Raw genomic sequence first — 57671 nt, forward strand, 5'->3', positions numbered from 1 at the left:
AGGCCCGGAACGCGATCACCGCCGCGGCGGCGAACGACCCGGCCACGATGCGCGCGGCGCTCGCCCGCTTCACCGCCCTGGTCACCGCGGCCCCGCTCGCCCCCGAGCTCTCCGCCGACCTGCTCTCGGTCAGCCAGGTGCTCGCCGTCGGACCCCGCAGGATCGAGGCGGAGACCGCGCAGCTCGTCAGCGGCGCGTGCCTGCGCACCGACCACACCGGCTACACCGGAACCGGTTTCGTGGCCTGCCTGAAGACCAAGGACAGCGCGGTCCGGTTCGCCGCCCCCGCTCCCGCCGACGGCCTCTACAAGATCACTTTCCGCTACGCCAACGGGATGGGCGCGACCCAGACCATGACCGTGTCCACGGGCGCCGAGCAGGTCCGCCTCCAGCTCCCCGCGCTCGCGAACTGGGACACCTGGGCCGACCGGTCCCAGAGCCTCCGGCTGGCCGCGAACACCCCGCTGACCTTCGTCTACGGACCCGGCGACAACGGCAACGTCAACCTCGACTCGATCACCGTCGACCCCGACCCCGGCGTCCTGCACCGCTGACACCGGACACCACGATGCCCCCGCCGTCAGGCGGGGGCATCGCCGTTCTCGGTGGAGGCCCACGCCGGCGGACGACGCCCGGGGTGGTGCCGGTCCGCTCAGGGGACGATGTTGATCAGGCCGCAGTCGACGTTGCCGCCCATGCCCCCGGGGCTGCCCACGCCGTTGAGGTAGCTGATCGAGGCGATGATCTGGTACGTGCTGCCGCCGGGTGAGGCCGGCAGCCCGCCCGGCACGTTGATCGTCTCGGTGTAGACCCCGTTGCCCGGGGTCAGCGCCACCTCGCGCGGCGGGTTGGGGAGGTAGCCGTCGCCCGGGCCGCCGACCTCGTCGTGCAGGACCCGCAGCAGCCACTTGCCGCAGATCATGGGAACGGCGGTGCCGCTCAGCTCCCACTCGTACTTGATCGCGAAGTCCTGGTCGGCCTTGATGACGTTCCCGGGCGGGTTGCCGTTGACGTCGACGACCTCGGCCCGGATGAGCCCGGAGAGGGTGGTGAGCGCGAAGCCCGGCGGGATCTGGAAACTTCCGTTGGCCATGTGACCTGCTCCCTTTCGCTGGTGGAGCCCATGACGCTAGGCGAGACGCGTTCACCGGCGCCTCGGGGTCCGCCCCGGGGATTCCCCCGGCGCTCGACCGTCACTGTCCGGCGGTGGCGAAACGGGCGGCCAGCTCGGCCCGATTGGCCAGACCGAGCTTGGTGTACACGTGGCCCAGGTGATATTCGACCGTTTTGACGCTGAGCATCAGCTCCCTGCCGACCTGCTGGTTACCGCGCCCGGTCGCCACCAGCCGGGCGACGGCCAGCTCCTGCGCCGTCAGGTTCCAGCGCAGCTGGGCCGGGTCCACGGCCCTCCCGCAGGCGATGAGCTCACGTTCGCACTGCTCCTGGTAGGGGGCGGCGCGCAGGGCGGCGAAGGTTCGGTGGGCGGCCTCGAAGCGTTCGGCGGCCGCGTTGCGCGAGCCCTTCCGGCGCAGGAAGCCGCCGCAGGCGAGCTGCAGCCGGGCTCGGTCGAAAGGGGATCCGTTCCTCTCGCAGTGGTGCAGGCCCAGCTCGAACGCGCGCAGCGCCTCCGCGTCGTCTCCGGACGCGGCCAGCAGGATCCCCTTGGCCCGGTAGACGCGGGCGAGCGCCATGTGGTGCGTCCGGGCCAGCGCGGCGCGCTCGAACGGTGCGAGGACCGCCAGCGCCCGGTCGAGTTCGCCGACGACGGTCAGCGCGTCGGAGAGCAGGTCGCGCCAGTCCAGGAGCCCGGGCTCCTCGAGCCCGTCCCCCTGGTCCAGCTCCAGGAAGGGGGTCAGCACCTCGATCAGCCGCTCCGGATTCCCGCGCGAGGTCTCCAGCCACGCCTCGGCGACCGCCACGTAGAACCGCGACGCGACGAGTTCCCTGGTGACCCGCCGTCCCTGCGCGATCTGGTGCTCCGCGGTCTCCCAGTCTCCGCGTTTGGCGGGCACGAGCGCGGCGAGCCCGAACGCCCCGCCGATCATCCAGAGCTGGTCCCCCTCGACGGCGAGCGTGGTGGCGATCTCGCTGTGCACGAGCGCGTCGTCCCAGTCCCCGGCCAGGTGCAGGGCATGGCTCATATGGGCGTGGACGACCACGCGCTGGTAGGCGGACAGATGATCCGCGCATCGCAGCAGGCCGCGCAGATCGTCGACCGCGCCGTCGAGATCTCCCGTCCACAGCCGCACCGTGCCACGGCCCACGAGCAGGTCCCGGTCCTCGCGGGTGCCCGCGGCGGCGGGCGGCAGCCCGGCCGACGAGTGCAGCGCCTCGGCCGGGGAACCCGTCGCCGCCAGCGAGAGCAGCCGGATGCCCCGCACGATGCCGGAGTCGAAGCCGGTCGCGGGGCCGGCGAGCGCCCGCTCCGCCCAGACCGCCGCGAGAGCGCTGTCGCCGGTCATCATGGTGAGCATCGCGAGGTGTTCGGCCGTCCGGCAGGCGAGCCGGGGATGGACCCGCAGGTCGGTCCGGTTCCAGGCCTCGGTCAGCAGCCGGGTCGCCTCACCGCTCCGGCCGGAGACCTGCGCCAGCAGCCCGTGGGCGAAGGCCCAGATCTCGGGAGGGCTGCCCGAGGGCAGGGTCCGCTCCAGTTCACAGGCCTCCTCCACTCGCCCGGAGTGCACCAGCGTGTAGATCGCCTCACCGATGAAGCGGCCCTTCCGCTCCTCCTCCCGCTCCAGCCGCGCGGCATGGATCAGGTGGGTGCCCGCGCTGGACCAGTGCCCGGTGCGCTGCTCGTCGTGGGCCAGGGTGACGAGCTCGTCCGCGAGGGCGGAGGACTGGCCCGTGGTCGCCCGCACCCGGTGGTGGAGCCGCTGGGGCTCGGACGTCGCGAACCCGGCCGCCCGCGAATGGAGCCGGTGCCGGCTCGCGGGACCGATGCCGTTGTAGATGGCGGCCTGGACGAGCGGATGCGGGAACGCGGCGGAGAGCCCGCCCTTGTCCGGACGTTCCTCCATGAGACCCGACCGGGTGGCCTCGTCCAGGGCGGCCAGCGGGTCGTCGCCGGTGAGCTCGGCGATCCGGTCCACCGCGGCCGGTGTCGGCAGCACGCTCGCCGCGCTGATGAAGGCACGGGCGGCGGGACCGCAGTCCGCGAACCGGGTCAGCACCAGCGAGGCGTGGCCGGGAGGGGCGGGCAGCGGCCGGGCGAGGTCGTTGAGGACTTCGGCGGGGAACCGTTCCATGAGCTCCCGGGCGTGCAGCGGGTTGCCCTCGGTGAACGCCCGCAGCCGGACGGCCGCCGCCCCGCTCAGGACGAGGCCGCCGATGCTCCGCCCGAACCTGCGCAGCTCCCCCGCGGGCAGGCCCGCCAGCCGGAGCCGGACCGTCCGGTCGTCCTCCAGCAGCCTGCGCAGACCCGTGGGGATGGAGAGGGCTCCCAGGTCGCGCGCGGTGATGATCGTCAGCACCCGGTCGGCCCGCAGCCTGCGGAGCATGAAGGTGAGCGCCAGCAGTGAGGCGGTGTCGACCCACTGCACGTCGTCCAGGACGATCACGAGGGGGACGGTCGTCCTGGAGCCGTCCGAGCCGTTCCAGCAGGTCCATCCCGGTGGCGATCGGGTCGCGTTCGGCGGGGCACGGCTCCTCGATGAGCTGGGAGACGACGCCATAGGCCAGCCGGGTCTCGTTCTCGTCCCCGCTGGCCCCGAGCATGACCAGATCCGGTCTACCCGCAAGGAAGCGCCGGATCAGCGTCGTCTTCCCGATACCGGCGTCCCCGTGCATCAGCACCAGGCGCGGGACTCCGCCCCGGACATCATCGAGGACCGCGGAGAGCCTGGTCAGCTCGTCGGAACGGCCCACAAACGCTGCTGCCATCCCCCCATCCTGCGGCCTCCCCGATGCACCTGCCAGGTCACGTCGCCCTACCCCCAGGGGAATTCCCAGAGCCGGTCCCCTGGGTCCTTGACTTCGCCGTCCCGGGCGCCGGGACGGGGTCAGCAGGCCGCTGCGGTTCCGGTGGTCCGGCAGACGGGACCGTGCGGCCTGGGCTTCGGCTTGGGCTTGGGTTTCGGGGCCGGCTTGGGCGGGGCGGGCTTGGTGATCGTCACGGTGGTCCGGCAGGGCGGTGTCGCGGACGGGCCGGTCGTGCAGGTTCCGCCCGGGATCGACAGGGTGACGCCGTTGAGGAGGGTGCCACCGGCCCTGCGGGCGGTGACCGAGTAGGTGATCGTGACGGTGGCCTCGTCGGTGAGCGGGCCCGTCCAGGTGAGCTTCTTCCGGCCGACGTCGACCACGACCGTGCCGCTGGTGGCGGTGGCGTCTCCGTTGTAGACGGCCCCCGCCAGGACACTGGTCAGATCGTCGGTGAGGGTGAAGGCGGGCAGGTCGAAGCCGCTGCGGTTACGGGCGGTGATCTTGTAGTCCACGCGGTCGCCCGGGTCGACCCTCACCGGGACGGCGGTCTTGCCCAGCTCGACGTCCGGCCGCAGCGGAGCCACGTTGATCGTCACCGACGACTTGTTGGAGTTCACCGTCCGGTTCTGCGGATCCTTCCCCGTCGAGGTCGCGGTGTTGGTGAACTCTCCGGTGTAGGAGTCCTGCACGGTGATGGTGTGGCTGCCGGTGCACGACATCGACGAGCCGGGCGTGCCCGCCGCGGTGAGGACGGTGCGCGGGCAGGACACGTCGGTGAAGTGCGGGTCGTTCACCCCGACGCCCGTCAACGGGACCTCGCCGGTGTTGCTGACGACGAACTCGTAGTCGATGACGTCGCCGACCTGGTAAAGAGCCTGGATCCCGATCGCGGACTGCTTCTCGGCGAGCCGCTTGACGATGTTGAGCTGACCGAGCGGATCCAGCGACTCGGCGGTGAGCCCCCGGATGAGGTGGGTGTCGATGAGCCCGCCGGTCGAGCCCGAGAAACCGAACTTGTAGGTCGGCGGCGCCTTGTCGGTCATCTTGTAGGAGATGACCTGCTGGAAGCCGTTGCCGTCGTTGAAGTCGATGTCGACGGTCACCATCGGCCGGTCCTCGGCGGTCAGGGTGATCCGCACGGTCCGCTTCGCGGGATCCGGGACGATGGTTCCGGGTTCACGCAGGTTGCCGGGAAGGGTCGTGACATATCCGGACGGCTTGGAGGCGTCGGGGGTCATGGTCGAGGCGAGGAAGCAGTAGCCGAAGTCCCCCTCACCGGGACCGCGCAGGGTCACGGTGTTGGTGACCGGTTCGGTGATGCTGATCGGGGACCTGCGGTCGTCCGGGCAGCCCTGGCCGCGCAGTTCGCCGTCGTTGGCGAAGTTTCCGTAGGCGTCCAGGCCGACACCCAGGTAGCCGCCCTCGACGCCCGGGTCGAGGTTGCGCTGGGCGTAGCCGAGCGACCCGCCGTCGGCACCGGCCTTGGTCAGGTCGACCGCGCCGTCGACCAGGAAGAACCCGATCCCGTCGGCGCCGTTGCCGCCGTACTGGAACTGCTCGAAGGTGACGACGAGACCGCCGTTGCCCGGCAGCGGCCGGTTGTAGAGCAGCCCGCCGACATGGTAGTTGCCGTTGTCGGTGAGCTGGAGATAGCCCGGCTGCACCCCGGGTGGCGGCACCGGCGGCGTCTGCTGGGTCATGAGATCATCACAGGGCCCCGTCGTGGACTGCCCGGCGGGCGGCGGCCCCGCGGCACCGGTCAGGCACACCGTGTCGAGCGGCAGGAAGCCGGGGTCGGCGATCGAGCCACCGGTGAAGGGCTCGTTCAGCAGCAGCGACCCGCTCTGGGCTGCGGCGGCGCCGGGGACCGTCAGGAGCGCGGCGGCGAGAACACCGGTCAGCACCGTACGACCAAAGATCATGACCGCCAGGCTAGGCATCCCCCCGCCAAGGCGCTCCCCACCCAGGGTCAAGGTCCACCTTGGCCTCAGGCCAGGGCGCGGAGGCGGGCGGTCTCCTCGCGGGCGTGAAGGACGTCCGGGGAGTCTTCGCCGCCGGAGAGCGCCAGCTCCTTCGCCAGGTCGTCGGCCGAGGCCAGAACGTGCCGGGCGGTCCGCCGGTGGCGGCGGTCCGGCTGGGCCTTGAGATGGGCGCGGCGGGCCTCGCGGTCGCCGGACGCGGCCCTCACCTCGGTGTCGGTCAGCAGTCCCGAGGCGGTCTCCGGGGCGAGGATCGCGCGGATCCACGCCTTCTCCTGCGGGGCGGCCAGCCGGAACGCCAGCCACAGGACGGCCAGGTCGACCACGACCATGAGCCCCATCAGGATGACCGGGCCCGCCTCACCGAACAGCACCGTGCCGAGGGCGGCGGCATCGTCCCAGCCGCCGTGCAGGAAGAGCGCGGCGACGACGAACAGCAGCCCGCGCAGCCGGTGCCCGGGGCCGCCCCTGCCGAGCAGCCACATCAGCCCGGCGCAGAAGACCGCGCTGAACAGGACGTGCCCGGTCAGCCCGGCCAGCCCGCGCACCGCGACGATCTTCCACGCGGTCGCGGCCTGGTCGAGGCCGAAACCCGTGGCGGCGTTGTTGTAGGCGTACAGGACGTCCTCGAAGATCTGGAAGCCCAGACCCGCGAAGGCACCGATCATCAGGCCGTCGTAGGGGCTGCGCACGACGCGCGGAGCCAGCCCGATCAGCAGGACCAGCGCGGTGGCCTTGGCGGTCTCCTCGGTGAACGGGGCGGTCAGCCCGGCCCCCCAGTCGCCCGCCCAGCCGTATCCGAAGTTCTTGCCGTACAGCGAGAGGATCGCGGTGTTGGCCGGGAGCGCCATCCAGAAGGCCGAGGCCAGCGCGCCCCAGGCGAACGCCACGGCGAACAGCTTCGGCGGCAGCGAGGTGTACCGGTTGTGGTGGCCCAGCAGGAACAGCCAGGGGATCGTGTACAGCGTGAACGCGACGATCCCGATGCCCAGGCCCGTCCCGTAGGCGCCCACGCCGACCGCGAAGTAGCGGATCAGGTGCGTCGCGCCGATGCCCAGGCCCCACAGCAGCAGCCAGAAGCAGGCGTTGCGCGGTTGCACGATCCGGAACGGCTCACCCCATCCCGAGGCCTCGATGGCCAGGCGGCGCCCGGCGGCCAGATCGTCGGCCGGTTCGCGGGCCGGGTGGCCGGCGGTCGCGGTGCTCACGGCGTCGCCGCCTTCCCGGTGAAGCGGATGCTGCGGATCATCCGTTCGATCCGCCCGGCCTGCTCGGCGAGCTGCCCGTCGCCCGTCGCGGCGACCGACAGGCTCATGCCCCGGCCGTCGTGGAAGGTGAAGGCGGCCAGCAGCCCCTCACCCGAGGTGCTGGTGTAGCGCTCCAGCACTCCCACGTTCCCCTCCGCGGTCTCGACCGGCACGGGTGGCGCCGTGACCGTGAAGCCGGGCTGGTTCGACGTGCGCTTCTGGGTGTGGTTGACCTGGTCGAGCAGCGCTTCGGGCGTCCCGTCGAAGGTGTCGACGCGGATCAGCGCGGTCACCCCGCCCCCCGCGACGGACGCATCGGCCGCATCCTCCGGGACGGGCAGGGTCGTCTTCTCCCCCACCTTGATGCCGGCCAGCACCTCCCATCCGGCGGGCGGCGCGATCGTCAGCCCGCCGCCGAGGTCCAGCCGGTCGCCCGGCCGCACGATCTCGTTCACGGCCACCGCGTCGTCGATCCGCGGCAGGACCACCGAGAGCAGGAGCCCCACGCACACGACCACCGCCGCGGGCAGCAGGCTCCGGCGATCGAGCCCCCACCAGCGGTACTCCACGGGCACCCGGCTCGGTGAGATCCGGTGCCCTCCCCCAGGACCGACCATGATCGAAGACATACCCGTCCCCGCCCGGGCGACGCCCGCGATCTCGCTGTCCGGGTCCCGGCCCGCCGTCAGAGGGCCGGGACCCGGCGGGATCAGCTGTTGGGGATCACTGCGGCATAGGGCAGGCTGCCGCTGGGGGCCAGGACCGTGTTGGCGTAGGTGCCGCAGGTCGCGAGGTCGTCGGAGTCTGCGCAGTAGTAGGAGGAGGTGTGGGCGCCGGTGGCGAGGTCCCTGGCCCAGACCGAGGCGAACGCGCGCAGCCGGGCGGTCTGCGTGGAGTTCGGCGAGCAGAGCGCCCCGGCGACCCCGATGACGTCGGTGTTCTCGCCCTCGGAGTCGATGTGACAGCTGCCGCCGGTCGGCGAGCCGAGCACGTACTTGGTCCAGATGAGCTGGATGCCGACGAAGTCCGCGCCGAGATCGGCGAGCGCGCCGAAGGAGTTGTTGAACAGGTTGATGACGCTCGGCCTGGCCGCGATGCTCAGGACCGGCCGGGTGCCGCCGGCGGAGACGGCCTGGAGGTTGGCGGTGAAGCCGTCGCTCGCGACCGGGTCGAACAGGATCGCGCCCTTGAACCCGGCGTAACCGGCGTCGGCCAGGCGCTTGCCGACCGCGGAGGCGAAGTGGCCGCCCGCGGAGTGGCCGCCGACGATGTACTTGACCGGCAGGGCCCGGCCGGACGGCGGGGTGAGGGTGCGGGCGGCGAGGGCGTCGCCGAGGGTCGCGGCGAGCCCCGCGTTGCCGCCGGTCATGTCCGCGTTGACGCAGAAGACCATGACGCCCTGCTCGGCGATGGCCTTGCTCGTGTTCCGCAGGTTGCCGCAGCCGCGGCTGAATCCGTGCTCGACGAGCATGAGCGCGGTGGCGGTGCCGTTCGGGAAGTACCAGTCCGTGCTGTAGGAGGTGCCGCCGATCGAGATCGACTCGTTGACGCAGCTGCTGCCGGACGACGAGTAGTTCTTGCACGTGACGGCCGCCTGCGCCGCGGGGGCCGCCACGACCAGGGACGCGACGAGCGCTCCCAGGGCCGTGACCACGGCGGAGACGATCCTGCGCTTGCTGTTCTTCACTTGTCTCTCCTGCTGTCGGAGCTGAGGACGGAACCGGCGACCTTCGCGCCAAAAGGAAACCGCGTTTCGCACAGTAAGACGCTGTTCCCATTTTGGCAATCCCCGTGGGGCATCTGACCGCCCCCGGTGAACGCTTCGCCTCCCGTTCGGCAAGTGCCGGTCGTCAGGCGTTCCGAGAACGACGACACGGCGGCGGTGCTGCGGCACGCCCTGACGCTGCTCAATCCCCGGCAGCGGGAGATCTTGGCCCTCGTCGCCTGGGAGGACCTGACCGTCGCCGACGCGGGGCGGGCGATCGGCGTCCCCCCGGGCACGGCCCGCCGCCATCTGCACGAGGCCCGCACGGCCCTGCGACGGGCCGTCAAGGCGAGGGCCGGCGGCGAGGACATGTTCAAGCGCGACATCGCCGCCGCCCTCTACGCCGTGAAGGGCGACCTGGCCACCGCCCGCGACCGGCTCGCCGTCTCCAACCTCGCCCCCGGCGCGGACCCGCGCTCCGACCGGGCGAGGATCGAGAAGCTCAAGGCCATCGCGAAGGCGCGCGGCGAGAAGTACACCCCGCCCGCGCCGCCGACCGCCGAGCAGCGCAAGGAGATCACCGACAACCACATCTGGACCAACGCCGTCGACGCTCCGATCGCGGCCCCCGACAATCCCCAGGTCCGCGCCGGAGTCCTGCGCGTCATGGCGACGATGCCCAGGGTCAAGGTCACCGAGACCACCACCGCGGGGCGTCCCACCCTGACCCTGACCGACTCCTGGACGGTCAACGGCGGCCAGGTCGAGACCCTGGTCCTCGACGCGGCCACGGGACAGCCCGTCGCCCTGTCCAGCAGCGGCTCGGACGTCCCCCCGGTCACCGTCTACCACCGCACCTCCCGCGTGACGCTCGCGGACGTCGAGGCCGGCCGCTTCTGAGGTGGCCGTTAGCGGCTGATGCATAAATCGGCCATAAGTCAACTCTTGGTGCGTACGTTGCGTGAGGTTACATTCACAGCGCCCCGGCCATGCTGCCCCAGGAGGAGCCGTGGACCCCCGACCACCGACCGCGCGAAGGCGAGCACGACGCGTGCTCGCCTTCGCGGCCGCCGTGACCAGCGCGGCGGCGCTGACCCTCCCGTCATCGTCCGCCCATGCCGCTCCCCCCGATCCCAAGTGGAAGGCGACGCCGCTGACCGGCGGCACGCTCGTCCAGGGGGCCAAGTCCGAGACCGGGCGCCTCGCCAAGACCGATCCGGCCCTGCTCACCCCGGGCGGCGCCGCTCCCGTGAACGTCATGGTCAAGCTCGACTACGACGCGGTCGCCGCCTACAAGGGCGACATCGCGGGGCTCCCCGCGACCAGCCCCGCCGTCACCGGGAAGCCGCTCGATCCCCGCAGCGCGGCCGCGAAGAAGTACGACGGCTACATCGGCGGCGTCGAGACCAGATTCCTCGACGCGCTCCGCGGCAGGATCCAGGGCGTCCGGGTCGGGACGTCCCAGCGCCTGGTCTACGGCGGCGTCGCGCTGAAGGTCCCGGGCGACCGGATCGCCGACGTGCTCAAGCTGCCGGGCGTCGCGGCGGTCCAGCGCGACCAGCTCGCCCAGCCGCTCGCCTACGACTCCGACGAGGCGAAGTTCATCGGCGCCCCGACCGTCTACGACCAGCTCGGCGGCGGCAACGGCTCCGGCAAGGGCGTCCTCGTCGGCGTCCTGGACAGCGGCGCCTGGCCGGAACACCCCTCCTACGCCGACCCCGGCGGCCTCCCCGCGCCCGCCCCCACCACGGACGGCTCGCCGCGGCCCTGCGTCTTCGGCGACAACCCGCTGACGCCGGCCGCCGACCCGTTCGCCTGCAACGGCAAGCTGATCTCCGGGCAGCCGTTCCTCGACACCTACAACGCGGTCGTCGGCGGTGAGGTGTTCCCCGACAGTGCGCGTGACTCCGACGGCCACGGCACCCACACCTCGACGACGTCCGCGGGCGGGCACGTCGACCACGCCACCCCGCTGGGCATCGACCGCGGGCCGACGCACGGCATCGCGCCGGGGGCCCAGGTCGCGGTCTACAAGGTCTGCGGCGCCCAGGGCTGCTACCAGTCCGACACCGTCCAGGCCGTCGCACGGGCGATCATCGACCGGGTCCGCGTGATCAACTTCTCGATCTCCGGCGGCAAGGACCCCTACAGCGACCCGGTCGAGCTGGCCTTCCTCGACGCCTACGCGGCGGGGATCTTCGTGTCGGCCTCGGCGGGCAACGCGGGACCCGGCGCGGCGACCACGGACCACAGCTCCCCGTGGGTGACGACGGTCGCGGCCTCGACCCAGTCCCGGACGTTCCAGTCGACCGTCACGCTCACGGGCGACGGCGTCACACAGACCTTCACGGGTTCCTCGGTCACCGGGGGCGTCACGACCCCGGCCCCGGTCGTCCTGGGCTCGGCGCCGCCCTACAACGACGTCGACTGCCTGCATCCGGCGCCGCCCGGCCTGTTCGCGGGCAAGATCGTCGCCTGCCGGCTGCCGGTGAGCGGCCGCGTCATCCGCGGGTTCAACGTCAAGCAGGGCGGCGCCGTCGGGATGCTGCTCTACAACGAGACGCTCTCCCAGACGATGACCGACAACCACTGGCTGCCCACCGCGCACCTGGAGAAGCCCCAGGCCGACACGTTGCTGGCCTTCCTCGGCGCGCATCCGTCCACCACCGCGACGCTCGGCGAGGGCACCAGGACGACCTGGCCCGGCGACGTCATGACGGCGTTCTCCTCGCGCGGACCCGCCGCGGGGGACTTCCTCAAACCGGACGTCACCGCGCCGGGCCTGCAGATCCTCGGCGGAATGACGCCCGTCCCCGACGAGCCCGCCCTCGGCCCGCCCGGCAACCTCTACCAGGTCATCGCGGGCACCTCGATGTCGGCTCCGCAGGTGGCGGGCGCGGCGGCGCTGCTGTTCGCGCTCCATCCCGACTGGACGCCCGGCCAGGTCAAGTCGGCCCTGGAGACCACGGCCAGGACCTCGGTCGTCAAGCACGACCGGACCACCCCGGCCGACCCGTTCGACATGGGCGGCGGCCGGATCGACCTGACCAAGGCGGGCGACCCCGGCCTGACCATCGACGAGACGGCCGCGAACTACGCCGCGTCGGCGGCCTCGCCGAACCTGCGGATCGACCTCAACATCCCCTCCGTCAACGCGACGACCATGCCCGGCGCGATCACCGCGACCCGCACGGTCAAGAACGTCACGAACAAGACCCTGGCGTTCACCGCGACGGGCACCGCGCCCGGCTCGGCCAAGGTCACGGTCCTGCCTCCGGCGTTCACGATCGCGCCCGGCAAGACCAGGAAGCTGACGATCGCCATCACCGCGATCGACGCCCCGATCGGCCAGTACTTCGGCCGCGTCGACATCAACCAGGTCGGCGGCCCCCGCAAGCTGCACCTGCCGGTGGCCTACTTCCGCAAGCAGGGCATCGTGACGGTCGACCAGACCTGCACCCCGGCCGCGATCCCCCGCACCACCGGGACCTCCACCTGCTCGGTGCTGGTGCAGAACAACGCCCTGGCCCCGACGAAGGTGACGGCCGCGGGCAACGTGGCGTCCAACCTGCAGATCACCTCGGCGACGGGCGCCACCCGCATCGGCACCCAGAACGTCGTCGCCCAGGCCGACCTGACCGCCCGAAAACCGGACAAACCGACCATCGCTCCGGGTGCGGGCCCGGCGGGTTACATCCCGCTGGACGCCTTCGGCATCACCCCGGTGCCCATCGGCGACGAACAGGCGCTGAACCTGAACGTGCCCGCGTTCGTCTTCGCCGGCAAGTCCTACACCAGGCTCGGCATCACGTCCGACGGCTACTCGGTGGCGGGCGGAGCGGAGGCGGCGGACGTCGTGGCCACCCCGCAGACGCTCCCCGATCCGGCCAGGCCGAACACCGTGATGGCCCCGTTCTGGACCGACCTGGACGGCACCGGCGCGCCGGGCATCCTGGCGGCCAACCTCACCGACGGCGTGAACTCCTGGATCGTCGTCGAGTGGCGGGAGAACCTGTTCGGCACGGCCGATCCGCGCGTCTTCCAGCAGTGGATAGGCGTCAACGGAGCCGAGGACGTCAGCTTCGCCTACGACCCCGGCAACCTCCCGGCCGCCCCACCGGCGTCCTACGGCCTCACGGTCGGCGCGGAGAACGACGAGGGCACAGGAGGCCAGCAGATCACCGGCCCCCCGACGACCGACCTGGTCGTCACCAGCGTTCCCGGCGCCCCCGGCGGCCACCTCTCCTACACCTTCACCCTGAAGGGCGTCCGCGCGGGCACCGGCGACGTCACCACGATCGTCTCCACCCCCCTGGTCCAGGGCCTGACCACCGAGGTGGATCCGATCACCGTCCAGTAGGCCGTTCCCGGCGATCCTCGCTCACCCGAAGAACGCCGGGAACCTCCTTCAGCTCCCGCTCCTCCCCCACCACCACGACCAGCCCTTCCTTCACCACCCGCACCAGCGCCGCCCCCTCGGGCAGCAGAAGGTCCTCGGGCGGAATCTCGATCCAGAGAAGGAAGGGCCGGTCCATGCTCACGACCATGCCACCCTCCGAAGAAGTTTTCCCTGAGGTGTCGAATGGCGGCTGAGCCGTTCGTAGCGAGGGTGAGAGGCGGGCGACGGGCCCGCCGCAGCGTGAGGAGATCATCATGGCCGCGCTCTACACCTTCGACATCGTCTCCACCCTCGACGGCTTCGGGTCCTACAACAGCGACGGCGACTGGGGCGGCTTCTGGGGCAAGCAGGGGCCCGAGTTCCTGGCCCACCGGCTCGCCCAGTACCGCGAGGACCAGCGGATGGTCCTCGGCGCCACGACCTTCCGGGAGTTCGTCGAGATGCTGGGCACGGGCGGGCCGCTCTCCGCCGAGCTCGACCCGCTGAACGACCGGATGCGGAACCTCCCGACGACGGTCGTCTCGACGACGCTCGACGGCACCCTCGGCTGGCCGGACGCCACCATCGTCAGCGGCGACGCCGTCGACGTCGTCGCCCGCCTCAAGAAGGAGTCGGACGTCCCGCTGCGCTCGCACGGCAGCCTGTCGATGAACCGCGCTCTGATGGCCGCCGGGCTCGTCGACCGCGTCCAGCTCACGATCTTCCCGGTGATCTCCGGCCGCACCGGCATCGACCCGGTCTTCCAGGGCGCGGCCGACTTCGACCTCGAGCTGATCGAGGCCCGCACCCTCGACGGCGCCACCCAGGAGCTCATCTACCGCCCCACCCTTCACTGAACCCCGCCGCCCCCGGTTCCTCAGGATCCATTCGCCGAGGTCGACGCCCTCGTCGTGGAGGAGACGGTTCAGAGACGCCGCGGAGAGCCCGTGCACGGCGGCGGCCCGAACGGCGGACAGCAGAGGATCACCGCGAGGGGCGGAGAGGCAGGCGAGGATCCGGGCGGCGAGCGTCTCCTCCGCGCTCGTCCGCAGGCGCCCGGTCCGCCGCCCTGAAAGCCTCGAATCCGTCCGCCACCGACGATCCGTCGGTATCCACTGTCAGCATCTGCCCGCTCCGGGCGTGAAGGGCCGGGCTCCGGCCGCGGCACGACATTTCGGTGAGCCGATCGTCACCGGCCCGCGCCTGCTCAGAAGGGCCGCCGGGCATCGTGGCACGCACAGTTCCGTGCGTGGCACGGACGCTTAAGAAATCCCCGCCGTTCCGGGTGAACATCGGTACACGCATTCATTCGCGACACCGAGGGGGCAGCGATGCCGTTCGTCACCACAGCCGACGGGACCGACATCTTCTACAAGGACTGGGGGTCGGGGCAGCCGGTCGTGTTCAGCCACGGCTGGCCGCTCAACGCCGACGCCTGGGATCCGCAGGCCCATGCCGTGGCCGCCGCGGGCTACCGGGCGATCGCCCACGACCGGCGCGGCCACGGCCGCTCCTCCCAGCCCTGGAACGGCAACGACATCGACACCTACGCCGACGATCTCGCCACCCTCATCGAGGCCCTCGACCTGCGCGACGTCGTCCTGGTCGGGCACTCCACCGGCGGCGGCGAGATCACCCGCTACATCGGCAGGCACGGTACGTCACGCGTCGCCAAGGCCGTCCTGCTCGGCGCCGTGCCGCCGCTGATGCTCAAGACCGACGCCAACCCGCTCGGCCTGCCCATCGAGGCGTTCGACGCGATCCGGGCGGGCGTCTCGGCCGACCGTTCGCAGTTCTACTACGACCTCTCCTTCCCCTTCTACGGATTCAACCGCGACGGCGCCCAGGTCTCCGAGGGGGTCTCGCGGGCGTTCTGGGCGCAGTCCATGCAGGTCGGCATCAAGGGCGCCCTCGACTGCATCCGCGCCTTCTCCGAATCCGACTTCCACGACGACCTCAAGAAGTTCGACATCCCCACCTTCATCGCCCACGGCGACGACGACCAGATCGTCCCGATCGTCGCGTCCGCCCACGAGTCCGCCAAGATCGTCACCGGTGCCCGGGTGAAGGTCTACCCCGGCGCCCCCCACGGCCTCGTCGGCGCCTTCGAGCAGGAGTTCACCACCGACCTGCTCTCCTTCCTCGCTTCCTGAACCCCTTCCCCGCAGAGGACATCATGCGCATTCCGTATCTCAAGCGCGCCCTGACGGCCGTCGCCGTCGCGACCACCCTCATCGCCGGCTCGGTCAGCGCCCAGGCGGGGCCGTCCGGCACCGGCGGCGCGAAGCCGACCGTCGTCCTGGTGCACGGCGCGTTCGCCGACGCCTCCGGCTTCGACGGCACCATCGCCCTCCTCCAGCGGGCGGGGTTCCCGACCATCGCTCCGGCCAACCCGCTGCGCGACACCGCGGCCGACGCCGCCTACATCTCCAGCGTCCTGGACACCATCACCGGCCCGGTGATCCTGGCCGCCCACTCCTACGGCGGCGTCGTGATCACCAACGCGGCCCGGGGTCACGCGAACGTCAAGGCCCTGGTCTACCTGGGGGCGTTCGCGCCCGACCAGGGGGAGAGCGCCCTCCAGCTCGCCACGAGCGTGCCGGGCAGCCTGCTCGGCCCGGCCCTGATCGCCCGGCCGTGGACGCTCCCCGACGGCTCGCAAGGCACCGACGGCTACGTCGACCCGGCGAAGTTCCGGCAGGTCTTCGCCGCCGACCTGCCCGAGTCGAAGACCCGGCTGATGGCGGCCACGCAGCGTCCGGGCAACTTCGACGGGCTGTCCGGGCTCAGCGGGGTCCCGGCCTGGAAGTCGATCCCGTCCTGGTATCTCATCCCGACCGAGGACAAGGTCATCCCGCCGGCCGTCCAGCGCAGCATGGCCGAGCGCGCCGGCAGCCACACGCGGGAGATCAGCTCCTCCCACGTCGTCATGATCTCCCACCCGGCCGCCGCCACGGCGACCATCCTCGCCGCCTACGCCGCGACCCGCTGACCGCTACCGCCCCGGCCGTTCGACGCCGCACGGACGGGGCGGCGGCCCCACGGACCAGACCCGGACGCCCCGAAGCGGAGGACCCGTCATGACCTCTCCCAGCACGCTCCAGCCCGCCCTCTCCCCGGCCACGCCCGGCGACGCGTCCACGAGACCTCCGGCACCGACCCGGTCACGCAGGACCTGCTGGTCGGCGTCACGGCCGCCCTGGAGAAGCACCACTGGACACTCACGGCCGAGTTCCCCGTCACCCGCTGATCCCGGCCGCCCGCGCACCATGTTCTCCGGCGGCTCAGCCCGCCCGCTGGGCCGCCAGCTCGGCCAGGGTCTCCACCGTGGTGGCACCGGTCTCGTTCTCCATGATCGCTTGGTCGGCCGGGAGGCTCCGCAGCGCGGTGAGAGCGGCCGCGGCGACCGTGCGCTCGACGCCCTCCGGGCACGGGTTCAGCGGAAGTTCCATGAAATCGGTGGCCGACCAGTTCTCGGTGAGCGAGTTCCACAGGACGGCGACCATGAAGATCCGGCCGACGAGGACGGGCCCGGTCCCCGGGTGCACGGCGACCGCCTCCAGGATCCGCCAGGGCCGCTGGACGAGGTCCGGGTTCCTGATCAGGTCCTCGAAGCGGCGGATGCCCGCCTCTGCGGCGATGGCCAGGACGGCCGCCCGCGTCGCCGGGTCGCTCCCGACGGCCTTGGAGTACTGCTCCATCAGCGCGTCGACGCGGCCCACGAGTGCGCCGTCGACGACGATGCCGCCCGGCGCGCGGTCGCGATCGCGGTCGTTGCGCCGAGAGAAGATGCCCATGTTCCTGCTCCTGTCCGCGGCGGTGTCCGCCGCTGTCCCTGGTGCGTCCGGTTCGAACTGCCGCAGCGCGTGGGCCGCGGACTCCTCGTCGCCGCATCCTCGGAAGAGGTTCGCGGCCTCGATCAGTGATCGCCGCCCGGCCTCGAAGCGTCCGAGTGCCCGTTCGACGAGGCCCGCGTTCAGCAGCACCTGCGCCAGGGGGTGGGAGTCGCCGGTCCCCCGGTAGATCCGCTCCGCCTGACGGTGGATCTCCAGCGCCTCTTCGCGACGCTCCGGGATCCGCTGGAGGGCGACGCCCAGGTTCTGGAGCGCGGTGCCCTTGTGGTACTCGGCGTCCGTCTCGTCGAAGGCCCAGACGGCCTGCCGGTGCGCGGGGACCGCCTCGTCGACCCGTCCGGCGGTGACCAGGGCTCTGCCGAGGTTGTTGAGCGCACGGCCCTCGTCGAACCGCTTCTCCAGGTCGCGGTAGAGCCGCAGGGCTCCTCGGTGGGCCTCCACCGCCTCCTCCGCCCGTCCCAGCTCGCGCAGGATCACGCCGCGGTTGGTGAGGGCCGCGGCCTCGTTCGAGGAGTCGCCCCTCTCGCGGAAGACCGCGTCGGTGCCTTCGAGCGCGGCGAGCGCCTCCTCGATCCGGCCCAGTTCCATCAGCGCGACGGCGGCGTTGACCCTCGCGAGCGCGTGGGCGTGCCGGTCGCCCCTGTCCGCGTGCAGCCGAGCCGCCCGCTCGTGGGCGTCCAGGGCCTCGGCGAACCGGCGCGACAGGGCGTGCACGCCCCCGAGACCGTCGAGCGCGACGGCCTCTCCGTTGCGGTCGCCGATCCGCCGGTAGATCCGCAGCGCCTCGTCGAGCGTCGTCTCGGCCTCCGCGAAACTCCTCTGGTCGGTCTGGGCGAAGCCCTTCTGGACCAGCGCGGACGCCTCCCCTTGAAGGTCGCCGAGCCTGCGTGCCGCCAGGGCCGAGGCCGCCGAGAGCGCCTCCCACTCCTTGAAGGCCCGGCGCAGGATGAAGTAGTCCCACAGCACGCCGGGAAAGTCCCGGGCGAGGGAGTCCCTGCCGGTGGCGCCCGCGGTCTTCGCGGCGGCGGTCAGGTTCGGGTACTCGGCGTCCAGCCACTCCAGGGCGTGCTCACGATCGGAGAACGGGACCGTGGGAGCGGTGGCGGCGCCGTCGAGATGGAGGTTGGCGGACGCCGCGTGCCGGAGGTAGTGCAGGAGCAGGTGATCCAGCGCGGTGTCACGCCCGCCGGGCGGGTCGATCGGAGCCTGGCGGGCGAACAGGCGGACGAGGTCGTGCAGCCGCCACCGTCCCGCCGTGGTGCCGGGCTCGATGAGATGGGCGCGGGCCAGCTCGGTGAGCGCGCGGGCGGCGTCCACCTCATCGAGCACGGCCAGCGCGGCGACCGCCCCGGTCGAGACGTCCGGCCCCGGGTTGACGGGGAGCAGCGCCAGCAGCCTCCTGAGCGGCTCGGCCAGGCGCCGGTAGGACAGTTCGAAGACCGCGCGCAGCTCGACGTCGGGATGGCTCAGCCGGCCGAGCCTGGTGTGCTCCTCCCGCAGCTCGTCGATGACCGACGCCGGCGTGCGGACGGCGTTCTCGGCCAGCAGCGCCGCGACGATCTGCAGGGCCAGCGGCAGCCCGCCGCAGAGCCGGGAGAGCCGGACGGCGTCCTTCGCCGCACGGACGAGCCGGACGTCACCGCGCCGGGCGACGCCGACCGCGCGCCTCAGCACCTCGGCGCCGTCCTCGTCGCCGAGCGCGTCGAGGTCGACGAGCGGACCGCCCAGCATCCCGAGCGACTCCCGCGACGTGATGATCGCACGGGTGCGCCCGTCGCCCGGCAGCAGCGAACGGCACTGGTCCATCCGGGAGACGTTGTCGATGACCAGCAGGACCCGGCGGTCCTGGCCGGCGTAGGCGTCCAGAACCGAGCGGAAGATCCTGGCCCGGTCCTGCTCGGTGTCGGGGATGTACTCCGGCGGGAGGCCGAGGGCGCGCAGAAGCCCGTCCAGTGCCTGCGCGGGGCTCAGCGCACGGTCGTCGTCGTAGCCGGACATGTCCACGAAAAGGACGCCACCGGGAAACCAGCCGCGGCCGAGCGCCGTCCGCGCCGCCTGGACGGCGACCTCGGTCTTGCCCACCCCGCCCATGCCGCTGACGGCGATCGCCGACGGCCCGCCCTCCTCCTCGAGGAAGGCGAGCACGTCCGCCAGCTCGGCATCCCGGCCCGTGAAGGAGGCGACGGCCGGAGGCAGGCCCGCCATCGCGGGGGTGATCTCCGGCGGCAGCATGACGGTGACGTCCCGCCCCATGATCACCGGTGCGAAGAAGACCCCGCCGGTGATGTTATTCGCGTCCATCGGGGGCGGCCTCGGAGGTCCGGTAGCTTCTCAGATCGATCGACGGCATGTCGCGGCCCTGGATCACCGGCCCGTGGAAGGTGCTGCCCGAGACGGAGTTGGTCACCGCTCCGGAATCCGCGGGCGGACCGGGCCGCGCGGGACGGCCGGGGGACGCACCCGGTGGTTGCTGTCCCCGCGAGGGCACGGGGACGTACAGGTAGGCGGGCTGGCGGAACCGCTTGACCTCCACCTCCACCTGCGTGAACTGGCTCGGGCTCAGGCCGGTCCTCCCCGCCGCGACGAACGCCGTGAACGCCGCCTCGGACACCAGCAGGGCCGTGTGGGTCACGAGCGGATCGCTGAGCTTCAGAGCGTCCCGGAGGGGTCCGCCGTCCAGGAGCCGGCAGACGTCGACGAGCGCACGGGAGACGCCCGGCGCCTCGGCCCGCGTGCCGTCCGTCATGCCCACGTGCACCGCGAGCCGGATCCGCAGGCGCATCCCCCGGCCGCGCAGTCCCGGAGCCCCCTCCGCGAGACGCTCCTGGAGCTTCCCCGGCAACCGGTCGACGAGCGTGGCCAGCGAGGCCAGCGGCAGGATCGCGAGCAGACCGTCGCCGGTGCTCTCCAGGAAGTCCACGGAACGCCAGACCGCCGAGAGCCCGCAGTCCGCGAACGCGGCGTCCACGGCCGTCCGCATGGCGATCTGCAGCACCGGCAGATCGACATCCCGATGCCCGCTGAAATCCTCGATGTCCACGGCGAACAGGGCGTGAAACTCATCCATCCGGATCCTCCCGGTGACTGCGCATGATCAGCAGCCTGCACCGCCCCGGCGAAGACGGGTGTCTGGAATCAGACAGCCCCGTGTCCCGATCCGGCCAGCTTCCTCAGCATCGAAGGATCGATGATCAGAACCCGCCCGTTCTCCGTCACCACGACCCCCGCCCTCCGGAGACCCGCCAGCTCCCCCGCCACGACCGCCCGCGAGAGCCCGATCGCCTGCCCGATCTCGGTCTGACTCAGATGTACCTCCCCCACCGGCCCGCCACCGTCCCCAGGACCGGCGAGCCTGAGCAACGCACGAGCGAGCCGCGGCCCGGCGGCGAGCCCGGCGATGTCCGCCCGCCACGCCTCCCCCTCGGTGATACGCGCGAACGCGCCCTGCAGCAGCTCCGCCTCAAGGTCGGATCCGCGCGTCAGCGAGCGGAACCGGTCGGCCATGAGCGTGCGGGTCACGCACTCCCGCATCGCGATCACCGAAGCGGATCTGGGCCTCCCCGTGAGAACCCCCATCGAGCCCAGAAGCTCCCTCTCCCCCCGGACCGCCAGCAGGAGGACCTTCCCCTCCGCGCTCCTGTACGCGACCTTCACCCGGCCCGAGATCAGCAGCAGCACATGCGTCGGAGGCGCCCCCTGCACGAGCAGCTCCGCACCCGCCCGGTGCCGCCGCTCCACCCCAGCCGCCTCAACGAGCCGTCCCCACGTTCGCGCCGAGAACTCCACCCTCCCTGTCTCGCACAGCCACACCCCCTTCGCCCACCTTCACTCCCATCGATTCCGATTCGTCACCTCACCTCCGGCCTGCCCACGCATCGTCAGGAGGTGCCGAGGAGGCCGTGGGTCGCCTGATGCGACGAGAGCGGCGCAACGGCGTACATTCCAGCACCGTTGTCGCAGGTCACTCCCGGCTGACGGCGATGCCGAGACCGTCGATGAGCCCCGCCGATCGCGCCTGTCCTCACGCTCCGTCAGATGCTGACCCTCCGCAGGATCGCAGGAACCCGGGCGAGGACCGCGAGCTCCTCCGCGGTCAAACTGTCGCGCAGTGCCTGGTCGATGAGCGCGGCGCGGCGCGCGCGCTCAGCGCCGAGGACGGCCCGGCCCGCGTCGGTGGCCTCGACGACGACCTGCCGGCGGTCATGCTCGTGCGGTGCCAGCGTGACCAAGCCCTGCTCACCGAGCAGCCCCACGGTCCGGGTCATCGACTGATGCTTGATCTGCTCGAGGCGGGCCAGCTCCGCGATCGACAACGTCGTCCCCCTGCGGTCGAGATGCCCGAGGACCGCGGCCTGGCCCGGTGGTATCCGGTCATGCGCCCGCACCCGCCGGACGAAGTCACCGATCGCGGCGCGGAACTCCTCAGCCGCTTCAAGGTCGCTGCTCATTGACGAAAGAGTACAGCCTTGCTGTACATTGCGAAATATACAGCAAGGCTGTAGATCTCTTTTGTGAGGAGCACCATGAGCCACGACCCCTACGCCCTCGCCGTACCCGCGGTACCGAAGTTCGCGGTCCACAGCAAGGACTTCACCGACGGCGGCCCGCTGCCCGACACGGCCTACCAGCCCGTGTCCACGCCACCCCACCTGTCCTGGTCCGGCCTCCCAGGCGACACTCAGAGCCTGGTCGTGACCGCCTTCGACGCCGACGCCCCCATCCCCGGCGGCTTCTGGCACTGGGCGGTCAAGGACATCCCACCGGCCGGCGGCCCTTCGCTCGGTGTGCTGCTGCCGAACTCCCTCGGCCAGCGGAAGTACATCGGCGCCAACCCTCCCCCGGGCACCGGCACACACCGGGTGTTCTTCTGCGTGACAGCCCTGTCGGTGACCACCCTCGAAGCCCCCAGCGAGGCAAGCCTCGCCCTCCTCCACATCATGCTGATCCCGCACACCCTCGCCCGCGGCATCATCACAGGCACAAGCACCCCACGCGACTAGGCCATGACTTTCAGAGCCCGAGAAGTCTGGTGCATCCGATGCTGAACGGCGACGTCCAATAGGCAACCCGACCGAGGACCTGGAAAGCAGTTCGACCGGCAGCAGACATAAGCGGGCGTTGCCGTACTTCACTGCTGTGCGGAAAGCAAAAGGCCACTTCCCGGGAAGGGAAGTGGCCTTTGACCACTGTGGAGATGAGGGGATTCGAACCCCTGACCCCTTCGATGCGAACGAAGTGCGCTACCGGACTGCGCTACATCCCCGTGGTGCGGGTCTGACTTTAGCAGGGGGGTGGGGGTGGGCGGTAATCGGTTAGTCGTTGACGGCGCGGGGTGTGTCCTGGGGGTCTTCGGCGTACTGGTCGAAGAGGTCGGTGCGGGGGGTGAAGTTGAGGAGGGTCGCGTCGGGCGTGGCGGCCAGGGTGGCGGCGGCCTCGGCTTCGGCGGCGCGGGCCTCGGCTTCGAGGCGGATCTGGTGGCGGCGGTTCTCGCGGGCCTCGGCGGCGCGCTGGGCGTCGATCTTGGTCGCGGTGCGGAGGAGGGCCAGGTGGGCGGTCAGGAGGAGGGCCGGCGGGGCCGTGACGTACCAGGGGGCCAGGTCGAAGATCGGGAGCAGGGGGACGGTGGCCGTCAGGATCGTCAGGCCCGTGGTGCGGCGGCGGCGGCGGGCGATGACGGCGGCGCGGCGGTTGCGGCGCTGCGCGGGCCCCGGGACGGGCGTGAGCTCGTCGTCGGGGTGCTCGGTGAGGTCGTCGGCCGCGACGGTGCCGGGCTGGTCGCCGCGGCGGTGCAGGAGGCGGGAGAAGCCCGTGGTCGTCTCGGTGTCGCGGTGCAGCCACATGGGTACCAGAACGATGGCCCAGACCGCGACGATCGCAAGGTAAAGGAGGGTGCTGCTCATCGGCGTCCCTCCTGTGACGGGGCTGAAAGCCTGTCCGAGGGAGCGATGCGGGTCTCGGACGCCTTCATGCTCACGTCCCGCACGGTAGGACCCTGTGTCTGCGCTTGACGAGCATACGGGGCGGTGTGTCGTGAGATCTCTCTAGCAATGACCCTGGCTTGACCGAATTTTTCTTGATCGTGAGAGTCGTTCCCCTGCGAAGTGTCAGTGTCGGGCGCTACGTGCCCGCCAGAGGGCGCCCAAACCATCGGGAACGTCCTCGGCCGTGAGGGCGTAGCAGATGTGATCGCGCCAGGCACCGTCGATGTGCAGGTGACGGCGGCGGATCCCCTCGTCGCGGAAGCCGAGTTTCTCGACCACCCGGCGCGACGCGGCGTTCTCCGGCCGGATCGAGGCCTCGACCCGGTGCAACCCGACGGTGAAGAAGCAGTGGTCGACCGCGAGGGCGACGGCGGTGGGGATCACCCCGCGCCCGGCGCAGGCCTTGTCGATCCAGTAGCCGAGCTGGGCGGAGCGGGCCGACCCCCAGACGATCGCGCCGATCGTGAGCTGCCCGACGAACTGGTCCTCGTGGGTGACCACCCACGGCAGCGCGAGCCCGTGCCTGGCCTCGCGTTTCATCGTGGTGACCATGCCCAGGTAGGGCCCGAGGCCGCTGCGGAACAAGGGGGTCTCGGGGTTGGTGGGCTCCCACGGGCGCAGCCATTCGGCGTTGCGCACCCGGACGTCACGCCAGACGGCCGCGTCCCGCATCCGCAACGGACGCAGGCCGACCGGGCCCTCCGACAGCGTGACCGGCCAACCCCTCATGCGTTCCACACGACCAATGATTGCCTGCGCAAGCCCTCAAGCGCCATCCGAATCCCGCCGGTGGTCTCCACCGCCGATCTGTGAGACCGCGTGGGCGAGCACCGGGCCGAGGACGCCCATGCCGTCCCGGACGCCCCCCGTCGACCCCGGCAGATTGACGATCAGCGTCTTCGCGGCGACCCCGGCGAGCCCGCGGGAGAGGATCGAGGTCGCCGGTCCGGTCCTGCGGATCGCGTCCGAGATACCGGGAATCTCCTTGTCGAGGATCTCGCGGGTCATCTCGGGCGTCTGGTCGGTCGGGTTGATCCCGGTGCCGCCCGAGGTCACGACGACGTCGTAGCCGGCCTCGACGGCCTCCTTCAGCACCGCGAGCACCGCGGGCCCGTCCGGGACGATCCTGGGCCCGTCGACCGCGCAGCCGTACTCGCGCAGCAGCTCGGCCAGCACCGGCCCCGACCGGTCCTCGTACACCCCGGCGGCGGCCCTGCTCGAGATCGTGACGGCCAGCGCGCGCATGTCTATGCCTCCCAGTGACCGGTCTTGCCGCCGGTCTTCTCCACGACCCTGACGTCCGTGATCGTCGCCCGGGGATCCACCGCCTTGACCATATCGATCAGGGCCAGCGCCGCGACGGTCACCGAGGTGAGAGCCTCCATCTCGACGCCGGTCCGGTCGGCCGTCCGGGTGGTCGCCCGCACCGAGACGCCCTCGTCGACGATCTCCAGCTCGACCTTCACCGAGTGCAGCGCGATCGGATGGCACATCGGGATCAGGTCGGGCGTCCGCTTCGCCCCCATGATCCCGGCGATCCGCGCGACGCTCAGGGCGTCCCCCTTGGGCACGGCGCCGTCGCGCAGCAGGCCCACGCACGCGGCGGAGAGCCGCACGAAGCCCGTCGCGGTGGCGGTCCTGGCGGTGATCTCCTTGGCGGAGACGTCCACCATGCGGGCGGCGCCCTTGTCGTCCAGATGCGAGAATTCGGTCACGAGGGCAGCTTAAGGACTCTGACCCGGGAGCCTGCCGGCGCCTCGGTCACCTCGCGTGGCAGCACGATCAGCCCGTTGGCGTCGGCGAGCGCGCCCATCTGGTGCGACCCCTGGGCGGAGGCCGGGCGCACCGAGTAGACGCCGTCGGCGAAGGTCAGGGTGGCGCGCAGGTACTGCTCGATCCCGTCGGGCGAGGTCAGCGGCTCCGTGCACGTCGCGGTGACGACCGGGAGGCCCTCGGCGGGCAGGCCCTGGAGATGGCGCAGCGCGGGCCGCACGAAGACCTGGAAGGACACGTAGGCCGACACGGGGTTCCCGGGCAGGGTGAAGATCGGGCAGCGGCCGTCCAGGAGGCCGAAGCCCTGCGGCTTGCCGGGACGCATCGCGACCTTCTGGAACTCCACGTCCCCGCCGCCCGAAAGGACCTCCTTGACCACGTCGTAGACGCCCATGGAGACCCCGCCGGTCGTGATGATCACGTCGGCCCTGGCGAGGAGGTCGTCGAGGACCTCACGGACGGCCGACGCGTCGTCCCCGACGAACGCCTGCCGGAACCCCTTGCCGCCCGCCTCGTTGACGGCCGTCGTGAGCATGAAGGAGTTGGAGTCCCAGATCTGGCCGTAAGCCAGTTTCGTCCCGGGGTCGCGGAGTTCGTCCCCGGTGGAGAGGACCACGACCCGGGGCCTCGGCCGCACCATGAGATGGGCCCGTCCGACGGCCGCGGCCATCCCGAGCTGGGGGGCGCCGAGCCGGGTCCCCGCGGGCAGCACCACGTCGCCCGCCCGGACGTCCTCACCGGCCCGCCGCACGTAGTTCCCGGCGGCGGCGCCCTGGCGGATCGTCACCGAGACGGCCCCGCCGTCGGTCCACTCGACGGGGATCACCGTGTCGGCCCCGCCGGGCATCGGCGCGCCGGTCATGATCCGCGCCGCGAGCCCGGGCCTGATGCCGATGACCCCGCCGTCCCCCGCCGCCACGTCGCCCACGACGGGCAGCGTGACGGGCAGGACGGCGAGGTCCGAAGCGCAGACGGCGTAACCGTCCATGGCCGAGTTGTCGAACGGGGGCAGCGACACCGGGGCCGTCACCGGCTCGGCCAGCACCGTGCCGGCCGACTCGAGCAGCGCCATCTGGAGGGAGGGCAGCGGCGTGAGCTGGGAGAGGACGGCCCGCAGATGCTCCTCGACTGTTCTCATGCCCCATGTATTTCACGAACCAGGGGCCACCACGAACTAATCCTGCTGGTTCACGAACTCCTTGAGCCAGCCGAGGAACTCGGCGCCCAGGTCCTCCCGCTCGGTGGCGAACTGCACCACGGTGCGGAGATAGTCGAGCTTGTCGCCGGTGTCGTAGCGGCTGCCACGGAACAGGACGCCGTGCACGCCGCCGCCGGCCTCGGGGTCCATCGTCGCGAGGGTGCGCAGGGCGTCGGTGAGCTGGATCTCGCCGCCGCGCCCGGGCGGGGTCTTCTCCAGGACGTCGAAGACCGCGGGGTCGAGGACGTACCGGCCGATGATGATCCAGTTGCTCGGCGCCTCGTCGGCGGCGGGCTTCTCGACCAGGTCGGTGACGTTCACCACGTCCTCCTCGGAGCCGGCGGAGATCGCCGCGCAGCCGAACTTGGAGACCTGGGCCGGGTCGACCTCCATCAGCGCGACCACGGAGCCGCCGTACTGCTGGCGGACCTCGATCATGCGCTGGAGCAGGTTGTCCTGGCTGGCGATCAGGTCGTCGCCCAGGAGGACGGCGAACGGCTCGTGGCCGACGTGCTGGCGGGCGCAGTGAACCGCGTGGCCGAGGCCCTTGGGCTCACCCTGACGGACATAGTGGATCTGTGCGAGTTCGGCCGACTCCTGGATGGAGGCCAGGCGGACCTGGTCGCCCTTGTTGCGGAGGGCGTCCTCGAGTTCGTACGCCCGGTCGAAGTGGTCTTCGATGGAACGCTTCGATCGTCCAGTGATCATGAGAACGTCGGAGAGCCCGGCGGAGACGGCTTCTTCGACGACGTACTGGATCGCAGGCTTGTCGACGATCGGCAGCATTTCCTTGGGAGTCGCCTTGGTCGCGGGCAAGAATCGTGTTCCTAGCCCGGCGGCGGGAACCACTGCCTTCGTTACGGGTGAGATGTCGGCCATGAGAAAAACCCTAGTCAACTCCGGAGGGTCCCGAGTGCAGGACGACGTTAAGGCTCCATTGCGGGCACGTATACGAGCCGGACGCGAAAACCTTGAACCCCACGCACGGGTACAAGCCTCATCCTTGATCAGAGACGCCCTGCTGTCCGTCCCGGAGGTCGAGATGGCCAGTTCCATCGCGGCCTACTCGTCGGTAGGCACCGAGCCGGGCACCCAGAGCCTGCTGTTCGCGCTCTGGAAGCGGGGTTCCTACGTGCTCCTTCCTCGATTGTTGCCGGACGGTGACCTGGACTGGGCGTCCTTTGAGGGGCCCGAGTCCCTGGTCGAGGGTCCGCACGGGATCCTCGAGCCGACGGAGCCGTCCCGCGGGGCCGGGGCCGTCAAGGCGGCGGACGTGGTGATCGTTCCCGCTCTGGCGGTCGACCGCAGGGGGCGGCGGCTCGGCCAGGGCGGCGGCTCCTACGACCGGGCCCTCGCCCGGGTGGGACCCGCGATCCTGACCGTCGGTGTCGTGTTCGACGAGGAGTTCGTGGATGAACTGCCCGCCTTCGACCACGACATTCCCGTTCGAGCGGTAGTCACACCTTCGGGCGGTTTCAGGCGCCTGTGATGTGCGCGTCACCGTTCCGTAGGCTGTGCCGATGAAGATCGCGGCACTGATGCCCCTCCCCCCGGACCTGCTGAGACACCTGTTCGCCGGGCTCCCGGCGGAGCTCGTGCTGCCCGCGACCCGCGACCGGGCGGGGCTGCTGGCGGCCGTCGCCGACGCCGAGATGATCGTCGGCGACTTCACCGGCGAGCTCCCCCTCGACGCCGAGGTGGTGGCCGCGGCGGGGCGGCTGCGGTTCGTGCAGCAGCCCCAGGTCGGGACGGACAGCCTCGACCTGGACGCCCTGACGGCCCGGGGCGTGGTCGTCGCCAACACCGGCGGGGCGAACGTCCGCTCGGTGGCGGAATGGGCGGTCGGCGCGGCCTTCGCGCTCTGCCGCCGGACGGCCTTCGCCGACCGGCGGATGCGCGAGGGCCGCTGGCTCCAGCGCGGGATCGGCGGCCGGGAACTGCACGCCCAGCGGGTCGGGATCGTCGGCTACGGGGCGATCGGGTCGACCGCGGCCGGGCTGTTCCGGGCGCTGGGCTGCACGGTGTCGTACTGGAACCGCTCGGCGCGGCCCGATCCCGGCCGGCTCGGCCTGGACGAGCTGCTCGCGGCCAGCGACGTGCTGGTCGTCACGCTGCCCCTGACCGGGGAGACCCGGGGGCTGCTCGGCCCGGAGAAGCTGGCCCTGCTGCCGCCCAGGGCGCTTCTGGTCAACGTCTCGCGCGGCGGGATCGTCCCGGACCGGGCCGTCCTGGACGCCCTGCGCTCGGGCGCCCTGGCCGGGGCCGCCCTGGACGTCTTCGAGACCGAGCCCCTCCCGCCGGACCATCCGCTGCTGCTGGAGGAGGACGTCCTGCTCTCCCCGCACGAGGCCGGTGTGAGCGATCAGGCCCAGATGGCGATCATCGGCGTGGTGCTCGAGAACCTGGCCTCCGCGCTCGCCGGACGCCCGGTAGAGCACGTCGTGAACGGTCTGAACCCGATTATCCAGAGCGAGACCATCTGATCCTTCCGGGATAATTGATGCCGGAGGTGATCGGTTGCGACTCGAAGCGTGGCTCGCACTGGGTTCCGCGATGGTTCTCGTCGCCATCGTGGCCGTCCGGTTGTCCTATCGGCTGGGGCTTCCCAGCCTGCTCGCCTATCTGGGCCTCGGCCTGCTCCTGGGCGAGTCCGTCGTCGGGATCGACTTCGACGACGCCGACCTCGCCCAGACCCTGGGCCTCGCCGCCCTGGTCATCATCCTGATCGAGGGCGGGCTCACCACGAACTGGCGGCACGTCAAGTCCGGGGTGCCGCCCGCCCTCTCCCTGGCGATCATCGGGACGTCACTGAGCATCGTGATCGTCGCGGCGGCCGCCCATCTCACGTTCGACCTGGACTGGCGGCTGTCGTTCCTGCTCGGCGCGGTGCTCGCGCCGCCCGACTCGGCCGCCGTCTTCTCCGTCCTGCGCCGGTTGCCGCTGCCGCACCGGCTGGCGGGGATCCTCGAGGCCGAGTCCGGGTTCAACGACGCCCCCGTCGTCATCCTGGTGCTGGTGCTCAGCGCCCCGGACGAGAAGACGACCGCCGCGGGGCTGGTCGGGCTGCTGGCGTTCGAGCTGGCCGTCGGGGCGCTGGTCGGGATCGCGATCGGCTGGGGCGGGGCCTGGGTGCTGCGGAAGGTCGCGCTGCCCGCGTCCGGCCTGTATCCGCTGGCCGTGCTGTCGCTGGCCGTCGGGGCCTACGGGAGCGCGACGCTGCTGCACTCCAGCGGCTTCCTCGCCTGCTACGTGGCAGCCCTGGTGCTGGGCAACGCCCGGCTGCCGCACCGTCCCGCGACGCTCGGGTTCGCCGAGGGCATCGCCTGGCTGGCCCAGATCGGGCTGTTCATCATGCTGGGGCTGCTGGCCTCGCCGACGGAGCTGCCGGGCGAGCTGTGGCACGGGATCGTCGCCGGGCTCGTGCTGGTGTTCGTGGCGCGTCCGGTCTCGGTGCTGGTCTCGACGATCGGCTTCCGGGTCGGCTGGCGGGAGAAGGCGTTCCTGTCCTGGGCGGGGCTGCGCGGGGCGGTGCCGATCATCCTGGCGACCGTCCCGATGACGGAGGACATCGCGGGGGCCGACAAGCTGTTCGCCGCCGTCTTCGTCATCGTCGTGATCTTCACGATCCTGCAGGGCCCGACCCTTCCGCCACTGGCCCGCAGGCTCGGCATCACCCTGGACGGCGCCCCCGCCGACCTCGGCGTCGAGGCGGCGCCTCTGGAGGAACTCCACGCCGACCTGCTGGAGATCAAGATCCCCGACGGTTCGCAGATGGCGGGCGTCGAGATCTTCGAGCTGCGTCTCCCCCCGGGTGCGCAGATCACCCTCGTGCTCCGCGAGATCCGCGGCGCCGACGGAATAGTCGAGCGGCACAGCTTTGTTCCAGGGCCTACGACCGTCCTCCAGGAACGTGACGAACTCCTCGTCGTCACCACCGCTGCCGACCGCGAGGCCGCCGAACGCAGGCTGCGCGCCGTCAGCCGTCGCGGCAAGCTCGCGGGCTGGTTCGGAGAGCACGGCGACTAGGGCCTGCTTCTCGGACCCGGCGCGCAGTAGGGCGGGGTCCAAGAAGAAGGCCCTAGGCCTTACCATTGGCAGTCGGCGGAGCCGAGTGCCAGAAGCGAAGGAGGGCACGTGCCCACGTACCAGTACGCCTGCAACGACTGCGGCGAGGGTCTGGAAGTCGTCCAGAAGTTCACCGACGACGCCCTGACCGAGTGCCCGAACTGCGGCGGACAGCTGCGGAAGGTCTTCTCGGCCGTCGGGATCGTGTTCAAGGGCTCCGGGTTCTACCGCAACGACAGCCGGGGCTCCGGCAAGTCGAGCACCCCCGTCACGACCCCGTCGAACGGCTCCTCCACGGAGAAGAAGTCCGACACCCCCTCGGTCCCCGCCCCTGCCGCGAAGTCCGAGTCGAGCTCGAGCTCCTCGACGGCCGGCTCCTCCAGCTCGGGTTCCACGGCGAGCACCAGCGCCTAGAAATCCAGAAGATCCCCCGTACCGCCGGGCGCGGTGCGGGGGATCTTCCGGTTCTCCGGTGGTCACCTCAGGAGACGCGCTCCAGCGTGCGCTTCTCCAGCGGGTCCGGGCCGGGCTCGGCGGCCAGGCGGCTCGGCCACCAGATCCTGCTGCCCAGGTCGAACGCGAGGGCCGGGAGCAGGAGACTGCGGACGATCAGGGTGTCGAACAGCACACCGAAGGCGACGACGAAGCCCATCTCGACCATGCCCACCAGCGGCAGGACGGTCAGCGCCGCGAACGTGGCCGCCAGGACCAGGCCCGCCGACGTGATCACTCCGCCGGTGACGGTCAGGCCGCGGACGATGCCGCGCCGGGTCCCGACCGACTGGGACTCCTCGCGCACCCGGTGCATGAGGAAGATGTTGTAGTCGACGCCCAGGGCGACCAGGAAGATGAAGGCCAGGAGCGGGAAGCCCGGGTCCACCGCCTCGAAGTCGAAGACGTACTTGAAGATCAGTCCGCAGGCTCCGAGGGTGGCCAGGAAGCTCGCGACGACCGTCGCCATCATCAGCAGCGGCGCGATCAGCGAGCGGAGCAGGCCGATCAGGATCAGGACGACGACCACGAGCACGATCGGGATGATCAGCAGGTTGTCGTTGCCGGCGGCGTTCTTGATGTCGAGCGTCGCGGCCGTCATGCCGCCGACCTTGGCGTCGGCGCCCTGCACGGCATGGACGTTCGTCCGCAGCCGCTCGATCGTCTTCTCGGCCTCCTTGGAGTCGCCCTTGTCGCTCAGCAGCGCCTCGTAGCGGACCAGGTCGCCCTTGACGGTCTCCTTGCCGGGCTCGGCGATGCCCTTCGTCCCGGCGATGGCGGCCTTCAGCGGCGCGGCCTCGGCGGCCTTGGCGATCACCACGACCGGGGAGCCGGTGCCGACCGGGAAGTGCCGGGCGTACATCTCCTCACCGATGATCGAGTCGGGCTTGTCGACGAACGCGCCCTTGTTGGAGAAGCCCGCGGTGTTGAGCGCGCCCATCCCGAGCATCATGACGCCGAGGACGACCGCGGTGCCGATCCACAGGACGCGCGGGCGGGAGCTGACGAGCCGGGCGACGCGCGACCAGATGCCGTGCTCCTTCTCGAACGCCTCCGGGTCCTCCCACTTGGTGTCGAAGCGCGGGACGACCGGCCAGAAGATCGCCCGGGGCATGATGACGAGCAGCGCCGGGAGCAGGGTCGTCATGGCGAGCAGGGAGCACAGGACGCCGGCGGCGGCGACCGGTCCGAGGCCCGCGGTGGAGTTGAGCTCGGCGACCATCAGGCACAGCAGGCCCGCCGCGACCGTCGCGGCGCTGGCCAGGATCGCGGGGCCGGCCTTGCGGAGCGCGATGGCCATGGCCTGGTGCTTGTCGGGGTGGCGGTGCAGTTCCTCGCGGTACCGGGCGACGAGCAGCAGGGCGTAGTCGGTCGCGACGCCGAAGACCAGGACGTTGAGCACCCCCGCGCTCTGCCCGTTCACGGTGACGTCGGCCTTGTCGGCCAGCAGATAGACGACGGCCATCGCGGTCATCAGCGCGGCGACCGCGGAGAACACCGGGACGAGCCAGAGGATCGGGCTCCGGTAGATGATCAGGAGCAGGAAGACGACGACGATTCCGGCGGCCATGAGCAGGAAGCCGTCGAGGGACTCGAAGACCTCGATCTGGTCGGCCGCGGATCCGACCGGGCCGGTGACCTGGATGTCGAGGCCCTGCGGGGGTCCGCGCTTGACGACGTCGCGGGCGGCGTCGGTGGCGTCGATCTCCTTCTCGGCCTGCACCGGGAAGAGGACCTGCACGGCCTTGCCGTCCTTGCTGACGATGGGGCCGGTGACCGGGCCCGCGACGCCGTCGACGCTCGCGAAGGCGGCGGCGTCCGCCTTGGCCTTCGCCTGGTCGGCGGGGGTGAGCCCGCTCTGACGCTCGTAGATCACGATCGCCAGTGAGGTCTCTTCGGTCTCGAACTTCTTCTGCAGTTCCAGTACCTGGGTGGACTCCGCGCCGCCCGGCAGCCAGGCGGCCGCGTCGTTCTCCTGCGCGTCTCCCAGCTTCCCGCCGAGTGGCACCAGGAAGGCCAGCGCGGCCAGCCACACCACCAGCACGAGCCATTTCGCCCGGCGCCCGGCCGGGAGGGTTGCTAGGGCTCTCATGGTCTCTTCCCGTCGTCGTATCGAGATATGTCGCGTTCTTCGGTCAGCGTTCCCCGACGGGTCGCGATGTGTCAAGTAATATCGCGTCTCACCGGTGCTCTTCCGATGGTCCTTCAGCCCGGGCCTCGGGGCCATCGGGGTTTCCCCCGACCGCACCCTGATGCTGTCCCGCGGGCCGTCAAGGGGTCATCGGTCATCGGTCGCATCCGGCCGCTAGCCCTTACGGGGTAGGGGTTCGGAGGTTTTCCACAGGGCCGGGAACGATCAGGGGCCGGTCTTCTCTAGCGTTCGGGGCATGAAGCCGCTGGTCATCCGCCACCGCCGCCCGCTCGCCGCCCTCTGCGTCGCGCTGGCGGCCTTCCTGGCCGTCCAGGCCCTGCGCCCCCTACCGGAGGGGGAGACCGTCCTCGTCGCGGCCCGCGACCTCCAGTCCGGCATCCGGCTCACCCCTGAGGACGTCCGCCGCCTCCCTCTCAGGGCTCCCCCCGCGGGCGCCCTGCGCGCCCTCCCCCGCCACCCCCTGCTGGCCGCCCCGGTCCGCCGCGGCGAACCCCTCACCGACCTCCGCCTCCTGTCCCCCGCCCTCCTGTCCGCCTACGGCCCCGCCACAGCCGCCCTCCCCGTCCTCCTGGCCGACCCCTCCACCGCCGCCCTCCTCCACCCCGGCGACCACGTCGACCTCATCACCACCCGGCCCCCACCCCCCACCTACGAACCAGGCCCCGAAGCCCTCCCGCCCCCGGCCACCACGACCCCGAGCGGCACCGCCCCCCACGCTCCGCCCCAAGCCGAGCCGCTCACGACCCCGGCCCTCAGACGCCCACCGCCGAAAGTCCCCCCACCCGGCAGCCCCTCACTCATGAATCCGACGCTCACCGCAGGGCCGCACGCGGGCCTGCGGCTCGAAACGCCCCCACTCGAAGACCCACTCCCCGGGAGGCCGTCACTCACAGGCCCACCACCCGGGAAGCCGTCACTCACAGACCGGCTAACCAGGGAATCGTCGCTCCCAGGTCCGGCGCTCGGAGGTCCGTCACTCACAGATCCGCTACCCGGACAACCGTCGCCCGCCGATCCGATGCTCGGGGGGCCGTCGCCCACAGGCCAGCTACCCGGACAGCCGTCGCTCGGGGGGCCGTCGCCCACAGATCCGCTAACCGGACAGCCGTCGCCCGCAGATCCGACGCTCGGGAGGCCATCACTCACAGACCCAGCGCTCGGGGGGCCGTCGCCCACAGGCCCGGCGCTTGGAGGGCCGTCGCCCGCTGATCCGACGTCCGGGAGGCCATCACTCACGGGCCCGGCGCTCGGGGGTCCGTCGCCCACAGATCCGGCGCTCGGGAAGCCGTCGCTCACGGGCCCTGCGCCCGCGGGCGGGCCGGGCGCGAGCCCTCCACTCGGGGGTCTCCCTCGCGAAGACGCGATGTTCGGGATTCCGGTGCTCGGCGGGCCGGCGGGTGGAGGGGATTCGGGGGCAGGGGCGCCTGCGGGGGTGCTGGTGGCCGGGGCGCCGGTGCTGCTGGTGCGGGGGGCCGAGGGCGGGAGGCCGGCGATGGTGGTCGTGGCGGTCGCGCGGGGGGCGGCGTGGAGGGTGGCCGCGGCGCTGGCGGGGGCGCCCGCTACGGCGATCATCGTGGGGCCGCCCTGAGCGGGCCGTGGGCCGCCCTGAGCGGGCGGAGAGGGGTGATTGCCTTGAACCGGTCCGGGGAAGGGCCGGGGATAGAGACATGACTCAATGAGTTGCCGTCGCGTCAGGACAGGGAAAGCGAACACCGGGGGTGCCACGATGGAGGGCTTCAAGAAGTTCCTGTTCAAGGGGAACATCGTCGATCTGGCGGTGGCGGTCGTCATCGGAGGCGCCTTCAGCGCCCTGATCTCGTCCTTCACCAAGGGCTTCATCGACCCCCTGCTGGCCCTGCTCGGCGGCCAGCCCAACCTGGACTCGCTGACGTTCACGATCAACACGACGGTCTTCCCCTACGGCCTCTTCCTCACCCAGCTCGTCAGCTTCGTGATCACGACCGCGATCATCTACTTCCTCGTGGTCAGGCCGATGATGAGCGCGATGCGCCGGATGAACCTGTCCACGGACGAGAAGTCCTGCCCCGACTGCCTGAGCGACATCCCGCTGGCCGCCTCCCGCTGCAAGTTCTGCGGAACGGTCCAGCAGGACCCGAACGTCCAGCTCCCCACCCCGAGCACCGGCTGACACAATTCCGGCATGGCCGTCATCCACCGCACCGTCCTCACCCCCACCAAGCTGGAGCTGCTCACCGCCTGGCTGCCGTCCCGCCCCTGGTACCGGGGCGGTCCGGGCGGCCCCGAGCTGGCCAAGGCCGGCGGCTTCCGCCTGGACGACCCCGAGGGCGAGGTCGGCATCGAGTTCATGGTGGTCACCGACACGTCCACCCCGGACCCGGTCACCTACCTGGTCCCCATGACCTACCGCGGCGCCCCCCTGCCGGGCGCCGGCCACGCCCTGATCGGCACCATGGACCACGGCGTCCTGGGCTCCCGCTGGGCCTACGACGGCTGCCACGACCCCGTCCTCATCACCCAGCTCCAGTCCCTGATCGAAGGCCGCGCCCACCCCCAGGCCCAGAGCATCACCGACACCCCCGACCCCGACGTCACCCGCTCCTGCACCGCCCCCTCCCTCCCGCCCACCGACTTCACCACCCCCACCACCGACACCCCCGAAGGCACCACCCTCCCCGCCCCCCACGGCACCACCCTCCACCTCCACCGCCTCCTCACCCCCACCAAGGCCCCAACCCCGAACCAGGCCACCCCACTGACCCCGAACCCGAACCCCACGGCCCACCCCACCGACCACCCCATCGGCCACGTCACCGGCCACTGGCGAACCCCCTCCGGCACCCCCGCCCGAGGCCTCTTCGCCACCCTCCACTCCACGCCCTGAGCCATGCACCCCGCGGCGCCCCGCAGCAAGCAGCGCCTCTCACCCGTCTCGCCCGCGCGGAGCGGCGTCCAGGTACGCACCCAGGGCGTGCCGGGGACCAGTCGCTACGCAATGACCAGCGACCGTCGACAAGCTCGCGAGCAGCGTGCCCGAGCGCCGCGGAACGGAAGGAACCTCCATCAGCTACGACCTGGAGCCCGTTGCGAGGCCGACGCCCGCAGCGAGCAGCGCCCCCAGCCGCCTCATGCATGGCGAGCGGCATTCAGACGCACGCTCCGGGCACTCCGGGAAGCAGCCCGCCCGCCTGGGCGTGACCTCGGCAAACCCGCACTTTGGCCTCCCAGGCGTCGCGGAGCGAGCGAGGATCCCCGAGACACGGCCTGGAGCCCGTTGCGAGGCCGGCCGCCCGTAACAAACAGTGCTTCCAGCCGCCTCGTCCCTGGCGAGCGGCATTCAGACGCACGCTCCGGGCACTCCGGGAAGCGGCCCACCCGCCTGGGCGATGACCGTCGGCGAGCCCGCACGCTAACCTCCCGGGCGTCACGGAGCGCGGATCCCGTAGGCGCGGCCTGGAACCTGTTGCGAGATCGGCCGCCCGCAGCGAGCAGCACCCCCTCGCCTCGTCCCTGGCGAGCGGCATTCAGACGCACGCTCCGGGCACTCCGGGAAGCGGCCCGCCCGCCTGGGCGATGACCGTCGGCGAGCCCGCTAACCGCCCGGGCGTCGCGGAGTGGGCGAGGAGCCGTAAGACGCGGCCTGGAGCCTGTTGCGAGATCGACGCCCGAGGCGAGCAGGTTTCAGGTGCGGGGGTGCGGCTCAAGGCGCGGGAGAGGCCGGGCGGGCGGTCGGCGGGGAGGGCGGCTGTGGCGGGGTCAGTCTTGGGAGGCTTTTTCGCCTGTGCCGAATTCCCAGTGCCAGGGTTCGAAGGGGCTGGAGTAGGCCCAGGAGGGGTGGAACCAGCCGTAGGTGAGGGAGTTGGCGCGCATCCAGTTGAACTGGAGGGAGCCCTGGTTCTCGATGCCGCCGCACATGTCGATGGCCTGGCCGAGGCCGTGGTTGCTGCGGCCCGGGACGGCGGCGAAGCCCGGGCGGGTGTAGTAGAGGCGCTGCTGTTCCTTGAGGTCGCGGTAGGCGTCACGGAGGCAGATGTCCTTGCCGAAGCGCTTCCGGTAGGCGGTGTTCAGCTTGTAGAAGGTCAGGGCGGCGTCGGCGCGCAGGAGGAACGGCTTCTGGGGGAGCTTGCAGAGGTACTTGCTCGGGATCAGGCCGTTCGGGAACTGGGTCGCCTCCTTGGCCAGGGAGGTGTCGCACTGGAGGGTCAGCCGGGTGTCACGGTCCAGGTCCAGGCGCTTCAGCATCTGGTTGAGCTTGTCCGTGATCTGGTTGATCCGGGCGAAGACGATCTTCCGCTGCTTGGAGACCTTCGCCGCGCCCAGGGCCGTCTGCGACTGGAGGTTCTGCTGCTCGTTGACCAGGTCCTCGCGGCGCTGCCGCAGATCGCCCGCGGTCTTGAGCAGCCTCTCCTTCGCGTCGGCGAGATGCGAGACGTCGGACGCGGCCCGCAGGGCGTCCTCCGGGTCCGCCGAGCCGAACAGGGCGAGCGAACCCGACGACGTGGGGGTCATGTAGGAGGAGCCGGCGAGCTGGGCGAGCGGCCCCCGGAGCTTCTCGTACTCGGCGTCGGCCAGCGTGAGCTTGGAGACGGTGTCCTTCAGCTTCTCACGGGCGGCCGAGCTCTTGTGGATCTGCTCCTTGAGGTCCTTGTCGAGCTTGTCGAGGTCGTCGCGGGCCTTGTTGGCCTGACGGCGCAGCTCTTCGACCTTGTCGGTCCCGGGCGCCAAAGCCACCGCCCCGGGCGGCGCACCGCACACCACCAGGGCGAGTGTGGCGAGCGCGACCGCACTCAACCGCACCGACCGAGGACTCGACACTCAAATGCTCCGAAAACGACAGGGGCCAGGGACAGCGCTCGGAACGCTACTACACCCGCCTCGATGACCCGTGCGCCTTCAACCAACCAAGACCTTCACTGAACCCCGCCCACACCCCGGCCCACGCCTCGGACACGCCCGCGGACACGCCCGGTGAACGGCGAACCGGGGCCGGACGGGCACCGAGCGAGGAGCGTCCGAGTTCCGCTAAGCTTGACGGGCGTTGGCCCTGTAGCTCAGGGGATAGAGCGTCGGTTTCCTAAACCGCAGGTCGCAGGTTCGAATCCTGCCAGGGTCGCCATCGAACCCCGCCATGCCGGACACCACCGGCCTGGCGGGGTTCTCGCATGTACCCGTCCGCGGCCGGAGCCGGATCAGAAGGTGGCCGCCAGCTCGGTCAGCCGCGTCTTCGAGGCGTCCGGGGTGAGCGCCGCGACCGTGAGATGCGTCATCGCCTCCTGGTAGGCGTCGACCTCGTCCGGCTTGTCGTACTGGGTCGCGGCCGTCTGCGAGGAGACGCACGCGATGTCCTTCAGGTCCTTGTCGGGGAAGCGGAGCAGGGTGAACGAGCCCGCCTGCGCCGGATGCGCCCCGCAGCCGAACGGAAGGATCTGGAGCGTGATCGAGGAGTGGGCCAGCAGATGCTCCAGCTGGGCCCGCTGAACGCCGTCCCGCCCCACCCGCCGGTGCAGGACCGCCTCGTCGATGACGGTCCACAGCCGCGAGCCGCCTGTCCGGAAGAACGCCCTCTGCCGGGCCGCCACGAGGGCCGCCCGGGCCTCCAGCTCTTCCTGGGACGCCTCGGGATGGGCGGCGGCCGCCAGCGCCGCGGCGTAGTCCGGGGTCTGCAGCAGCGCCGGGACGAACTGGGCGTCATAGGTACGGACCAGCGACGCCGACTCCTCCAGCCCCAGATAGGTGGCCTGCCAGGCGATCAGCAGCTCCTGGTACGGCTGCCACCAGCCCGGCGCGTTCGCCAGCGCGGCCAGCTCCATCAGCGGCAGCCGGACCGCCGGATCGATGATCTTGTAGAGGGTGAGGAGATCCGCGACGTCGCGTTCCTTGAACCCGACCCGCCCCAGTTCCAGCCTGCTGATCTTGCTCTCGGAGGCGCGGATGGCGTAGCCGGCCTCAGCACGGGTCAGGCCTCGAAGCTCGCGCAGGGCGCGGAGCTGGGCCCCGAGCTGCATGCGACGGGTCGTGGAGCCGGACGGCGTCATGGCGGGGATGCCTCACGGGTGGCCGACGAGGACGTCGGATTCAGCGGGGTGGGGTGGGTTGTCAACACGACTGACTGTCAGTCTGATTGCACGTGCATCTGCACGGCCCTGGATCCAGGGTAGCCGGTGTGACACGGTCCACGGAACTCACCCAGCGCATTCGTTCGTTCTCACCATGAGAGTACTGCGGGGCGATTTGCCCGGTTAAGTCGTATTTTAAAGGGCTTTACTGGGGATTTGCGAGTGACATTCCGAGGCCGTGATGTCCTGATTCTGACTCACGTCCGCGCGGGGGGAGGGGTGCCGATGAAGACGATGGAATCCAAGACCGAGCGTTATGAGCGCGACGTTCTACCGCTGGCCGATCCGCTTTACGCGAGCGCGGTGCGGATGACCCGCAACAGTGCCGACGCCGAGGACCTCGTCCAGGAGACCCTCACCAAGGCCTACGTGAACTTCCACCAGTTCCAGGAGGGCACGAACCTGAAAGCCTGGCTGCACCGGATTCTCACCAACAACTTCATCAACTCCTACCGCAAGAAGCAGAGGGAGCCGCAGCGTACCGGTTCGGACGAACTGGAATCCTGGCAGCTCGCCCAGACCGAGTCCGCCATCGCGGGCCTGCGCAGCGCCGAGCACGAGGCGCTCGACCACATTCCCGACTCCGAGGTGGTGGCGGCGCTCCGCTCCCTGCCGCCCGACTTCCGCAACGCCGTCTATCTGGCCGACGTCGAGGGCTACGCCTACAAGGAGATCGCCGAGATGATGGGGACCCCCATCGGAACGGTCATGTCCCGGCTGCACCGCGGCCGCAAACAGCTCCGCGAGGCGCTCGCCGAGACGAGCATCCCGGCCGCCCGCGCCGCCTGATCCCGGAAACGCCGTTCCGGCGGCCGACGAGAAGGACCCGCCCGCAAAGGCGGGTCTTTCCGTCTTCCCCGGCCTTCCACTCCCCGGGACCTTCTCGTTTTCCTCACGGAGAGGGATGGACACGCACTCGGCCCTGACCTGTTGAACATCGATAACTACCCTGAGTGATTTCCGTTCGCCTAAGGAGATCCCTCATGCCCCATCTCGCCGGAGCGCTGCTGGGCGGCGCGATCCTGTCCCTGATGCCGTTCGTCCCGGCGGCCGCCGGGGGGCCGTCGGTTCTGCGGCTCTCGGTGACGACGGGGCCGATCACCTTGGCGGGCGGCGGCGTCATCTCCTCCTATCGGGCGCTGATCCTCGACTGCGATCCGCCGAACGGCCACCACCCTCGTGCGGAGGAGGCCTGCGCCCAGCTCGAGGCGTCAGGGGGGCGGATCGAGCGGGATCCGGGCGAGGTGATCTGCACCGAGGAGTACGCCCCCCTGACGGTCGAGGCCGAGGGAACATGGCGCGGCACGGAGATCAGTTTCCAGCGCACCTATGGCAACGCCTGTGAAATGAGTGCCGCTACGGGCGCACTGTTTGATTTCTAGAGGCTAACCTCTTATGCCCGTTTTACCGGTAAGGTCCTCTTCAAGATCTCGCAGGGGAGGGCGCCGGCCAAGGCCCGGCTGCCCTCTTCCTGCGCCCGAGGAGGATTGCATGCGCCGTTCCGCCCTCGTGGTGGCGGGCTCGGCGACGGGTTTGCTCATGCTGGCCACCGCGCTCTCGTCCGCGTCCGCCGCTCCGTCGCCCACGCCAAATCCGGACTTCCGGATTCCGCGTCAGACCCTGAACTGGAAGCCGTGTCCACTCCCGGCTAATACCCCCCAGGAGTACAAGGCGCTCGAGTGCGCCAAGCTGTACACACCGCTGGACTGGCACAAGAAGAACGGCAAGAAGATCTCGCTGCAGATCACTCGCCTGAAGGCCCGGTCCGGCAACCCCAAGGGTGTCGTGTTCACCAACCCGGGCGGCCCCGGCGGTCCCGGCTGGTCCCTCCCCCTGGCCTTCCTCGACGCCGGCCGCAACAAGCTGCTCGACAACATGGACGTCATCGGCATCGACGTCCGCGGCACCGGTTACAGCACCCAGGCCGCGTGCAAGAGCACGAACTGGGGCAACAACCTCGACCCGCGCAACCGGTCGAAGGCCAACACCAAGAAGCTCCTCGCCGCCGCCAAGCGCGTCGCGGCCGCCTGCAACAACAAGGGCTCCGCCAAGAAGATCCCGGCCCGCCTGGTCAACACCCCCCAGACGGTCTACGACCTCGAGTGGCTGCGGATCAACCTGAAGGACTCCAAGGGCGCGGGCGTCAACAGGATCAACTGGGTCGGCTACTCCGGCGGATCCTGGATGGGCGCCTACTACGCCCGCTACTGGCCGAAGCACACGGGCCGGTTCGTCCTGGACTCCAACACCGACTTCACCAGCACCTGGCAGCGGATCTTCGCCGCCCAGCCGAAGGCGTTCCAGACCCGGTTCTACAACGACTTCGGCGGCTGGGCCGCCAAGTACAACGGGATCTTCAAGCTCGGCGCGTCGAAGAAGGCCGTCTACACGCGGTACGAGCGCGTCCGCAAGGCCATCACCAAGGCCAAGGGCGGCTACGCGACGCTCGTCTTCGACGACGGCAGCAAGCTGAAGGTGTACGCCAGCACGCTGGACAACATCATCTCCTCCAGCCTGTACGTCAAGGGCCAGTTCATCGACATCGCGAGCATCCTGTTCACGCTGTCGCAGGCGGCCAAGAACGCCGGCTTCCCGATCCGCCAGCAGACGACGCTCGCGGTGCACAACGTCGCCAATCCGCTCGCCGACCCCGAGGCCGGTTCGAACGCGACGTTCTACGACGTCACCTGCAACGACACCAAGTACGTCAAGGCCGGTCAGCTCGCCTCGTACACGGCGAAGAACGGCAAGAAGTACCCGCTGGTCGGCTACGGCAAGATCTTCGACCCCTGCGCCTTCTGGAAGCGCCCCTCCGGCGTCAACCTGAAGAAGATGAAGAGCGGGCCGAAGCTCCTGATGATCCAGTCGACCCACGACCCGGCCACCGCGTACTCCGGTGCGGTCAACGCGCACAAGAAGTACAAGAACTCGCGCCTGATCACCGTGGTCAACGAAGGCGACCACGGCATCTACGCCAGCGGCAACGGCTGTGTCGACAACATCGTCGAGGCCTACCTGGTCGACGGCGTCTACCCGGGCAAGGACGGCACCTGCCAGGGCCAGCCGATCCCGGCCCCCGACCTCGCCGGCCGCCTCCAGGCCCCCGTGACCAACATCCTCATCCGCAACAAGGGTTACGGCGACCTGCTCGAGCAGTAAACCGATCACCAGCGTTCCACCGGAGGACCCCGGCCGTACCGGCCGGGGTCTTTCGCATGTATCCGCTGGTCAGAGGGCGTCAATTCGCATGATTTCTTAACTGTTCGGGGCGAAGGATGGCTTAGCCTCCTTTTACTCGTTACCGAGGGTTCCGGCCGGGATGGCCGGGACCCTCTGCTCGTCTCCTCCCCTGGAAGGTCCCCTTTGCGTCGAATCGCCCTTGCCGGCGTCGTGGTCGTGGCGCTGGGCGCGCTGTCGCCCGTCGCGGCACAGGCCGCCCCGGCCCCCCTCTCCGTTCAGCACATCCCGTGGGTGAAGTGCTTCCAGCCCGACCCCGCCGCCGGTCCCGACGAGGACCTGGGCGAGTACGGGCGGCTGGAGTGCGGGGTCTACAAGGTCCCGCGGGACTGGGCGCACCCCGGCGACGGCAGGACGCTCGACATGATCGCCACCCGCCTGCCCGCCAGGAACGGGAAGGCCAGGGGCGCGGTCTTCACCAACCCCGGCGGGCCCGGGGCGTCCGGCACGATCATGCCGATGCTGTGGGGGCTGGCCAAGAAGTCCCGGCTCGCCGAGGAGATGGACCTCTACGGCATCGACGTCCGCGGCGTCTTCCAGCTCACCTGCGGCGAGAAGGGTCACGGTGACACGCCCGACTCCCGCGACCGCCGGCCGAAGAACGTCGCGCGGCTGCTGAGGCTGTCGAAGGCGATCGCGAAGGACTGCCAGGCCAGGCCCGCACAGCGGTACGTCACGACGGCTCAGACCGTCCGCGACCTCGACCTGCTGCGGTCCCTGATCGGCCAGGAGAAGATCAACTGGGTGGGCTACTCCGGCGGCAGCTGGCTCGGCGCCCACTACGCCGCCCAGTTCCCCCGGCGCACCGGCCGGTTCGTGCTGGACTCCAACGTCCAGTTCACCGGCGGCTGGCAGGAGGCCTTCAACCTCCAGCCGAAGGGCTTCGAGCGCCGGTTCCGCGAGGACTTCGCCCCGTGGGCCGCCAGGAACCACAAGAGTTACAAGATCGGCCGGACGGCGAAGCAGGTCATCGCGGTCTACGAGGGCATCCGCAGGGACGTCGCCCGCGAGCCCCTCCCCCTCTACGGCTCCGAACTGCGCCCCGCCGACGTCGACGGCCTCATCGCCGGCGCCATGTACGTCAAGGACGCCTTCCCCACGACCGGGACGCTGCTGGCCCTCATGCGCCGCTACACCGGGCTCGAGCCGAACGGCCGCGCCGCCGCCGCGGGCACGCTCAACGAGCTCGTCAGGAGCCTCAGGACGATCAGCACGCCGCTGCACACCGCCGCACCCGAGGACGAGGAGCCGCCGCGCGACTCCGAGGACGCCACCTTCTATGCGATCACCTGCAACGACACCGCCCACCGGGGCACGCCGAAGCAGCTCGCCGCCCGCAGCGCGAAGCTCGGGAAGAAGTACCCGCTGATCGGCTGGAGCACGATCATCGACCCGTGCCAGTACTGGAAGCGGCGGCCCGGCCTGGCCCTCAAGCGTCCGGGACGGAACCTGCCGGGCATGCTGATGGTCCAGTCGGTCCATGATCCCGCCACGCCCTACGAGGGAGCCCTGAAGGCCCACCGGGTGCTCAGGAACTCGCGGCTGCTGACCGTGAAGGGCGAGGGCGACCACGGCGTCTACTTCAGCGGCAACGCCTGCGTGGACCGGATCGTCGAGGCCTACCTGATCGACGGCAGGTTCCCGAAGAAGGACCTCACCTGCAAGGGGCTCCCGCTCCCCGGGGCCGGCGGCTCCGACGTCTTCTTCCGCGCCAGGAACACCCCGGCCAACCCCCTCCAGGCGATCGCCGGGCTCACCCGCGAGCACCCGATCACCCGCTGACGGAACGCGAGGAGGCCCGGCCGTCACGGCCGGGCCTCCTCGTCGTGCCGGAACTAGCCGGAACTAGTAGGACTTGCTGAAGATCACGCGCTTGCCGTAGGCGGAGGGCTGGTCGCAGCGGACGCAGGTGCCCTCGTCGGGCTCGCCCGCGTCCGGGATGCAGCGCGGGGTCGCCGCGGTCTCGGCCTTGATGTCGTCCTCGCAGGCGGTGCGGCCGCAGTGCAGGGCGACGGCCCAGCCCTGGGCGACCTGGGCGGCGAAGGCGTCCCAGCCGTCGACGGAGACCGTGCGGGAGTCGCGGAAGTCCTCGGCGCGCTTGAGCAGGAACGCCTGGAAGTCCTCGAGGATCGCCGGGATCGCCGAGGCGACCTCGCCGAGCGGGATCAGCTCCTTGCCCTGGCCCTCCTGCGTGGCGAGCCGGCGGGCGAGGGTGACGACGCCGTTGTCGATGTCGCGCAGGCCCAGCTCCAGCCGGACCGGGACGCCCCGCATCTCCCAGTCGTTGAACTTGAAGCCCGGCGACAGCTGCGGGCGCTTGTCGTCGACGAAGACCCGGACGCCCGCGGCGCGCAGCTCGGCGGCGATCTCGTGGGCCTTGGCCGCGGTGGTCTCGGCCTGCTCCTTGCGGCCCAGCGGCACGATGACGACCTGGTAGGGCGCGAGGCGGGGCGGGAAGACCAGGCCCTTGTCGTCGCCGTGGGTCATGATGACGCCGCCGATCATGCGGGTCGACATGCCCCAGGAGGTGGTGTGCGCGAGGCGCAGTTCGCCGTCGGCGTCCTGGTAGTCGATCTCGAAGGCCTTGGCGAAGTTGGTGCCCAGGTAGTGCGAGGTACCGGCCTGGAGGGCCCGGCCGTCCCGCATCATGCCCTCGATCGTGTAGGTGCGGACCGCGCCCGCGAACCGTTCCCCTGGCGTCTTCTCGCCCTTGACGACCGGCATGGCGGCGAGGTCGCGGGCGAGCTCCTCATAGGCGCCGAGCGCCCAGAGGGTCTCCTTCATCGCGTCGTCCTCGTCGGCGTGGGCGGTGTGGCCCTCCTGCCAGAGGAACTCGGTGGTGCGCAGGAACATGCGCGGCCGCATCTCCCACCGGACGACGTTCGCCCACTGGTTCAGCAGCAGCGGGAGATCGCGGTGGGAGTCGATCCACTTGGCCATGTACTCGCCGATGACGGTCTCGGAGGTCGGCCGCACGACCAGCGGCTCCTCGAGCTCCTTGCCCCCGGCGTGCGTCACGACGGCCAGCTCGGGGGAGAACCCCTCGACGTGCTCGGCCTCGCGCTTGAGATAGCTCTCCGGGATGAACATCGGGAAACAGGCGTTCTCGTGCCCGGACGCCTTGATACGGCCGTCCAGGTCGCTCTGGATCAGCTCCCAGACGCGGTATCCGTAAGGCCGGATCACCATGGTCCCGCGGACCGGGCCACGGTCCACGAGCTGCGCCTGGATGACGACCTCGTTGTACCAGGCCGAGAAATCTTCGCTCTGCGGGGTTACACCTTCACGACTCACAAAGGCGAGGTTACCGCCAACCGCTCCACAGCCCGCCGGGAGTTTCCGCGACGCCCGAAGAAGATCTCATGTCGCCGAAAGTCCCATGCGTGCCCCTAGAGGCAATAAGCTCAGCGCCATGAGTCACCCGGAACGGCCGAGTGGCGGCCTCGCCGGCGGTCTCGCCGCGCCCCCCGCATCGGCCGGGGCGTCCAGCGAGTCGCTGGCCGCTTTCGCCGCCAGAAACGGCCTTACCCAGAGTGCTGCGCGTCCCAACCTACGCCAGTACGTCAGCGACGTATGGAATCGTCGGCATTTCATCTGGATGTTCGCCTCATCCAAGAGCATGTCGATGTACACCTCGTCCAAACTGGGTCAGTTGTGGCAGGTCCTCACCCCCCTGCTCAACGCGCTCGTCTACTTCCTGATCTTCGGTGTGCTGCTCGGCACGAAGAAGAACATCCCCGACTACGTGCCGTGGCTGGTCACCGGGGTCTTCCTGTTCTCCTTCACGCAGCGGTCCGTGACGGCCGGAGCCAAGTCGATCGGGACCAACCTGTCCCTGATCCGGGCTCTGCACTTCCCGCGGGCCACGCTGCCGCTCGCCTACACGGTCGTGGAGCTCCAGCAGCTCCTGGTCGCCATGGGCGTCCTGATCGTGATCGTGCTCGGCTACGGGGTGCTCCCCACGCTCAGCTGGCTCCTGATCATCCCGATCGTCCTGCTCCAGCTCCTGTTCAACGTGGGCCTGAGCATGATCGTCGCGCGGATCGGCGCGTTCACCCGCGACATCACCCAGCTGATCCCCTTCGTCCTGCGGACCTGGCTCTACACCTCCGGCGTGATCTTCTCGCTGGCGAGCGTGACGGAGAAGACCGCGGTCGTCCAGGAGAACCCCTGGATCAAGAACCTGATGGAGGCGAACCCCGGCTACGTCTACGTCGAGCTCGCCCGTCAGGCCCTGATCCCCAAATACGTGAGCCAGACCGATCCCCAGGTCTCCATGGACCAGCCGGGGCTATTGTGGATCTACGCGGTCGTCTGGGCCGTTGTCATGCTGGTCGGTGGTTTCTACTGGTTCTACCGGGCTGAAGAGAGGTATGGGCGTGGCTGAGACCAAGCAGCGTCCCCGTCCTGTGGACACACCCGTGCAGATCGATCAGTCGCGCAATCCCATCGTGGTCGTCGACGATCTGCACATCGTCTACAAGGTGTACGGAGCGGGCGGCGAGCGCGGTTCAGGCGCCAGTGCCCTGCTCCGCGTCCTCAAGCGCCAGAACCGGCCGCAGACGACCGAGGTGCACGCGGTCAAGGGCGTCTCGTTCGTGGCCTACAAGGGCGACGCGATCGGGATCATCGGCACCAACGGCTCGGGCAAGTCGACGCTGCTGAAGGCCATCGCGGGACTGCTGCCGCCGCACACCGGCGGGGTCTACACCGACGGCCAGCCGTCGCTGCTGGGCGTCGGGGCGGCGCTCATGAAGGACCTCACGGGCGAGCGCAACATCATCCTCGGCTGCCTGGCCATGGGCCTGTCTCCGGAGGAGACCAAGGGCAAGTACCAGGAGATCGTGGACTTCGCGGGGCTGAAGCCGGGCTTCATCCAGTATCCGATGAACACCTACTCCTCCGGCATGGGCGCGCGCCTGCGGTTCGCGATCGCGGCCGCCCGCACCCACGACGTCCTGCTGATCGACGAGGCGCTCGCCACCGGTGACGCCAAGTTCAAGCGGCGCAGCAAGGCCAAGATCGAGCAGCTCCGCAAGGACGCCGGCGCGGTCTTCCTGGTCGCCCACCAGCTCGACGTCGTCGAGGAGACCTGCAACCGGGTCCTCTGGCTGGACGACGGCAAGATCATCATGGACGGCGATCCCCATGAAGTGATCTCCGCCTACACCGAGGCGACGGGCAAGTAAGCCTTCTAAAGTGGCCTCCATCCGATCGTGATGGAGGCCCTTTCTCATGCCAGCCCCGATTCCGTACGAGTTCCTGAAGCCCGTTCCGGCGTTCGATCTGACCAGCACCGACGTCCAGGACGGCGGGACCCTGTCGCAGGACCAGGTCTTCGACGACTGGGGCCACAGCGGCGGCAACATCTCCCCGCAGCTCGCCTGGTCCGGCTTCCCCGAGGGCACCCGGAGCTTCGCGATCACGGTCTACGACCCCGACGCGCCCACCGGCTCGGGATTCTGGCACTGGCTCACCTGGGACATCCCCGCGGGGGTCACCTCCGTCGAGCGGGGAGCGCCCGAGATCGGCACGACCGGCCGCAACGACTACGGCCAGAACGCCTTCGGCGGCGCCGGTCCGCCCGCCGGCGAGACCCACCGCTACATCTTCGCCGTCCACGCCCTGGACGTCGCCGAGCTCGGGGTCCCCGCGGACGCCACGACCGGCCAGATCGGCTTCAACATCGTCGCCCACACCATCGGCCGCGCCTACATCGTCGCGTCCTACGGCTCCTGACGCCGGAACGCACGAGGACGGGCCCCGCCGGTGCGGTCCGCCCGGAAGCCCGTCCTCGTGCCACCCACTTCGACCCGGCTGCAAGGTGACGAAATCAGGTCACCTAACGATGCCCGCCCCCACTATCAATCCACTATCGGCCCGGCCGATCACCTGGGCTGCGAGGCCGCGGGACCTAGAATCGGGGCATGGAGGACGGGCCGGGCCGGGTGCCCCGAGTGGTCGCTTGGCTGGCCGCGGTCGCGGCCGTGACCTATTCGTCCTGGGTGCTGGGGTTCCTGCTCCGGCCGGGACTCGACGTGATCGACGGCTATGTGAGCGAGCTCTCGGCGAGCGACCAGCCGCTGCACTGGGTCTTCGCGGGCGGTGATCTGGTCACCGGAGTGATCATGATCGGGGTGTCGATCTACGCGCTGGTGATGCTGCGGCGGCTCCCCTGGGCGGTGGCCGGGTGGATCTTCCTGCTGCTGTTCGGGTTCTGGGCCATCGGCGACGCCACCTTCTCGATGGACTGCGCGCCGAGCATGGACACCGCCTGCGCGCTGCGGGAGCGGGCCGGGCAGGTCTCGTTCTCGCACGGCTTCCACTCCGTGACGAGCTCCGCGGTGATCACGTGCGGGATCGCGGCGCTGCTGTGCCTGTCGATCGCGGCCCGGCGGTACGGCTGGTGGCCCGCGCTGGCCCGGTGGGGCTGGCCGCTGGCACTGGTCGAGGCCGTCGCCGCGGCGGGGACGCTGGTGCTGATGTGGGCGGGCCGGTGGCTGGGGCTCGTCCAGCGGATCCAGATCACGATCCTGTGCCTGGGGCTGTTCCTGATCGCCTGGGCGCTGTGGCAGCGGCCGCGCCCCCGCCGGGCGGGCCGGGCGGCCGGGCGGGAAGAGGCGGCGGTGTGATCGTCGCCGGGGTGCACGCGGTGGAGTCGGGTGACGGGCCGCCGGTGCTCGTGAGCAGCGGGCTCGGCGGGGCGTGGTTCGACTGGGAGCAGGTGCGGGCGCTGCTGCCCGGGCCGCGGGTGCTGGTGTTCGACCGTCCGGGGCTGGGCGAGAGCCCTGCGTCGGCCGAGATCCCGAGCCTGCGCCGCGAGGTGGACCTGCTGCGGGCGCTCGCCGAGTGGCTGGGCGAGCCGGTCGTGCTGGTCGCCCACTCGATGGCCGCCTTCCACGCCGAGGCCCTCGCCCGGATCCATCCGGAGCTGGTCAGGGGCGTGGTCCTGGTCGATCCGAGCTGTGAGCCCGGCGCCCGCGCCAGGCGCCATCTGACGGCGGCCCTCGCCCCGCTGGCCGGGGCGGTCGGGGCGGGGCTGGAGATCACCGGGCTGGCGCGCCTGTGCGGGCCGTGGAGCCGCCGCCGGGTGCTCGCCCTGATGAGCGTCCGGGGGGACCACACGACGCCCCCAGAACTGATCAAGGACGTCTTCGGGCACGGCGCCGTCTACGGAACCATGATCGCCGAGAACACGGCCTATCCGGAGATGGCCGCCGATCTCAACGCCCTGCGCGGCCGCGCTCCCTTCCCGCCGGTCCCACTGGAGGTGATCACCGCCCTGGGCGGCGTCGGCGACCCGGAGCACTGGGAGCGGGCGCACGCGGACCTCGCGGCGATGAGCCCGCTGGGCCGCCGGACCGTGCTGCGCAAGGCCCGGCACATGGTCATGCTCGACGCGCCGGAGTCCGTGGCCGCGGCCGTCCAGCGGGTACTGTCCTGACGCATGGTCCGCCGCCTCGCCCCCGCGCTCGCCGCGCTCCTGCTGCTGACGGCCTGCACGGCCTGCGCGGAGGAGAAGGCGGTGGCCGAGCGGGTCTCCGAGGGCTCCCTCAAGATCGCGATGAGCAACGGCTCCGCGGCCGAGCTGAAGGCGCTCGGCTACCGGGTCCGCGGCGGGATCGGCTGCCGGACGCTCGCCGGGAACACCCTGGCCCATGTCCGGGTGGAGTGCTCAGGGACGACCTCGGACGGGCAGCCGATCAGGGTCGAGGGCACCGCCACCGAAGCCGACACGACGCACCCCGAACAGGACTTCGTGATCACCGTCGGCGGCCGGGAGGTCCTGCACAAGGACTGTCTCGCCACCGGATGCAAAGATAAATGATCTTGCAAAAGCCGGCGTCCCGCCGGTGTGGCGCGGCGCGCGACGGGTCAGGTAACCCGGCGTGACGAACAAGAAGCTCCTGGTCGCCGGCATCGGCGGCATGATCGTGACCGGCCTCGTCGTTGCGGTGGCCATGCTCTTCGTGTTCAACAAGTCTCTGCGATACGAGACCCAGGCGGAGATGCTCGCCGCGGTGCCGAAGACGGCCCAGGCCGAGCTCGACACCCGAGGACACAAGCTGGCCCAGCCGCTGGCCTGCCACACGATGGAACAGGCCACCGAGAAGCAGATGCTGGTCAACTGCGAGGCCACCACCGCGGACAGGAAGCGGGTCCAGGTGTTCGGGGCGGCGCTGGCGGCGTCCCAGGACGAGTACTACACGATCCTGGTCGGCGGGAAGCCCATCGTGAAGAACGCCCACTGCCTGGGTGCAGACTGCAAGGACTGAGTTGGACACGTCCTTGAGGAGTAGAGCGTGCTGCCTGTCGCGCTGGACTGCATGGGCGGCGACAACGCCCCCCGCGAGATCGTCGCGGGAGCCGTCGCCGCCTTCCGCGAGCACGACGTGCCGCTCGTCCTCGTGGGCCCGGCCCGCCGCATCCGCGGGCTGCTCGCCGAGCACGGCATGGCCGGGCAGATCCCGATCGTGCACACCGACGAGTCCCTCGACATGGACGAGGGCGCGCTGGCCTCGTGGCGCAAGCCGCGGTCGACCGTCGCGATCGCCTGCGAACTGATCAAGCACGGGAAGGCCGGGGCGCTGGTCTCGGCGGGATCGACGGCCGGGGTCGTGGCGACCTCGGCCGTCCGGCTGAAGACCGCCGTGGGGATCATGCGGCCCGCGATCGCCGTGACGCTCCCCACCAGGCCGCGGCCGACGGTCCTGCTCGACGCCGGCGCCACCGCCGACGCCAAGCCCGAGATGCTCGTCCAGTTCGCGATGCTCGGCACCGCCTTCGCCCAGATCCGCCTGGACGTCCCGCACCCGCGCGTCGGCCTGCTGACCATCGGCGCCGAGGCGGGCAAGGGCAACAAGCTGTCCAAGAAGGCCCAGGAGCTCCTGTCCGCCGCCCCGATCGAGTTCGCGGGCAACGTCGAGGGCCACGACCTGCTGCGCGGCCGGGTCGACGTCATCGTCACCGACGGCTTCACCGGCAACATCGCCCTGAAGACCATGGAGGGGACCATCCGGGTCGCCGTGAACGAGCTGCGCGCCGCGCTGACGGGCAGCCGCACGGCGAAGATCGGAGCCGCCCTGCAACGCAAGGAACTCCAGGCGCTGACGGCCCGTTTCGACAGTGAGACCTACGGCGGGGGCGTCCTGCTCGGCCTGAACGGCGCGGTGGTGATCGCGCACGGGGCGGCCGGGGCCCGGGGCATCGCGGCGGCCTGCAAGCTGGGCTACGACCTGTCCGTCGGAGGGCTGACCGAACGGGTGAAAGACCAGCTCCACGCGGCGACGAAGCCGTCGAGATTCTCCCGCAGGCACCCCGCGGACCCGGTTGGGGGGCCACCCGCCGGGGGATGATCACCTTGATTCGGGGGGATCTTGTGATGGGACTCAGCACTGCCCAGGTGGCGGAGCGGCGTGAGGCGGGTCAGACCAACGACGTGCCCCGGCGCAGCAGCCGCAGCGTCCAGGAGATCGTCCGGGCGAACGTCTTCACCCGGTTCAACGGCCTGATCGGCTCCCTGTGCGTGCTGGTCCTGATCTTCGGAGCCTGGCAGGACGCCCTGTTCGGCGGCATCATCATCGCCAACACCGCGATCGGGATCATCCAGGAGCTGCGGGCCAAGCGCACCCTGGACAAGCTGGCCGTGGTCGGCGAGCAGCGCGTCAAGGTCAGCCGGGACGGCGCCGAGACCCTGCTGGAGCAGAAGGACCTCGTCCTCGGCGACCTGATCATGCTGGAGACCGGGGACCGGATCGTGGTCGACGGCGTCGTCGAGGACTCCCGCTCGCTGGAGATCGACGAGTCCCTGCTGACCGGCGAGGCCGACCCGGTGCACAAGGCGTCCGGGCAGGACGTCATGTCGGGCAGTTTCGTCGTCGCGGGCGGCGGCTCCTTCACCGCCACCAAGGTCGGCCACGACGCCTACGCGGCCAAGCTCGTCCTGGAGGCCAGCCAGTTCAAGCTGGCCGACTCCGAGCTCCAGACCGGCATCAACCGCTTCCTCAAGCTCGTGACCTGGCTGCTGGTCCCGGTCGGGCTGCTGCTGGTGGTCAGCCAGTTCGTGGTCAGCAAGAACGACTTCGGGCAGGCCGTGGTCAGCGCGGTCGCCGGGGTCGTCACGATGATCCCCGAGGGCCTGGTCCTGATGACCAGCATCGCCTTCGCCGTCGGCGTGGTGCGGCTCGGGCAGCGGCAGTGCCTGGTCCAGGAGCTGCCCGCGATCGAGGGCCTGGCCCGGGTCGACGTGCTGTGCGTCGACAAGACCGGCACGCTCACCGAGCCCGGCATGGACCTCGACCGGTTCACCGTCCTGCGCGACGACCTGCCCGCCCGGGACGCCCTGCGCGCCCTCGTCGCCGCCGACCCCTCCCCCAACCCGACCATGAACGCCGTCGCCGAGTCCATGAGCGAGGGCGCCGATCCCGGCTGGATCGTCGACCAGGTCGTCCCGTTCTCCAGTGCCAGGAAGTGGAGCGGCGCCTCGTTCAAGAAGGAGGGCGACTGGGTCCTCGGCGCGGCCGACGTCCTGCTCGCCGCCGGTGATCCCCACCGGGCCGAGGCCGAGCGCCTCGGCGCCACGGGCCTGCGGGTCCTCGCCCTGGTCAAGGTGCCCGACGGCAGGCTCGACGTGCTCGCCCAGGGCGGCGGGGAACGTCTCCAGGCCGTCGCGCTGGTCGTGCTGAGGCAGCGGATCAGGCCCGAGGCGCACGGCACGATCGAGTACTTCGGGCAGCAGGGCGTCGCGGTCAAGGTCATCTCCGGCGACAACCCCGCCAGCGTCGGCGCGATCGCCCGGAGCCTCGCGATCCCCGGCGCCGATCGGCCCTACGACGCCCGCGACCTCACCGAGGCGAACATCGCCGAGGCCGTCGACACCCACTCGGTGTTCGGCCGGGTCACCCCGCAGCAGAAGCGCGACATGGTCAAGGCGCTCCAGTCGCGCGGCCACACCGTCGCGATGACCGGCGACGGCGTCAACGACGTCCTCGCGCTCAAGGACGCCGACCTGGGCGTGGCGATGGGGTCGGGCAGCGGCGCCACCCGCGCCGTCGCCAAGATCGTCCTGCTGGACGACAGCTTCGCGACCCTCCCCCACGTCGTGGCCGAGGGACGGCGGGTCCTCGGCAACATCGAGCGGGTCGCGAACCTGTTCCTCACCAAGACCGTCTACTCGATCCTGCTGGCCGTCCTGGTCGGGCTGATCGGGGTCAGGTTCCCCTTCCTGCCGCGCCATCTCACGCTGATCAGCACCCTGACGATCGGCATCCCCGCGTTCTTCCTGGCCCTGGCGCCGAACCTGGAGCGGGCGCGGCCCGGTTTCGTGCCGCGCGTGCTGCAGTTCGCGGTCCCGGCCGGCCTGGCCTGCGGGGCCGCGACCTTCCTCGGCTACATGCTGGCCCGCGACGATCCGGCGTCCGAGTTCGCCCAGGACTCGACGACCGCGACCTTCACCCTGTTCTTCCTGGCCATGTGGGTGCTCGCGCTGATCGCCCGCCCCTACACCTGGTGGCGGATCGGGCTGGTCGTCGCGATGGGCGCCGCGTTCCTGGTCATCCTGGCCGTGCCCTGGCTGCGGCACTTCTTCGCGCTCGACCACTCGAGCTTCCACAACGACGTCGTGGCGCTGGTCATCGCCGCCGCGTTCGGGTTCCTGCTGTCGCTGGCGCTCAGGCGGAACTGGTACGGAAAGCTCCTCGCCCGGATTCCCAAGAAACGTTAACGGGTCGAGTCTGGGGCGGTGCGGCCGATAACCTGGGGGCATGTCCGATCCACAACTCGTCATCGCCGCCCGGGTGCAGGCCGCGATCACCGCCGCTTTCGGTGATGATCACGCGGGCACCGACCCGGTGATCCGGCCGTCCCAGTTCGCCGACCTGCAGGCCAACGTGGCACTGCCGCTGTCGAAGAAGCTGCGACAGGCCCCGCGCGACGTCGCGAACGAGATCGTGGCCCGCCTCGACGTCGACGGCGTCGCCTCCTCGGTGGAGGTCAGCGGCCCGGGCTTCATCAACATCAAGCTGGCGGACGGGTGGATCGCGAGCCAGGTCACCCCGCTGGTCGGCGACGTCCGGGCGGGCGTCCCGATCACCGACCGGCCGCAGATCATCCCGGTCGACTACTCCTCGCCGAACGTGGCCAAGGAGATGCACGTCGGGCATCTGCGGACCACGATCGTCGGCGACGCCTTCGCGCGGACCGGCGAGTTCCGCGGCCACACGATCATCCGGCAGAACCACATCGGCGACTGGGGCACCCCCTTCGGCATGCTCATCGAGCACCTGCTCGAGGTGGGCGAGGACACCGAAGAGGGCCAGCTGCTCGTCAACGACCCGAACTCCTTCTACCAGGCGGCGCGGGCCAAGTTCGAGGCGTCGGAGAAGGGCGAGGGGCACGGCGACTTCGCCACCCGGGCCCGCAAGCGGGTCGTGCTGCTCCAGGCCAAGGACCCGGCGACGCTGGAGACCTGGCACCGGCTGGTCGACATGTCGAAGGTCTACTTCAACAAGATCTACTCCATGCTCGACGTCTCGCTGACCGACTCCGACCTCGCGGGCGAGAGCATGTACAACGACATGCTCCCCGGCATCTGCGACGAGCTCGAGGAACGCGGCATCGCGGTCATCGACGACGGCGCGCTCTGCGTCTTCAACGAGGGCTACGTGGGCCGCGAGGGCGAGCCGCTGCCGCTGATCATCCGCAAGAGCGACGGCGGCTACGGCTACGGAACCACCGACGTCGCGTGCCTGAAGTACCGGGCCCAGACCCTGCACGCCGACCGGGCCGTCTACGTCATCGGCGCGCCGCAGGCCCTGCACCTCAGCATGGCCTGGGACACCGTCGAGCGGGCCGGCTGGAAGGGCAGGACCGAGCCGTTCCACGCCAAGATCGGCAACGTCCTCGGCGACGACGGCCGGATCCTGCGGACCAGGTCCGGTAAGTCGATCAAGCTGGCGGCGCTGCTGGAAGAGGCCGTCGAGCGCGCCGAGAAGATCGTCGAGGACCGGGGCTACGACGAGGAGACGAAGAAGGAGATCGCGCACGCCGTGGGCATCGGCGGCGTCAAGTACGCCGACCTGTCGACCGCCCGCGACAGCGAGTACGTCTTCGACTTCGACCGGATGCTCGCCCTTTCGGGCAACACCGGCCCCTACCTCCAGTACGCCACGGCCCGGATCCGGTCGATCTTCCGCAAGGCCGGGGTCTCCGTCGAGGACGCCACCTCGCCGATCACGATCACCGAGCCGGCCGAGCGGGCCCTGGCACTGCACCTGCTGCGCTTCCCCTCGGTCATCGACGAGGTCCTCGACGGGGTCTATCCGCACAAGCTGTGCACCTACCTCTTCGAGCTCGCCCAGGCGTTCACGACCTTCTACGACGAGTGCCCGGTCGCCAAGCCCGAGGTTCCGGTCGAGGTCCGCGACAGCAGGCTCGCGCTGCTGCGGGTCACGCTCCAGACCCTGGTCACGGGGCTGGGCGTCCTCGGGATCCCGGTGCCCGAGCGCATGTAGGCCGCTGAAATAGATCATGACGGTGTGCTTTCCGAGTCTTTGCCTCGGGGCATAACGAGATCGTTATGCTCGAAAGTATCCCCCCTGAGCTGTACGGCCTGGGGGGATGCGTGAGTCACGGGTGGTCCATCAGGGCCCGGCTGAGCCTCATCGCCTCCTCCGTCATGCTGCTGGTGTGCCTCGCGGGATCGGCCGCCGCGCTCCTCGCCGTGCGGGACCTGGCGAGCAACTACCGGACCGAGAAGACGGCCGCCGCCGCGCTGAAGATCGTCCACTCGATCAAGCGCGGTCATCTGCCGAAGGTGCTGCCGTCGGCCCTGATCGACGATCTCGAGATCGTGCAGGTCGTCAACGCCCAGGGCACCGTCGTGGCCGGGAGCGGGACGCTCGGCGACGCGCCGCGGATCACCGCGATCATGCCGCCCGACGACAGCCCCCGCGTCAACCAGGTCCGCTGCGACCTGCCGCTGGTCCCCGGCTGCGACATCGTGGTCGCCTTCCGGGTCTACGAGCCCGACGGGGACTGGGTCGTCTACGCCATGAGCGACGCGGTGCCCTGGTACGTGTCGGGACGCCTGATCACGATCCTCTCCATCGCGACGATCGTCCTGGTCACCGCGACGGCCCTCGGCTCGGCCCGGACGGTCTCCCGCGCGCTCAAGCCCGTCGAGGACATCCGGGCCCGCGCCGAGGAGATCGGGGCGGACGCCCGGGGAGTCCGGATGGGCGAGCGGCTGCCGCTGCCCAAGCACGGCGACGAGCTGTACGCGCTGACCGTCTCGGCCAACGGGGTCCTCGACCGGCTGGAGCGGACCATCTACCGGGAGCGCCGCTTCACCTCCGACGCCTCCCACGACCTGCGCTCCCCGATCACCGCGATGCGCGCCCAGCTCGACGAGGCGCTGCTCTACCCCGCCGAGACCGACTGGAAGGAGACCGGGCAGCACCTGTCGGCCAGCCTGGACCGGCTCCAGGCGATCGTCGAGGACCTCCTGACGCTGGCCAGGATCGACAGCGGCCACGCCGCCCCCACCGAGCCGGTCGCCCTCGACGAGCTGATCCGCGCCGAGGTCGCCCGCCGCCGCTTCCCGATCCCGGTGGAGCTGACGCTGGATCCCGTCCGGATCTCGGGCAACCCGCTCCAGCTCACCCGGCTGCTCACCAACCTCCTCGACAACGCCCAGCGGCACGCCGAGCACCGGGTCGCGGTGGTCCTGCGGGCGGAGGAGGGCACCGCGGTCCTGGAGATCGTCAACGACGGCGACTCGATCCCGGCGGAGCTGCGCGAGGAGGTGTTCCGCCGGTTCACCCGGCTGGACGACTCCCGGAGCAAGGACACCGGCGGCACCGGCCTCGGCCTGGCCATCGTCCGGGAGATCACCACCGCCCACGGCGGCGCGATCCGGGTCGCCGACAGCGACGACGGCGCCCGCTTCGTCATCCGGCTCCCGCTGCTCGACGCGTAACCGGCTCACCCCGGGCACCCGCTCGCCCTGCGACCATCTCCCGGACGGCCGGGGCCACCTCGTGGGCCAGGACCGGGAGCCAGGCGGGGTCGCCCGCGTGGATCAGGGTGTCCATCCGGTGCTCGATGACCAGATCGGCGAGCTCGGCGGCCGTCCTGGGGCCCGCGAAGTTGTAGATCCGGCGGATCTCGGACGGCTTGCGCCCGGCGGCGTGGGCGGCGTCGTCGATGATCCGGTGGCCCTCGGCGAGGCGTTCCGGGGGGACGAAGGAGGAGGAGGGGATCCAGCCGTCGGCGTGCGTCCCGGCGATCTCCAGGGAGCGGCGGCCGGTGACGCCCAGCCAGATCCCCATCGGATGGACGGGCACCGGGCCTCCGATGGCGGGGAATCCACCGCCGAGGCGGTAGTGCTCCCCCTCGAAGCGGACGTCCTTCTCCCCCGACCACAGCAGCCGGATGACCTGGACGGCCTCCGCGAGCGCCGTCCGGGACGCGCGGGGGGTGCGGTGCGGGCCGCCGTGGGCGGTGATCGCGTCCCAGAAGATGCCGCCGCCGAGGCCCAGCTCGGCGCGTCCGCCGCTCAGGACGTCCAGGGAGGCCAGGGTGCCCGCGAGGACC

Annotated in this window: 53 protein-coding genes, 2 tRNA genes and 2 pseudogenes (2 of these 57 cut by a window edge); 31 read left to right on the forward strand and 26 right to left on the reverse strand. The window is 70.7% G+C overall.

The genetic code is table 11. The annotated features are described in order from the left end of the window. Positions 1-554 carry the final stretch of a glycoside hydrolase family 97 N-terminal domain-containing protein gene (locus tag ABD785_RS07215; RefSeq protein WP_344823582.1) on the forward strand. It extends 2740 nt beyond the left edge of the window, so only the last 554 of its 3294 coding nucleotides appear in the window; its start codon lies beyond the left edge, outside the window; its stop codon occupies positions 552-554. A gap of 98 nt (positions 555-652) precedes the next feature. On the opposite strand, the gene ABD785_RS07220 is transcribed toward ABD785_RS07215, so the two are convergent. The 7 genes and pseudogenes from ABD785_RS07220 to ABD785_RS07245 form a co-directional block, all read right to left on the reverse strand. Beyond that, entirely contained in the window at positions 653-1093 is a 441-nt protein-coding gene (locus tag ABD785_RS07220) for a hypothetical protein (protein ID WP_344823585.1), read from the reverse strand. A 100-nt stretch (positions 1094-1193) separates the two neighbouring features. After that, positions 1194-3560 (reverse strand): helix-turn-helix transcriptional regulator, encoded by a 2367-nt coding sequence (locus ABD785_RS07225; RefSeq protein WP_344823588.1) that lies wholly within the window; start codon positions 3558-3560, stop codon positions 1194-1196. Between the two features lie 79 nt (positions 3561-3639). After that, positions 3640-3882, reverse strand: a pseudogene (locus tag ABD785_RS41285) (ATP-binding protein); the annotation flags it as partial. 119 nt (positions 3883-4001) lie between these two features. Further along, on the reverse strand, positions 4002-5843 hold the full coding sequence (locus ABD785_RS07230) for a DUF7507 domain-containing protein (protein WP_344823591.1): 1842 nt from the start codon (positions 5841-5843) through the stop codon (positions 4002-4004). 65 nt (positions 5844-5908) lie between these two features. After that, positions 5909-7108, reverse strand: coding sequence for a PrsW family intramembrane metalloprotease (locus ABD785_RS07235; protein WP_344823594.1), 1200 nt, complete (start codon positions 7106-7108; stop codon positions 5909-5911). Further along, positions 7105-7764, reverse strand: a complete 660-nt coding sequence (locus tag ABD785_RS07240) for a hypothetical protein (RefSeq protein ID WP_344823597.1) — start codon at positions 7762-7764, stop codon at positions 7105-7107. Before ABD785_RS07240 ends, ABD785_RS07235 begins: the two co-directional genes overlap by 4 nt. A gap of 92 nt (positions 7765-7856) precedes the next feature. Then, positions 7857-8834, reverse strand: coding sequence for a hypothetical protein (locus ABD785_RS07245; protein ID WP_344823600.1), 978 nt, complete (start codon positions 8832-8834; stop codon positions 7857-7859). Between the two features lie 153 nt (positions 8835-8987). Between ABD785_RS07245 and ABD785_RS07250 the strand changes: the two genes are divergently transcribed. After that, entirely contained in the window at positions 8988-9752 is a 765-nt protein-coding gene (locus tag ABD785_RS07250; RefSeq protein WP_344823603.1) for an RNA polymerase sigma factor, read from the forward strand. Positions 9753-9903: 151 nt separating this feature from the next. Next, positions 9904-13212 (forward strand): S8 family serine peptidase, encoded by a 3309-nt coding sequence (locus ABD785_RS07255; RefSeq protein ID WP_344823606.1) that lies wholly within the window; start codon positions 9904-9906, stop codon positions 13210-13212. On the opposite strand, the gene ABD785_RS07260 is transcribed toward ABD785_RS07255, so the two are convergent. After that, positions 13199-13387, reverse strand: coding sequence for a hypothetical protein (locus ABD785_RS07260; protein WP_344823609.1), 189 nt, complete (start codon positions 13385-13387; stop codon positions 13199-13201). The two genes, ABD785_RS07255 and ABD785_RS07260, sit on opposite strands and share 14 nt — an antisense overlap. A gap of 118 nt (positions 13388-13505) precedes the next feature. Here ABD785_RS07260 and ABD785_RS07265 point away from each other — a divergent pair, with 118 nt between their 5' ends. From ABD785_RS07265 to ABD785_RS07275, 3 genes are all read left to right on the forward strand, one after another. Further along, positions 13506-14087: a dihydrofolate reductase family protein gene (locus ABD785_RS07265; protein ID WP_344823612.1), complete on the forward strand. Its 582-nt coding sequence runs from the start codon at positions 13506-13508 to the stop codon at positions 14085-14087. Positions 14088-14561: 474 nt separating this feature from the next. Then, positions 14562-15383: an alpha/beta fold hydrolase gene (locus ABD785_RS07270; protein ID WP_344823615.1), complete on the forward strand. Its 822-nt coding sequence runs from the start codon at positions 14562-14564 to the stop codon at positions 15381-15383. 23 nt (positions 15384-15406) lie between these two features. Next, entirely contained in the window at positions 15407-16222 is an 816-nt protein-coding gene (locus ABD785_RS07275) for an alpha/beta fold hydrolase (protein ID WP_344823618.1), read from the forward strand. A 3-nt stretch (positions 16223-16225) separates the two neighbouring features. On the opposite strand, the gene ABD785_RS07280 is transcribed toward ABD785_RS07275, so the two are convergent. From ABD785_RS07280 to ABD785_RS07300, 5 genes are all read right to left on the reverse strand, one after another. Continuing rightward, positions 16226-16441, reverse strand: coding sequence for a hypothetical protein (locus ABD785_RS07280; RefSeq protein WP_344823621.1), 216 nt, complete (start codon positions 16439-16441; stop codon positions 16226-16228). A gap of 73 nt (positions 16442-16514) precedes the next feature. Then, positions 16515-19385: an ATP-binding protein gene (locus tag ABD785_RS07285; RefSeq protein ID WP_344823623.1), complete on the reverse strand. Its 2871-nt coding sequence runs from the start codon at positions 19383-19385 to the stop codon at positions 16515-16517. Beyond that, entirely contained in the window at positions 19372-20151 is a 780-nt protein-coding gene (locus tag ABD785_RS07290; RefSeq protein ID WP_344823625.1) for a hypothetical protein, read from the reverse strand. Before ABD785_RS07290 ends, ABD785_RS07285 begins: the two co-directional genes overlap by 14 nt. A 68-nt stretch (positions 20152-20219) precedes the next feature. After that, positions 20220-20762 carry a Crp/Fnr family transcriptional regulator gene (locus ABD785_RS07295; protein WP_344823626.1) on the reverse strand — a complete coding sequence of 181 codons (543 nt, stop codon included), beginning with the start codon at positions 20760-20762 and terminating at the stop codon, positions 20220-20222. A gap of 353 nt (positions 20763-21115) precedes the next feature. Next, a complete protein-coding gene (locus ABD785_RS07300; RefSeq protein WP_344823629.1) occupies positions 21116-21532 on the reverse strand; it encodes a MarR family winged helix-turn-helix transcriptional regulator in 417 nt (138 codons plus the stop codon). 75 nt (positions 21533-21607) lie between these two features. On the opposite strand from ABD785_RS07300, the gene ABD785_RS07305 reads away from it, so the two are divergent. Beyond that, the gene (locus ABD785_RS07305; RefSeq protein ID WP_344823632.1) at positions 21608-22084 is read left to right on the forward strand and encodes a YbhB/YbcL family Raf kinase inhibitor-like protein; all 477 of its coding nucleotides are present in this window, start codon (positions 21608-21610) and stop codon (positions 22082-22084) included. 189 nt (positions 22085-22273) lie between these two features. Here ABD785_RS07305 and ABD785_RS07310 read toward each other — a convergent pair. The 7 genes from ABD785_RS07310 to galU all read right to left on the reverse strand — a co-directional run bounded on the left by ABD785_RS07310 (position 22274) and on the right by galU (position 26915). Then, positions 22274-22347: transfer RNA gene (locus ABD785_RS07310), tRNA-Ala, on the reverse strand. 49 nt (positions 22348-22396) lie between these two features. Continuing rightward, the gene (gene sepX, locus ABD785_RS07315; protein WP_344823634.1) at positions 22397-22984 is read right to left on the reverse strand and encodes a divisome protein SepX/GlpR; all 588 of its coding nucleotides are present in this window, start codon (positions 22982-22984) and stop codon (positions 22397-22399) included. 204 nt (positions 22985-23188) lie between these two features. Then, positions 23189-23794 carry a GNAT family N-acetyltransferase gene (locus ABD785_RS07320; RefSeq protein WP_344823637.1) on the reverse strand — a complete coding sequence of 202 codons (606 nt, stop codon included), beginning with the start codon at positions 23792-23794 and terminating at the stop codon, positions 23189-23191. Positions 23795-23830: 36 nt separating this feature from the next. Further along, positions 23831-24310 carry a MogA/MoaB family molybdenum cofactor biosynthesis protein gene (locus ABD785_RS07325; RefSeq protein WP_344823639.1) on the reverse strand — a complete coding sequence of 160 codons (480 nt, stop codon included), beginning with the start codon at positions 24308-24310 and terminating at the stop codon, positions 23831-23833. A gap of 2 nt (positions 24311-24312) precedes the next feature. Continuing rightward, positions 24313-24780: a cyclic pyranopterin monophosphate synthase MoaC gene (gene moaC / locus ABD785_RS07330; RefSeq protein WP_344823642.1), complete on the reverse strand. Its 468-nt coding sequence runs from the start codon at positions 24778-24780 to the stop codon at positions 24313-24315. Beyond that, positions 24777-25976 (reverse strand): molybdotransferase-like divisome protein Glp, encoded by a 1200-nt coding sequence (glp, locus tag ABD785_RS07335; protein WP_344823645.1) that lies wholly within the window; start codon positions 25974-25976, stop codon positions 24777-24779. The genes moaC and glp overlap by 4 nt, the downstream gene beginning before the upstream one ends. 36 nt (positions 25977-26012) lie before the next feature. Next, positions 26013-26915: a UTP--glucose-1-phosphate uridylyltransferase GalU gene (galU, locus tag ABD785_RS07340; RefSeq protein ID WP_344823648.1), complete on the reverse strand. Its 903-nt coding sequence runs from the start codon at positions 26913-26915 to the stop codon at positions 26013-26015. On the opposite strand from galU, the gene ABD785_RS07345 reads away from it, so the two are divergent. From ABD785_RS07345 to ABD785_RS07360, 4 genes are all read left to right on the forward strand, one after another. Then, positions 26914-27525, forward strand: coding sequence for a 5-formyltetrahydrofolate cyclo-ligase (locus ABD785_RS07345; protein ID WP_344823651.1), 612 nt, complete (start codon positions 26914-26916; stop codon positions 27523-27525). The two genes, galU and ABD785_RS07345, sit on opposite strands and share 2 nt — an antisense overlap. Positions 27526-27556: 31 nt before the next feature. Then, positions 27557-28519: an NAD(P)-dependent oxidoreductase gene (locus tag ABD785_RS07350; RefSeq protein ID WP_344823654.1), complete on the forward strand. Its 963-nt coding sequence runs from the start codon at positions 27557-27559 to the stop codon at positions 28517-28519. A 34-nt stretch (positions 28520-28553) separates the two neighbouring features. Further along, the gene (locus tag ABD785_RS07355; RefSeq protein ID WP_344823656.1) at positions 28554-30062 is read left to right on the forward strand and encodes a potassium/proton antiporter; all 1509 of its coding nucleotides are present in this window, start codon (positions 28554-28556) and stop codon (positions 30060-30062) included. 108 nt (positions 30063-30170) lie between these two features. Continuing rightward, entirely contained in the window at positions 30171-30515 is a 345-nt protein-coding gene (locus ABD785_RS07360) for an FmdB family zinc ribbon protein (protein WP_344823659.1), read from the forward strand. 67 nt (positions 30516-30582) lie between these two features. Here the strand turns inward: ABD785_RS07360 and ABD785_RS07365 are convergent, their stop codons facing one another. Then, a complete protein-coding gene (locus ABD785_RS07365; RefSeq protein ID WP_344823662.1) occupies positions 30583-32685 on the reverse strand; it encodes an MMPL family transporter in 2103 nt (700 codons plus the stop codon). A 385-nt stretch (positions 32686-33070) separates the two neighbouring features. Beyond that, positions 33071-33358 (reverse strand): hypothetical protein, encoded by a 288-nt coding sequence (locus tag ABD785_RS07370; RefSeq protein WP_344823666.1) that lies wholly within the window; start codon positions 33356-33358, stop codon positions 33071-33073. A 215-nt stretch (positions 33359-33573) separates the two neighbouring features. Between ABD785_RS07370 and ABD785_RS41290 the strand changes: the two are divergent. From ABD785_RS41290 to ABD785_RS07385, 4 genes and pseudogenes are all read left to right on the forward strand, one after another. Beyond that, a pseudogene (locus ABD785_RS41290) lies at positions 33574-33954 on the forward strand (histone H1-like repetitive region-containing protein); the annotation flags it as partial. A 154-nt stretch (positions 33955-34108) separates the two neighbouring features. Next, complete coding sequence (locus tag ABD785_RS07375; RefSeq protein WP_344823669.1) at positions 34109-34333, forward strand: hypothetical protein; 225 nt, start codon at positions 34109-34111, stop codon at positions 34331-34333. A 138-nt stretch (positions 34334-34471) separates the two neighbouring features. Further along, a complete protein-coding gene (gene mscL, locus ABD785_RS07380; RefSeq protein WP_344823672.1) occupies positions 34472-34894 on the forward strand; it encodes a large conductance mechanosensitive channel protein MscL in 423 nt (140 codons plus the stop codon). 12 nt (positions 34895-34906) lie between these two features. Next, positions 34907-35608, forward strand: a complete 702-nt coding sequence (locus ABD785_RS07385; RefSeq protein WP_344823675.1) for a maltokinase N-terminal cap-like domain-containing protein — start codon at positions 34907-34909, stop codon at positions 35606-35608. Between the two features lie 872 nt (positions 35609-36480). Here ABD785_RS07385 and ABD785_RS07390 read toward each other — a convergent pair. Next, positions 36481-37539: a D-alanyl-D-alanine carboxypeptidase family protein gene (locus tag ABD785_RS07390; protein ID WP_344823678.1), complete on the reverse strand. Its 1059-nt coding sequence runs from the start codon at positions 37537-37539 to the stop codon at positions 36481-36483. 225 nt (positions 37540-37764) lie between these two features. On the opposite strand from ABD785_RS07390, the gene ABD785_RS07395 reads away from it, so the two are divergent. Further along, a tRNA-Arg gene (locus tag ABD785_RS07395) sits at positions 37765-37840 on the forward strand. 73 nt (positions 37841-37913) lie between these two features. Here ABD785_RS07395 and ABD785_RS07400 read toward each other — a convergent pair. Beyond that, on the reverse strand, positions 37914-38729 hold the full coding sequence (locus ABD785_RS07400; RefSeq protein ID WP_344823681.1) for a helix-turn-helix domain-containing protein: 816 nt from the start codon (positions 38727-38729) through the stop codon (positions 37914-37916). 336 nt (positions 38730-39065) lie between these two features. Here ABD785_RS07400 and ABD785_RS07405 point away from each other — a divergent pair, with 336 nt between their 5' ends. From ABD785_RS07405 to ABD785_RS07420, 4 genes are all read left to right on the forward strand, one after another. Beyond that, positions 39066-39629, forward strand: coding sequence for a sigma-70 family RNA polymerase sigma factor (locus ABD785_RS07405; protein ID WP_344823685.1), 564 nt, complete (start codon positions 39066-39068; stop codon positions 39627-39629). A 194-nt stretch (positions 39630-39823) separates the two neighbouring features. Further along, positions 39824-40222, forward strand: coding sequence for an SSI family serine proteinase inhibitor (locus ABD785_RS07410; protein ID WP_344823688.1), 399 nt, complete (start codon positions 39824-39826; stop codon positions 40220-40222). A 109-nt stretch (positions 40223-40331) separates the two neighbouring features. After that, positions 40332-41999 (forward strand): alpha/beta hydrolase, encoded by a 1668-nt coding sequence (locus tag ABD785_RS07415; RefSeq protein ID WP_344823690.1) that lies wholly within the window; start codon positions 40332-40334, stop codon positions 41997-41999. A 204-nt stretch (positions 42000-42203) separates the two neighbouring features. Continuing rightward, entirely contained in the window at positions 42204-43859 is a 1656-nt protein-coding gene (locus tag ABD785_RS07420; protein ID WP_344823693.1) for an alpha/beta hydrolase, read from the forward strand. A gap of 63 nt (positions 43860-43922) precedes the next feature. Here ABD785_RS07420 and proS read toward each other — a convergent pair whose 3' ends face one another. Then, positions 43923-45371 carry a proline--tRNA ligase gene (gene proS, locus ABD785_RS07425; RefSeq protein WP_344823696.1) on the reverse strand — a complete coding sequence of 483 codons (1449 nt, stop codon included), beginning with the start codon at positions 45369-45371 and terminating at the stop codon, positions 43923-43925. 304 nt (positions 45372-45675) lie between these two features. On the opposite strand from proS, the gene ABD785_RS07430 reads away from it, so the two are divergent. The 11 genes from ABD785_RS07430 (at position 45676) to ABD785_RS07480 (ending at position 57054) form a co-directional block, all read left to right on the forward strand. Beyond that, on the forward strand, positions 45676-46464 hold the full coding sequence (locus ABD785_RS07430; protein WP_344823699.1) for an ABC transporter permease: 789 nt from the start codon (positions 45676-45678) through the stop codon (positions 46462-46464). A gap of 34 nt (positions 46465-46498) precedes the next feature. After that, positions 46499-47266: an ABC transporter ATP-binding protein gene (locus tag ABD785_RS07435; protein WP_425547744.1), complete on the forward strand. Its 768-nt coding sequence runs from the start codon at positions 46499-46501 to the stop codon at positions 47264-47266. A 46-nt stretch (positions 47267-47312) separates the two neighbouring features. Continuing rightward, complete coding sequence (locus tag ABD785_RS07440) at positions 47313-47816, forward strand: YbhB/YbcL family Raf kinase inhibitor-like protein (protein ID WP_344823705.1); 504 nt, start codon at positions 47313-47315, stop codon at positions 47814-47816. 188 nt (positions 47817-48004) lie between these two features. Beyond that, a complete protein-coding gene (locus ABD785_RS07445) occupies positions 48005-48709 on the forward strand; it encodes a DUF998 domain-containing protein (RefSeq protein ID WP_344823708.1) in 705 nt (234 codons plus the stop codon). Further along, entirely contained in the window at positions 48646-49521 is an 876-nt protein-coding gene (locus tag ABD785_RS07450; RefSeq protein WP_344823711.1) for an alpha/beta fold hydrolase, read from the forward strand. The genes ABD785_RS07445 and ABD785_RS07450 overlap by 64 nt, the downstream gene beginning before the upstream one ends. 3 nt (positions 49522-49524) lie before the next feature. Continuing rightward, complete coding sequence (locus ABD785_RS07455) at positions 49525-49905, forward strand: hypothetical protein (protein ID WP_344823714.1); 381 nt, start codon at positions 49525-49527, stop codon at positions 49903-49905. Between the two features lie 61 nt (positions 49906-49966). Then, positions 49967-50353, forward strand: coding sequence for a hypothetical protein (locus ABD785_RS07460; RefSeq protein WP_344823717.1), 387 nt, complete (start codon positions 49967-49969; stop codon positions 50351-50353). A gap of 27 nt (positions 50354-50380) precedes the next feature. Next, a complete protein-coding gene (gene plsX / locus ABD785_RS07465) occupies positions 50381-51433 on the forward strand; it encodes a phosphate acyltransferase PlsX (RefSeq protein ID WP_344823720.1) in 1053 nt (350 codons plus the stop codon). Positions 51434-51459: 26 nt separating this feature from the next. Beyond that, complete coding sequence (locus ABD785_RS07470; protein ID WP_344823722.1) at positions 51460-53799, forward strand: HAD-IC family P-type ATPase; 2340 nt, start codon at positions 51460-51462, stop codon at positions 53797-53799. Between the two features lie 40 nt (positions 53800-53839). Continuing rightward, positions 53840-55588 carry an arginine--tRNA ligase gene (argS, locus tag ABD785_RS07475; protein WP_344823726.1) on the forward strand — a complete coding sequence of 583 codons (1749 nt, stop codon included), beginning with the start codon at positions 53840-53842 and terminating at the stop codon, positions 55586-55588. Positions 55589-55698: 110 nt separating this feature from the next. Then, the gene (locus tag ABD785_RS07480) at positions 55699-57054 is read left to right on the forward strand and encodes a sensor histidine kinase (protein WP_344823729.1); all 1356 of its coding nucleotides are present in this window, start codon (positions 55699-55701) and stop codon (positions 57052-57054) included. On the opposite strand, the gene ABD785_RS07485 is transcribed toward ABD785_RS07480, so the two are convergent. Further along, positions 57026-57671, reverse strand: the 3' portion of a protein-coding gene (locus tag ABD785_RS07485) for an LLM class flavin-dependent oxidoreductase (RefSeq protein ID WP_344823732.1). It continues 212 nt past the right edge of the window; the window shows 646 of its 858 coding nt (coding positions 213-858); its start codon lies beyond the right edge, outside the window; the stop codon is at positions 57026-57028. The two genes, ABD785_RS07480 and ABD785_RS07485, sit on opposite strands and share 29 nt — an antisense overlap.

It is taken from the genome of Actinocorallia longicatena (genome assembly GCF_039534125.1).
GTDB classification, from domain to species: domain Bacteria; phylum Actinomycetota; class Actinomycetes; order Streptosporangiales; family Streptosporangiaceae; genus Actinocorallia; species Actinocorallia longicatena.

Coding starts and splice junctions, on each gene's coding strand:
- ABD785_RS07290 (WP_344823625.1), bottom strand. CDS start 20,151: ATGGATGAGTTTCACGCCCTGTTCGCCGTGGACATCGAGGATTTCAGC.
- ABD785_RS07365 (WP_344823662.1), bottom strand. CDS start 32,685: ATGAGAGCCCTAGCAACCCTCCCGGCCGGGCGCCGGGCGAAATGGCTC.
- ABD785_RS07275 (WP_344823618.1), top strand. CDS start 15,407: ATGCGCATTCCGTATCTCAAGCGCGCCCTGACGGCCGTCGCCGTCGCG.
- ABD785_RS07350 (WP_344823654.1), top strand. CDS start 27,557: ATGAAGATCGCGGCACTGATGCCCCTCCCCCCGGACCTGCTGAGACAC.
- ABD785_RS07415 (WP_344823690.1), top strand. CDS start 40,332: ATGCGCCGTTCCGCCCTCGTGGTGGCGGGCTCGGCGACGGGTTTGCTC.
- ABD785_RS07440 (WP_344823705.1), top strand. CDS start 47,313: ATGCCAGCCCCGATTCCGTACGAGTTCCTGAAGCCCGTTCCGGCGTTC.
- ABD785_RS07325 (WP_344823639.1), bottom strand. CDS start 24,310: ATGCGCGCGCTGGCCGTCACGATCTCGAGCAGGGCCGCCGCCGGGGTG.
- ABD785_RS07445 (WP_344823708.1), top strand. CDS start 48,005: ATGGAGGACGGGCCGGGCCGGGTGCCCCGAGTGGTCGCTTGGCTGGCC.
- ABD785_RS07320 (WP_344823637.1), bottom strand. CDS start 23,794: ATGAGGGGTTGGCCGGTCACGCTGTCGGAGGGCCCGGTCGGCCTGCGT.
- galU (WP_344823648.1), bottom strand. CDS start 26,915: ATGGCCGACATCTCACCCGTAACGAAGGCAGTGGTTCCCGCCGCCGGG.
- ABD785_RS07230 (WP_344823591.1), bottom strand. CDS start 5,843: ATGATCTTTGGTCGTACGGTGCTGACCGGTGTTCTCGCCGCCGCGCTC.
- ABD785_RS07400 (WP_344823681.1), bottom strand. CDS start 38,729: ATGCAGCTCGGGGCCCAGCTCCGCGCCCTGCGCGAGCTTCGAGGCCTG.
- mscL (WP_344823672.1), top strand. CDS start 34,472: ATGGAGGGCTTCAAGAAGTTCCTGTTCAAGGGGAACATCGTCGATCTG.
- ABD785_RS07285 (WP_344823623.1), bottom strand. CDS start 19,385: ATGGACGCGAATAACATCACCGGCGGGGTCTTCTTCGCACCGGTGATC.
- ABD785_RS07455 (WP_344823714.1), top strand. CDS start 49,525: ATGGTCCGCCGCCTCGCCCCCGCGCTCGCCGCGCTCCTGCTGCTGACG.
- ABD785_RS07430 (WP_344823699.1), top strand. CDS start 45,676: ATGTTCGCCTCATCCAAGAGCATGTCGATGTACACCTCGTCCAAACTG.
- ABD785_RS07375 (WP_344823669.1), top strand. CDS start 34,109: ATGTTCGGGATTCCGGTGCTCGGCGGGCCGGCGGGTGGAGGGGATTCG.
- ABD785_RS07265 (WP_344823612.1), top strand. CDS start 13,506: ATGGCCGCGCTCTACACCTTCGACATCGTCTCCACCCTCGACGGCTTC.
- glp (WP_344823645.1), bottom strand. CDS start 25,976: ATGAGAACAGTCGAGGAGCATCTGCGGGCCGTCCTCTCCCAGCTCACG.
- ABD785_RS07305 (WP_344823632.1), top strand. CDS start 21,608: ATGAGCCACGACCCCTACGCCCTCGCCGTACCCGCGGTACCGAAGTTC.
- argS (WP_344823726.1), top strand. CDS start 53,840: ATGTCCGATCCACAACTCGTCATCGCCGCCCGGGTGCAGGCCGCGATC.
- ABD785_RS07300 (WP_344823629.1), bottom strand. CDS start 21,532: ATGAGCAGCGACCTTGAAGCGGCTGAGGAGTTCCGCGCCGCGATCGGT.
- ABD785_RS07270 (WP_344823615.1), top strand. CDS start 14,562: ATGCCGTTCGTCACCACAGCCGACGGGACCGACATCTTCTACAAGGAC.
- ABD785_RS07385 (WP_344823675.1), top strand. CDS start 34,907: ATGGCCGTCATCCACCGCACCGTCCTCACCCCCACCAAGCTGGAGCTG.
- ABD785_RS07470 (WP_344823722.1), top strand. CDS start 51,460: ATGGGACTCAGCACTGCCCAGGTGGCGGAGCGGCGTGAGGCGGGTCAG.
- ABD785_RS07260 (WP_344823609.1), bottom strand. CDS start 13,387: ATGGACCGGCCCTTCCTTCTCTGGATCGAGATTCCGCCCGAGGACCTT.
- ABD785_RS07240 (WP_344823597.1), bottom strand. CDS start 7,764: ATGGTCGGTCCTGGGGGAGGGCACCGGATCTCACCGAGCCGGGTGCCC.
- ABD785_RS07405 (WP_344823685.1), top strand. CDS start 39,066: ATGAAGACGATGGAATCCAAGACCGAGCGTTATGAGCGCGACGTTCTA.
- ABD785_RS07220 (WP_344823585.1), bottom strand. CDS start 1,093: ATGGCCAACGGAAGTTTCCAGATCCCGCCGGGCTTCGCGCTCACCACC.
- sepX (WP_344823634.1), bottom strand. CDS start 22,984: ATGAGCAGCACCCTCCTTTACCTTGCGATCGTCGCGGTCTGGGCCATC.
- ABD785_RS07345 (WP_344823651.1), top strand. CDS start 26,914: ATGAGAAAAACCCTAGTCAACTCCGGAGGGTCCCGAGTGCAGGACGAC.
- ABD785_RS07410 (WP_344823688.1), top strand. CDS start 39,824: ATGCCCCATCTCGCCGGAGCGCTGCTGGGCGGCGCGATCCTGTCCCTG.